The organism is Bacteroides sp. M10 (assembly GCF_014334015.1).
Taxonomy (GTDB): Bacteria; Bacteroidota; Bacteroidia; order Bacteroidales; family Bacteroidaceae; genus Bacteroides; species Bacteroides intestinigallinarum.
On the sequence record NZ_CP060488.1, the window covers coordinates 990,858 to 1,048,528 of the forward strand.

The 57,671-nt window shown below is 43.1% G+C and carries 37 protein-coding genes and 1 tRNA gene (2 of these 38 cut by a window edge); 21 read left to right on the forward strand and 17 right to left on the reverse strand.

All coding sequences use genetic code 11. From position 1 onward, the window contains the following. Positions 1-1,091 carry the 5' end (the start) of a fasciclin domain-containing protein gene (locus H8796_RS03875; RefSeq protein ID WP_117932865.1) on the reverse strand. The gene continues 1,330 nt to the left of window position 1, outside the view, so the window shows 1,091 of its 2,421 coding nt (coding positions 1-1,091); the start codon lies at positions 1,089-1,091; its stop codon lies off the left edge, out of view. Between the two features lie 326 nt (positions 1,092-1,417). On the opposite strand from H8796_RS03875, the gene H8796_RS03880 reads away from it, so the two are divergent. Then, the gene (locus H8796_RS03880; RefSeq protein WP_117932863.1) at positions 1,418-2,908 is read left to right on the forward strand and encodes a glycoside hydrolase family 28 protein; all 1,491 of its coding nucleotides are present in this window, start codon (positions 1,418-1,420) and stop codon (positions 2,906-2,908) included. Between the two features lie 19 nt (positions 2,909-2,927). Then, positions 2,928-4,820 carry a rhamnogalacturonan lyase gene (locus tag H8796_RS03885; protein WP_117932861.1) on the forward strand — a complete coding sequence of 631 codons (1,893 nt, stop codon included), beginning with the start codon at positions 2,928-2,930 and terminating at the stop codon, positions 4,818-4,820. Positions 4,821-5,116: 296 nt separating this feature from the next. Here H8796_RS03885 and H8796_RS03890 read toward each other — a convergent pair whose 3' ends face one another. From H8796_RS03890 to H8796_RS03910, 5 genes are all read right to left on the reverse strand, one after another. Further along, on the reverse strand, positions 5,117-6,052 hold the full coding sequence (locus H8796_RS03890; RefSeq protein WP_117932859.1) for a rhamnogalacturonan acetylesterase: 936 nt from the start codon (positions 6,050-6,052) through the stop codon (positions 5,117-5,119). A gap of 98 nt (positions 6,053-6,150) precedes the next feature. Next, complete coding sequence (locus tag H8796_RS03895; RefSeq protein ID WP_117932857.1) at positions 6,151-7,764, reverse strand: fimbrillin family protein; 1,614 nt, start codon at positions 7,762-7,764, stop codon at positions 6,151-6,153. A gap of 49 nt (positions 7,765-7,813) precedes the next feature. Next, a complete protein-coding gene (locus tag H8796_RS03900; protein WP_158577277.1) occupies positions 7,814-9,610 on the reverse strand; it encodes a fimbrillin family protein in 1,797 nt (598 codons plus the stop codon). A gap of 27 nt (positions 9,611-9,637) precedes the next feature. Then, positions 9,638-10,540 (reverse strand): fimbrillin family protein, encoded by a 903-nt coding sequence (locus H8796_RS03905; RefSeq protein WP_117932853.1) that lies wholly within the window; start codon positions 10,538-10,540, stop codon positions 9,638-9,640. An 11-nt stretch (positions 10,541-10,551) separates the two neighbouring features. Next, positions 10,552-11,424: a FimB/Mfa2 family fimbrial subunit gene (locus tag H8796_RS03910; RefSeq protein WP_009001044.1), complete on the reverse strand. Its 873-nt coding sequence runs from the start codon at positions 11,422-11,424 to the stop codon at positions 10,552-10,554. Positions 11,425-11,671: 247 nt separating this feature from the next. On the opposite strand from H8796_RS03910, the gene H8796_RS03915 reads away from it, so the two are divergent. The 7 genes from H8796_RS03915 to H8796_RS03945 all read left to right on the forward strand — a co-directional run bounded on the left by H8796_RS03915 (position 11,672) and on the right by H8796_RS03945 (position 26,306). Further along, positions 11,672-13,786, forward strand: a complete 2,115-nt coding sequence (locus H8796_RS03915) for a hypothetical protein (RefSeq protein ID WP_117932851.1) — start codon at positions 11,672-11,674, stop codon at positions 13,784-13,786. Between the two features lie 118 nt (positions 13,787-13,904). After that, complete coding sequence (locus H8796_RS03920) at positions 13,905-15,143, forward strand: rhamnogalacturonan acetylesterase (RefSeq protein ID WP_117932849.1); 1,239 nt, start codon at positions 13,905-13,907, stop codon at positions 15,141-15,143. A gap of 25 nt (positions 15,144-15,168) precedes the next feature. Then, positions 15,169-17,694 carry a glycosyl hydrolase 115 family protein gene (locus H8796_RS03925; protein ID WP_117932847.1) on the forward strand — a complete coding sequence of 842 codons (2,526 nt, stop codon included), beginning with the start codon at positions 15,169-15,171 and terminating at the stop codon, positions 17,692-17,694. 21 nt (positions 17,695-17,715) lie between these two features. After that, positions 17,716-19,632: a hypothetical protein gene (locus H8796_RS03930; protein ID WP_117932845.1), complete on the forward strand. Its 1,917-nt coding sequence runs from the start codon at positions 17,716-17,718 to the stop codon at positions 19,630-19,632. Between the two features lie 14 nt (positions 19,633-19,646). Continuing rightward, positions 19,647-22,619, forward strand: a complete 2,973-nt coding sequence (locus H8796_RS03935) for a DUF4982 domain-containing protein (RefSeq protein ID WP_117932844.1) — start codon at positions 19,647-19,649, stop codon at positions 22,617-22,619. A gap of 35 nt (positions 22,620-22,654) precedes the next feature. Then, a complete protein-coding gene (locus tag H8796_RS03940) occupies positions 22,655-25,483 on the forward strand; it encodes a glycoside hydrolase family 2 TIM barrel-domain containing protein (RefSeq protein WP_117932842.1) in 2,829 nt (942 codons plus the stop codon). 58 nt (positions 25,484-25,541) lie between these two features. Then, positions 25,542-26,306: a hypothetical protein gene (locus tag H8796_RS03945; protein WP_117932840.1), complete on the forward strand. Its 765-nt coding sequence runs from the start codon at positions 25,542-25,544 to the stop codon at positions 26,304-26,306. Between the two features lie 76 nt (positions 26,307-26,382). Here H8796_RS03945 and H8796_RS03950 read toward each other — a convergent pair whose 3' ends face one another. Continuing rightward, complete coding sequence (locus H8796_RS03950) at positions 26,383-26,655, reverse strand: HU family DNA-binding protein (RefSeq protein ID WP_004296482.1); 273 nt, start codon at positions 26,653-26,655, stop codon at positions 26,383-26,385. 221 nt (positions 26,656-26,876) lie between these two features. Here H8796_RS03950 and H8796_RS03955 point away from each other — a divergent pair, with 221 nt between their 5' ends. From H8796_RS03955 to secDF, 5 genes are all read left to right on the forward strand, one after another. Continuing rightward, positions 26,877-27,551, forward strand: a complete 675-nt coding sequence (locus H8796_RS03955) for a rhomboid family intramembrane serine protease (protein WP_008776855.1) — start codon at positions 26,877-26,879, stop codon at positions 27,549-27,551. Continuing rightward, positions 27,532-28,437 carry a rhomboid family intramembrane serine protease gene (locus H8796_RS03960; protein WP_117932838.1) on the forward strand — a complete coding sequence of 302 codons (906 nt, stop codon included), beginning with the start codon at positions 27,532-27,534 and terminating at the stop codon, positions 28,435-28,437. Before H8796_RS03955 ends, H8796_RS03960 begins: the two co-directional genes overlap by 20 nt. Positions 28,438-28,441: 4 nt before the next feature. Further along, the gene (locus H8796_RS03965; protein ID WP_117932836.1) at positions 28,442-29,527 is read left to right on the forward strand and encodes an endonuclease/exonuclease/phosphatase family protein; all 1,086 of its coding nucleotides are present in this window, start codon (positions 28,442-28,444) and stop codon (positions 29,525-29,527) included. A 31-nt stretch (positions 29,528-29,558) separates the two neighbouring features. Next, complete coding sequence (locus H8796_RS03970) at positions 29,559-31,643, forward strand: M3 family metallopeptidase (protein ID WP_117932835.1); 2,085 nt, start codon at positions 29,559-29,561, stop codon at positions 31,641-31,643. Positions 31,644-31,808: 165 nt separating this feature from the next. Then, complete coding sequence (gene secDF / locus H8796_RS03975; RefSeq protein ID WP_117932833.1) at positions 31,809-34,832, forward strand: protein translocase subunit SecDF; 3,024 nt, start codon at positions 31,809-31,811, stop codon at positions 34,830-34,832. Positions 34,833-35,007: 175 nt separating this feature from the next. Here secDF and H8796_RS03980 read toward each other — a convergent pair. Continuing rightward, a tRNA-Arg gene (locus H8796_RS03980) sits at positions 35,008-35,079 on the reverse strand. A gap of 203 nt (positions 35,080-35,282) precedes the next feature. Between H8796_RS03980 and H8796_RS03985 the strand changes: the two genes are divergently transcribed. Next, complete coding sequence (locus H8796_RS03985; RefSeq protein ID WP_117932831.1) at positions 35,283-37,133, forward strand: 2-oxoacid:acceptor oxidoreductase subunit alpha; 1,851 nt, start codon at positions 35,283-35,285, stop codon at positions 37,131-37,133. 3 nt (positions 37,134-37,136) lie between these two features. Continuing rightward, the gene (locus H8796_RS03990; RefSeq protein ID WP_004302501.1) at positions 37,137-38,147 is read left to right on the forward strand and encodes a 2-oxoacid:ferredoxin oxidoreductase subunit beta; all 1,011 of its coding nucleotides are present in this window, start codon (positions 37,137-37,139) and stop codon (positions 38,145-38,147) included. A 398-nt stretch (positions 38,148-38,545) separates the two neighbouring features. Here H8796_RS03990 and H8796_RS03995 read toward each other — a convergent pair whose 3' ends face one another. The 5 genes from H8796_RS03995 to aroQ are packed head-to-tail and all read right to left on the reverse strand — an operon-like array spanning position 38,546 to position 42,712. Then, positions 38,546-39,772 (reverse strand): FtsX-like permease family protein, encoded by a 1,227-nt coding sequence (locus tag H8796_RS03995; protein ID WP_117932829.1) that lies wholly within the window; start codon positions 39,770-39,772, stop codon positions 38,546-38,548. Positions 39,773-39,789: 17 nt separating this feature from the next. After that, entirely contained in the window at positions 39,790-40,122 is a 333-nt protein-coding gene (gene rbfA, locus H8796_RS04000) for a 30S ribosome-binding factor RbfA (RefSeq protein WP_004296522.1), read from the reverse strand. Between the two features lie 17 nt (positions 40,123-40,139). Further along, complete coding sequence (locus H8796_RS04005; protein WP_117932827.1) at positions 40,140-40,778, reverse strand: O-methyltransferase; 639 nt, start codon at positions 40,776-40,778, stop codon at positions 40,140-40,142. Between the two features lie 18 nt (positions 40,779-40,796). Then, positions 40,797-42,254: a pyruvate kinase gene (gene pyk, locus H8796_RS04010; protein ID WP_117932825.1), complete on the reverse strand. Its 1,458-nt coding sequence runs from the start codon at positions 42,252-42,254 to the stop codon at positions 40,797-40,799. 38 nt (positions 42,255-42,292) lie between these two features. Beyond that, positions 42,293-42,712: a type II 3-dehydroquinate dehydratase gene (gene aroQ / locus H8796_RS04015; protein WP_117932823.1), complete on the reverse strand. Its 420-nt coding sequence runs from the start codon at positions 42,710-42,712 to the stop codon at positions 42,293-42,295. A gap of 73 nt (positions 42,713-42,785) precedes the next feature. Here aroQ and xerD point away from each other — a divergent pair, with 73 nt between their 5' ends. The 5 genes from xerD to H8796_RS04040 all read left to right on the forward strand — a co-directional run bounded on the left by xerD (position 42,786) and on the right by H8796_RS04040 (position 49,961). After that, positions 42,786-43,745 carry a site-specific tyrosine recombinase XerD gene (xerD, locus tag H8796_RS04020; RefSeq protein ID WP_117932821.1) on the forward strand — a complete coding sequence of 320 codons (960 nt, stop codon included), beginning with the start codon at positions 42,786-42,788 and terminating at the stop codon, positions 43,743-43,745. A gap of 135 nt (positions 43,746-43,880) precedes the next feature. After that, positions 43,881-45,575 carry a tetratricopeptide repeat protein gene (locus H8796_RS04025; protein WP_175353129.1) on the forward strand — a complete coding sequence of 565 codons (1,695 nt, stop codon included), beginning with the start codon at positions 43,881-43,883 and terminating at the stop codon, positions 45,573-45,575. Between the two features lie 112 nt (positions 45,576-45,687). Next, positions 45,688-46,758, forward strand: coding sequence for a TlpA disulfide reductase family protein (locus H8796_RS04030; RefSeq protein WP_117932817.1), 1,071 nt, complete (start codon positions 45,688-45,690; stop codon positions 46,756-46,758). Positions 46,759-46,771: 13 nt separating this feature from the next. Next, complete coding sequence (locus tag H8796_RS04035) at positions 46,772-48,310, forward strand: YifB family Mg chelatase-like AAA ATPase (RefSeq protein WP_117971346.1); 1,539 nt, start codon at positions 46,772-46,774, stop codon at positions 48,308-48,310. Between the two features lie 97 nt (positions 48,311-48,407). Continuing rightward, a complete protein-coding gene (locus H8796_RS04040) occupies positions 48,408-49,961 on the forward strand; it encodes a HAMP domain-containing sensor histidine kinase (RefSeq protein WP_117932811.1) in 1,554 nt (517 codons plus the stop codon). Between the two features lie 625 nt (positions 49,962-50,586). On the opposite strand, the gene H8796_RS04045 is transcribed toward H8796_RS04040, so the two are convergent. The 4 genes in view from H8796_RS04045 to H8796_RS04060 are tightly spaced (at most 29 nt apart) and all read right to left on the reverse strand, a layout consistent with a single transcriptional unit that may run on beyond the window. Then, positions 50,587-51,573: a DUF4973 domain-containing protein gene (locus H8796_RS04045; protein ID WP_032845105.1), complete on the reverse strand. Its 987-nt coding sequence runs from the start codon at positions 51,571-51,573 to the stop codon at positions 50,587-50,589. A 19-nt stretch (positions 51,574-51,592) separates the two neighbouring features. Beyond that, positions 51,593-53,605 (reverse strand): RagB/SusD family nutrient uptake outer membrane protein, encoded by a 2,013-nt coding sequence (locus H8796_RS04050; RefSeq protein WP_117932809.1) that lies wholly within the window; start codon positions 53,603-53,605, stop codon positions 51,593-51,595. 8 nt (positions 53,606-53,613) lie between these two features. Beyond that, the gene (locus tag H8796_RS04055; protein ID WP_117932807.1) at positions 53,614-56,670 is read right to left on the reverse strand and encodes a TonB-dependent receptor; all 3,057 of its coding nucleotides are present in this window, start codon (positions 56,668-56,670) and stop codon (positions 53,614-53,616) included. Positions 56,671-56,699: 29 nt separating this feature from the next. Beyond that, a protein-coding gene (locus H8796_RS04060) for an IPT/TIG domain-containing protein (protein ID WP_117932805.1) crosses the window boundary here: on the reverse strand, positions 56,700-57,671 show its 3' portion. It continues 459 nt past the right edge of the window; the window shows 972 of its 1,431 coding nt (coding positions 460-1,431); the start codon falls outside the window, past its right edge — the gene reads right to left on this strand; it ends in the stop codon at positions 56,700-56,702.

Here is a 57,671-nt window from a genome sequence, read left to right on the forward strand (position 1 = left end):
AGGAAATAGGTCAATGCGGTCAGTGAAAGTTCTGACAAGTCACCCACCTCGGCACGTTCGCACAACATTTCCGCAAACCGTTGCACAGACTCGTTGGAAGGAACAAGCAGGGTATATCCATGTTGTTCCGTCGTACCGCTTTCCGTACCTTTATAATCTTCATTATTTAATAAATAAGGCAAGTTTTGATAAGTCTTGCAATAAACTGCAGAGATATTACGATCCGGATAAAGTTTCTTATAAACTTCGGTTGTATTTTCACCCAACAAGTAAGAGACAAACAGATAGGAACTTCCTACTTTCGTTTCTAAAATCTTGCGGAAGGATTCATGCTCGTCCCTTCTCAACATCTCATCCAGGTTATCCAATGGCAAATTAACTGCATCCACCTCGTGGATAATTCCATTTTCGGCATACATATCTTTATTCAATACGCTTCCGGCAGCAGCATTCAATCCTGAATAGGCGGCATCCGGAAAGAATTTCTCATAATCGGTTGCAGTTAACAGATTACCCGTAAAATAAGAATCGGTGAAAATGGGTAAAAACTTATAAGGAGTAACAACAGCCGTCACATCGGCAGGACTGTCTACCACCCACTGTTCCACTCCGTCGATAGTCTCCTTATAAAGTGCCTTATAATAAGAGGAGCGTTTTTTGATAGAAGTCCCGGTTTCCCAAATACCACTATTCAAGACATCTCCCAGGCGGGCAGTCTCGAAACGGTTGAATACCATCGAATAAGCGACAATTTGTGTCAGTACATCCACGGGAACTTCATCAACAGAAGTATAATTGTGTTCAGAGAGGAATTTGCGGAAAGCATCATCGTTCGGGGCAAATACAGTATAATTACCTGCTCCTTTGAGGATGGAACTATACAACGTCTTATCCGCCGCATGCAAATACATGGAGAAATTACCTTTCCCTGCCAATACATCATAAATAGGTGGCTCCAACCACGAAGGACGTTCATACTGTTCCTCCGTATCGGTACAACCTGCCAGCAATAGCAACATCAACATGACCAGGCCGCAAGTTACCAACCGGCTGAAACGTTTCTTGCATAAACCAAATAACGTGTGTATCATAGTCTTAAAATTAAAATAGAGTTATCAACAAGATTTTATTATACGGCAAAGATAAGACTGCACATCCCTGTCAGGAATGGACATTTGTACTTTTGTATGGACTATCAATGTACCCCATCCTGAAGGGATTCTAACTGCGAATATCTAATAAGGATGGACTTTTTATGTGATCCATGGACATTCTATCACAAGCAGTCAATATACAAGAAATAATCCATGCTTTCGTACAGCACTCCATTCGCCTCTCCAATAAAAGCCGCTAATTTAGTCGAAAAAATTACGTAGACAATATTTCTTAGAAATCTTAATCACCAAAAGTTTATCAAATGAGAATAAACAGCATTCTTACTTCCCTCTTAACCGGTGTACTCCTGACAGCCTGCAATCCCGGCAAACAGACTCATCACACCTATGACTGGGGAAAACTGCCACAGCAAGTGGACTTGAGTTGGGCAGACAGCGTCGGCAGCCGACAGCACCCGGACGGAAGAATTATATCCGCCAACTCTTTCGGCGCAGTAGCCGACAGCACCCGGCTTAGTACGGAAGCTATTCAAAAGGCGATTGACGAATGTTCCGCTGCAGGGGGCGGAACCGTGATACTGGCTCCCGGACACTACCTGGTGGGAGCTCTGTTTATCAAAAGCGGTGTCAACCTGCAACTGGATAAGGGGGTGACCTTACTCGCTTCTACCGATATAAACAACTATCCCGAGTTCCGTTCGCGCATCGCCGGTATTGAAATGATATGGCCGTCGGCCGTTCTTAATGTCATCAAGCAGAAGAATGTAGCTATCAGTGGCGAGGGAATGATTGACTGCCGTGGAAAGAAGTTTTGGGATCAATACTGGAGCATGCGCAGGGAGTACGAAAAGAAAGGTTTGCGCTGGGCTGTGGATTATGATTGCAAGCGTGTACGTGGTATCTTGGTCGAACGGAGCACAGACGTGACTTTAAAGGACTTCACCCTGATGCGTACCGGTTTTTGGGCTTGTCAGATTCTCTACTCCGATTATTGCAGTATCAACGGACTCACCATTAACAATAATATCGGCGGACGCGGACCGAGCACAGATGGAGTGGATATAGATTCCTCTACCAATATATTGATAGAAAACTGTATGATAGACTGCAATGATGATAATATCTGCCTGAAATCGGGCAGAGACACAGACGGGCTGCGCGTCAACCGCCCGACGGAGAATGTAGTCATACGTAACTGTACCACCCGCAAAGGTGCGGGACTTATCACCTGCGGAAGCGAAACTTCCGGCGGCATACGAAATATCCTGGGACACGACCTCACAGCCCAAGGCACCTGGAGTGTATTAAGACTAAAGAGTGCCATGAACCGTGGCGGAATCATAGAAAATATCTATATTACCCGTGTCAAGGCAGACAGTGTACGCAATGTACTGGCCGCTGATCTGAACTGGAATCCGCAATATAGTTACAGTACCCTGCCCGAAGAATATTCGCACAAAGAAATCCCCGAGCACTGGAAAATACTGCTCACTCCGGTAGCGCCCGAAGAAAAGGGGTATCCGAAATTCCGTAACGTCTATCTTTCGCATGTCAAAGCCACCAACGTCAGAGAGTTTATCTCCGCATCGGGATGGAACGATACATTACGTCTGGAGAATTTCTTCCTGTATGCCATCGAAGCACAGGCACAGAAAGCAGGACGAATCCGATATAGCAGAAACTTTAATCTGGCGGAAATTATGTTGGATACCAAGGACAACACCACTATTGCATCCGAGAACAACGATCAATGTAATATCCATCTGAAAAGTATGCCTTCCGGAAATTTATAGAAACTAAAAATAATTTGGTATGAAAAGATATATTTACCGGTTGATGTGCGTATTCGCATTATCATCCACATGGACAGCAAATGCCCAACCCAACTATAACTATTCAAAACTACAAAAGGAGAAACTCGGACGCGGTGTAGTTGCCATCCGTGAAAGTCCCTCGACAGTAGTAGTCTCATGGCGGTATCTTTCTTCAGATCCGATGGAAACGGCTTTCAATGTATATCGTGGCGGTAAGAAGCTGACTGCTCAACCGGTGGTCACGGGTACTTTGTTCCGTGACGAGAATAGCAGTCTGGAAACGGCGGCATACGAAGTACGCCCCGTACTGAAAGGAAAAGAGACGCATCACATTGACGGCAAATACACGCTTCCCGCCAACGCCCCTCTCGGTTACCTGCAAATTCCATTGCAGAAGCCTGCCGACGGTGTGACTCCGGCAGGAGATACCTATACGTACAGTCCGAATGATGCTTCTATTGGTGACGTAGATGGTGACGGTGAATATGAAATCATCCTGAAGTGGGAACCCAACAACGCAAAAGATAATTCTCATGACGGATATACAGGCGAAGTATATTTTGACTGCTACCGGCTGAACGGCGAGCAACTATGGCGCATCAACCTGGGAAAGAACATACGTGCCGGAGCACACTACACCCAATTCATGGTGTATGATCTCAATGGCGACGGCAAAGCGGAAGTAGTGATGCGTACTTCGGACGGAACGGTAGACGGCAAAGGAAAAGTGCTAGGAAATGCCAAAGCCGACTATCGCGAGCCCGGCGTATTTGATAAGAAAAAGAATAAACTTACTCGTCAGGGACGCATACTGGAAGGTAACGAATATCTGACCGTATTCTCCGGACTTACCGGTGAAGCACTTTACACTACTGACTATATCCCTGCCCGTGGAAATCCCAAAGACTGGGGTGATACGCGTGCCAACCGCAGCGACCGTTTTCTCGCCTGCATCGCTTATCTGGACGGTGTTCGTCCCAGCGTAGTGATGTGCCGCGGTTACTACACGCGTATCGTACTGGCTGCCTTCAACTGGGATGGAAAGAAACTGAATAAGCATTGGGTATTCGATACAAACATCCCCGGAAATGAAAAGTATGCCAAACAAGGAAACCATAATCTCCGTGTAGGAGACATAGACGGTGACGGGTGTGATGAAATCATCTACGGTTCGTGCACCATCGACCATAATGGCAAAGGGCTCTACTCTACCGGCCTCGGACATGGCGATGCCATTCAACTGACTCAAATAGACCCTGCCCGCAAAGGTCTGCAAGTATGGGCCTGCCACGAAAACAAACGTGACGGCAGTACTTATCGGGATGCTGCCACCGGAGAAATCATCCTGCAACTCAAGAGTACCCGGGATATAGGCCGTTGTATGGCCGCTGACATCGACCCGACGAATCCGGGAGTGGAATTATGGTCACCGGGAACAGGCGGCATCATCAATTTCAAAGGGGAACTGATTGCTCCGAAGACTAAAAACTTCCCTGTTAACATGGCTGTTTGGTGGGATGGTGATTTATTGCGTGAAGTATTGGATAAAACCCGCATCAGCAAATATGACTGGGAACAGAAATGCTTTATCCCGTTTGTCGAGTTTGAAGGAGTTGCTTCCAATAACAGTACGAAAGCCACCCCCTGCCTGCAAGGAGATATCCTCGGTGATTGGCGCGAAGAAGTCCTTTTCCGCTCCGAAGATAACAACTCCCTGCATTTATATGTATCAACAATTCCAACAGAATATCGTTTCCATACTTTCCTGGAAGATCCGATATACAGAATCAGCATCGCCACCCAAAATGTAGGATATAACCAACCCACCCAACCCGGATTCTATTTCGGCACGGACTTAAAAGGAACTTTCAGAGGATATCAGTTCAAATAATAGTAAACAAAGAAAATTTATTCATGAATTTATTCGTCTGACAGCTGTTTATTTTTCGTCTGACAACTGTTAGACGAAAGAATAACAACTGTCAGACGAAAGTTTAACAGTTGTCAGACGAATAGAATTATGCAGCTCTAGGGATAAATTCTTTAGATGCTAGAAACAAATAGATGCTGATTGGAACTAATTCTGAACGATACGAAAACGGCTCATGTCTCGAAAACATGAGCCGTTCCAGCGTTGTGGTGGGAATTATGGTTTTTCTATGTCTGCTATTCAAATGACGTTTCCTGCTAGATTGCCGGACTTCCGTAAGTGACACCTTCATCTTCCATAATCTTTATCAACTTGTTTTTAATCTCCGGTTTGGGACCATATTGCCCTGTACGTACAAGCACTGTGCATTTCTTCTTTGCCGGAATCGCTTTCAAAGCCTCATCCAAGGTGAAGAAATCACCGCTTCCGTCCGTGGCCACCACATAATCGAAGTGACGGATATATTTCTCCAGTTCGGGAATTTTCTTGCCGACCGCATCAATCGCCATTCCGGCAAATACGCGGGAACCTTTGATATTCAGATGTGTATCATCTTTCTTTCCAGCCCACATATACAGTTCTTTCGATTTCTCCGGCCCCATCTGTTGCACCAGATCATGAGTCATCTTGTTCATATCAATGAAGACCACATTCAGTTCTTCAGCTATCTGTTTAGGAGAAAGAAGATAGTCACCATGCGTATCAGAGAGTGAATCGGTAAAGTTCCCCGCTTCGTCCTGGCAGAACTTGCGGCGGACAATAGAATTGAAAAGAACAGGAATACCGCCTTTCGCACGGGTTTCATTCACAAACTTACGCAGATTATCGTCAAACGTGCCGCCCGGTTCGGTATAGAGTTTCGGATTGTCTTTCTTTTCGTCATTATGTCCGAACTGGATAAATACATAGTCGCCCGGTTTTATCTGATTGACTACACGCGTCCATCTTTTCTCGTCGATAAAACTCTTCGTGCTGCGTCCACTAGCTGCATGATTGGCAACTACCACTTTGTCAGTTGGGAAAAAGCTGCCTAGCATCATTCCCCATCCACGTTCCTTGCTTCGCGGGCTCTTCGCGAGATTTCTATTTGCCATGGTTGAGTCACCAACCATATAAATTGTTACCGGAGAATTGTCTGTAATAGCGGAAGTAAGAAGTATAAGAGCCGCTAGAAAAAGGAGTTTCATTTTCATAATTTTGATTCATTTAAGTGTAACATAGTTCTCATGCGAAATACCTTCAAGACATCCCAGCATGAGAACTAACATTTAATATATATCTTTTGTGGTTTCTAAAATGAGAGTACACAACGAACCCTACGGTTACTGTTGCTTGCTTTTGTAGCACTGGTAGTTGTAAGGGATGTAGCAGTCAAAGACACGGAATGTGCGTAAACCAATCCTTTGCTATTCCGATTATGTTCTGAACTCGACCAGTAATTTTTCGAACTTTCAAATTCATCGGCTGATGATGATGCAGCTTTCAGGCAAGTGTTCAGGGTTCCCAATACTGATTCTCCACTCAAGCTAATTGCAATATTGCTAGATGTCGTCCCGCTATCTCTCAAAGCGGCCAACCCTTTCGCTTCTCCCAAGTTCTCAAAAATATCCCACCATTGGCCTATACTTGGCAAATACCAACCACTGGTACCTACGGGAGCTTTATATGATGTCGTTGCCGCCGTTTTTCCATACTGACTGGCCTGATAAAAAGCTCCGTTCACCTCCTGAAAAGTAGCCTCATTTGCATACGTATCCACCATATACTTCGTTTTCACATATCCGCCTATCTCCTGATACATCCCCTTATAGGTAGATGCATGGTCCGCAAACGGAGAGTTTTCTCCATCGCCTTCCGTAGCAGCCTTTCCCCATTTGGAATCTTTGCCAGCATTGGTCAATGCCATAACGCAACCATGCGTCCATCCTTGTGCCAGTTCATCGGTGCTTATACGCTCCGCATCTGTCTGGAATACAATACCGATACAGCCTTCAGGTACACTGGCTACATCTCCGGGAAGTATAGTTCCGTCACTCATATAATAATCTCCTACCCGAACGTCACGGCTACCCGGCGGTTCCACTCCCTCATCAAGCGTATAGAAAAGATAGTGTTTGGCAGCCGCATCGGATGCAGTAGCCGCTATGTCGAATTTCCGTGTACCTATATAATAAGGATAACTGCCTTTCAGGGAGAAATCCGTATCCGGCTTGATGATATAACGCAGGATTCTTTCATCCGAAGTCTGATAAGGTACCTTTCCTTCTTCCCACAAAAAAGCAGGTGCACCCAAAACCGTAGTAGCCGGATGATATTTCACTTTACCGTCTTTGGTAGTCGCGCATTTGCCCAACGGAACTTCGATCACGATCAATGCCATCTGATGTTCCAAATTGACATTCAATGTAGTTCCTGATACGAGTCCTTCTCCTTTCATCAGGTCGCTTTTCGTATAATCCTCGTAAGTGGCTTGGTTCAGACGAGGTTCGAATGAAGTACAATATGCCTCCAGTTCCTCTTTACTGCTAACCGAAATATAAGGATAGTAAACGATATACTCATCCCCTTGCTTATGTGACAATGGTACTCCTGTCCAATTACCCTCATCATCAAGAGTAAAGCGATAATTTTTAGATACTGTCTCTCCTCCATTTCCGGATGACGGTGTGAGCTGCAAAACACCAATCTCGTCACCGGAAGTAAATTGAGTAGTGTAACCCTCTTCTACCATGCGTGTTTCAACAGTGCCGGTAGATATATAATTGTCCGAAGTGACTTTGAGAGTGAGAGGAAGTCCCCCTTCCGGCAAAGTGGTAAAAGCATCTTCTTCCTTGGAACAGCCTGATAGAGCTGATAGCAGAAAAACAGAAGCTGACAGAATAAATAACTTATATAATTTCATCATATTCTTATTTTTATTTTTTCATATACGGGATGTTTCTCTATGTATCCTTTTAAAAAGCCAAAATACAGCGGATATTGGTCGAAGCATTATCCTTATTATTATCTCCAATGCGTAAAGAATACTTCTTTTTCGAGCCATCGAAAAGAACACGTCGGGCGACACCGCTACTCTTTTCCGAACTTGACCAATAATAAGTATCCGTCTTAAATGAGGTAACAGTCTGTCCACTAGCGTTCATCAATTCATTCATTCGATTTACAGCAACCTGGGAAACCCCATTATTGAGTTCGACAGTGGTTCCTGAACTATTTCTCAAGGCTATCAGTCCATTAGCATCACCTAGATTTTCCAGAATATCCCACCACTGTCCGATAGTAGGCAGATACCAGCCGGAAGTCGTTCCATCGGCAGGCGCAGCATACTGTCCGCTACCATCCGTTCCATAATTTTCCGAGTGGTAGAAAACATCATAAAGTGTACCGTCGGCAGTTGTTACTCCGGCAAGTTTCTGTCCGGCAATGTATACTTTCTTGCCATATCCGTCAATATCGCCATACATATCGAAGTTTGTTGCCAGATTCGGGAAGTAATTAATGCCTTCAGTCATTTCTCCCGTATCTTCATCTATGGTCTTATCACCCCAAGTACACTTTTCGGCAGCATCGGTCAAAGCCATCACGTACCCGTGTGTCCACCCTTTTGCCTTTTCAAGTGCACTGATACGTTTTGATTCTGTCTGAAAAACAATGCCGATACATACTCTCCCGTCTGTAAAGTCAACGGGACTTTGCGCCGGAGTTTCCCACTCTTTCTCACCTGTTGCATGATTCACTTTACGCAAACCACCATCACTTACTGCCCAACCCGTTCCATCTGCTGTACGGTAAAAGAAATCGCCGGGTTTCATATCGTCCGCCGTGTAATAAGTACTGCTGACAACAGTTTGTTCTTTCCCTTCTGCCCAGGCAGGACCGGAAACGGCAAGAGTCACCTCAATCTCATTTCTGTGGGTTATCTCAATATTGTAAACATACAGGTAACCGGCTTGCAGGTTTGCATCATCCTCCGCCGGGATATAATAGGCCTCAACACCATCCACTACTACTTTAATAAACTGTTTGCCTCTCATTTGTTGCGGCACCAGTAAGGCTTGCAGTGTCTGCAAACAGCCTTCTGTTACGCTCTCTTCATCCAGCTTTTGAGGAATAATTGTTGCCTCTCCGGTAGTTTGTGCCACTTCACCCGTAGCCATGTTTATTTCACCGGAAGCTAATGCCATGTTGACAAAGGTTACTTCTGCATTCTTCACTGTTTCGGGATCTTCCACTCCTTCGCCGGCTTTCAGATTCAGTTTCACTTTTGCTGGCAGATGATAAAAATCCAGAGCCGGTTGTTGACCGGAAAAGGTAAAAGTACCTTTGGCTCTCAAGAAGTCGCTGTTCTGAAAACCATCATTTTGGTTCTGATCCTGTTGCACAGGGAACGATGCGGGCAACGCTTCTGTGCCATTGCAAGGAAACCATGCCAATACATCAACCGTTGCCGTCTTGCTTTCCCAATAAAAGGGGGTATCTTCGGTTGTCAAAGCTCCGTATGTATCTGCCTTATACAACTTTATTCCATCACCGACTTGTACGCCCACTTCTTCCGTTCCAGTCCATGTTCCTTCCGAAGTAGTCCGCGTGATCGACTGGTTAAAGACTTGTCCCACAAACTCCATCGGATATTTATTGTCCGGCGAACCGGAAATTTCTTTTTCATCAGATGTGCATGATGTCAGTACACCGCCTGCTGCCATAACAAACAGCCAGGCGAACATCCGTAATTTTCTACTATCTGGTTTCATAATTATCAGACTCATTAACAGGTTGAATTATATATTTATGTTCACATCCTTATCTCCGGGAGTTTCATCCCACCCGTGGATAGCGGAAGAAGAGATGGTAAGCCGTTCACGGTTCACCGTAACGTTATACTCGTACACTTTGCCCGGTGTTAAAGCCAAATCAGCAGATTCTTTCCCCGTCAGGCTTGCTCCTTCATAGACAGTTCCATCCTCCTGAATGAATGAGAGTGCAACACCGCCGGAAACTGTTTCGGGCAGGAGGATAAATGAGTAAGTATTTCCAGCCGGTACAATGGTAGTTCCGGCAATAAATTCAAGTCCGCCCGCTTCTTCCGCATTAATTTCAGCACTACCGGTGATGGTATTAAACGTACCGGTGGGATGCAAAGAGGCAAACCGGATAATACCGTTACTAAAGTCCGCATCTTCCGCAAAGCCACTACCCGGTAGGAAGTTCAGCACTACTTTGCACATCTGATGCCGGAATTTAAAGTCCAGGAGTGGAGCTGCCTCCGAACCTTCTGCAGTAGCATATAAATAATCGAAGTTTTTACTTTCATTCTGATTACTCACATTTACTTCAAACGCACCTCCTGTTTCGTTGAAAGGATGATAAGCAGAAAACTCTACAGTCTTCTTATCTATATAATAAATTATCTCTCCCGCAGGAATGAAGGAAGAGCCTTTGGAGAAGTCATACCGTTTATTCACATATTCAACATTTCCGCTTTTTCCGGTTATGCCGATTGCGTCTCCGGTTTCCCATACGTCATTTGCAACCCGGCTCACCGGCACGTTGTCCGCATTGACAGTTCCCCATACACTGGCGGCCACCGGAAATTGCCCGGCTGCCTCTTCCGCCTCTTGTAAATTGTTACATGCAGCCAACATCACAAATGATACTGCCGTCAAAAGAATTCTGGTTCTCATAGTTCTATATTTTAATGAAGTTCGACATCATCCGGCCCATCCACAAATTCCGGTTCCCATGGTAGGATAGTGCCGGAGCCGTCAATACCTCCGGGAAGTTCAAAACGAGCCTTGAGGGAAAGAGGGGCAATATCGTTTCCGAAATATCTCAGGACATCGGTCAGATCGCCTTTGAATTTGTAATGTCTTCCCAAGGACAAATCCAACTGAAAAGTGAGTTCCTGTTTTTCTTGCGCCATTACACCTAATATACAAATGGTGGCAGAATAAGAACCGGAAGGTTGTTTCTTGAAGACGAGTTCGATGTCTTTTGCTTCGGACAGTTCTTCCGTCGCAAGATTAAATGTAGACGCAATGCCTGACAAAACAGCTTCCAGTTCCGTCGCTTCAAGCTGTGCAGGGTCGCCGCCCTTGGGAGTCAAGGTCAATGTCAGTTTCCTGACACGCTGTTTCATTTTCAGGGAAGTTTTCACAGTCTTGCCGGGTTCAACCACTACCGATTTAATACGGGTATTGGAAAAAAGGTATCCCGGTTGCTGAAGTGTCCCGTTTTCATGGAGCGCCACGGTAGCGGTAAGGTTATTCACAGTCATATTCTCAGGGGTGTTGTAGGCAGCCAGTTCATACGTCCCCGCATCCAGCAAAGAGCTGAAAGTGGCGGTACGGGTATCCATTGCCTGTTCACCGATACCCACAACGGCAAGGGTATAATTGCCGGGGAGTTCCGCTTCTTCCGAATAATCGTCCCAGTTTGCCGCAATTTCCACGCTGCCTTGCCCGGCAGCATCATCAGACTCATTATCTGAGCAAGAAGTTTGGAGCAACGTAACTGCCGGCATGAAAAGCAGGAAAGCATACGCAATCTTCAATTTACGAGTTTTCATAATAGTATTATTTTTATAGTTCAACTTTTACAAAGTACAGAGATACATTCATCAATGTATGGCAAATGTATGCAGAGAATAAGTGCCGGGGAATGGACATCCGTACACAAACCAGCACAGATTATCAAATCCGCTCCGAATAAAAAACAGCACGGACAAATAATCCATGCAAACGTACGAGCGTCCATGTTACGGACACGATACTCTCATCATCTTTGTAAGCGAACGTTAACCAAATGTATTGACCATGAAACATTTACGTTATTTATCCATATTCGGAATGCTCCTTTTTATTGTTGCCTGCGGAGATGAACAAATACAATCGCCGGCAAACGATAATATGGAGAATACCGAAAAAAAGGAAGAACCTGAAAAAGAAATTATAATAGGGAAACGCGGTATGTGGGTGAGTTATGACCCTACTCCCAGGGGAACGTTAAACCACACTTCCGGCTATTCACATGCCTTAGTCAGCTGGCGACTACTCCCCACTGACCCCGATAACCTGGCATTTGATATTTATAAAAGCGAAGATAACGGCCCGGAAGTCAAACTGAACGAAACTCCCGTTACAGACGCTACCTGTTGGGCGGATAAAAGCATTCATGCACAGACGACCCATAGATATCGTGTCACTGTTGCCGGTTCGGAACAAACGCTCTGCGAATATACATTCACTCCCCAAATGGCGGAAACATTTTATCGTGCCATCCGGCTAAACAGTAACCTCCCCGACCCCAGCCTGACCTATGCCGCTAATGATGCACAAGTAGGTGACCTCGACGGTGACGGAGTAATGGAAATCGTACTTAAACGTCAACCTTACGACGGAGCAAACCAGGGCGGGTGGCGAGAGGGCACTACGCTGCTCGAAGCCTACAAACTGGACGGCACTTTCCTTTGGCAGATAGACATGGGTATCAATATACGTTCCGGCTCTCATTATACCTCTTTTATCGTGTATGACTTTGACGGTGACGGAAAATGCGAAATTGCTTTCCGCAGTTCCGAAGGCACTAAATTCGCCAACGGCGAAAAAATAACGGATGCCAGTGGAAACATAAATGATTACAGGCAAAAAGATCCTTCAGGGAAAGGATGGTATTCGGGAAAGTCGCTACACTCTACCTGTGGTTTAATCTTTGACGGGCCGGAATATATATCCATCGTCAACGGACAGGGGATAGAAGTAGGCCGTACCAACAATATTCCACGGGGCGGTGAAGGGAGTAACTATGAGCGTGCCAAATACTGGCATCATTACTGGGGAGACGACTACGGCAACCGCATGGATCGTTTCTTTATCGGAGCCGCTTATTTGGACGGAATCCCGCAAAATGGTGTCAGAAAAGCCAATCCCAGCCTAATCATCACTCGTGGAATCTACAGGAACTGGCAGGTATGGGCACTCGATTTCAATGGCTCTTCCCTGCTTCCCCGCTGGAAGTTCAATACGAACGATAAAGGATATGAGTCTTACAGGGATATGGGTTCACATACATTCAGAGTGGCAGACCTGAACGGTGACGGATATGACGAGATTCTCTACGGATCAGCAGCCATCGCGCGCAACGGCAAAGGACTTTATTGCACGGGAAACGGACACGGAGATGCACTCCATGTAGGGAAATTCATTCCCGACCGACCGGGATTACAAGTGGTGGCCTGTTTCGAAAACCCGAATAAATATATAAATAGCGGATTTGGCTATGGCTGTGCCGTATTCGATGCAGCGACGGGGAAGTTTATAACCGGTCATGCAGGCGGATCAGGCTCCGGAAGTGGCGAAGATGGTGCAGATGAAGAGGATGAAGATAAAGATCCGCCCGGAGATGTAGGAAGATGTCTGGTAGCAGACATTATTCCGGATAGTCCCGGATATGAATACTGGTCGTCCGAGGCCAGCGGCGTGTATAGTTGTCAGACCGGACAGCTGCTTAGTACAACTTTGCCTTCTGCCAAAACCGGTTCCAAAAGCTACAACAACGCCATCTTCTGGACAGGCGACCTGACCCGCCAAATGTTGGATGATGTGATGGTACATAGCTACACGAAATCTGCTCCGTGGGATAAATCGCGGGTAGCCACTTTTACCTATTACGGCAGTGGGGTTTATTCCAACAACTCCACCAAAGCCAATCCCTGTTATTATGGAGATTTCCTGGGTGACTACCGTGAAGAAGTGATATACCGGAGCAAAGACGGAGAGTACATTTATATATTCTCCAGCAATCATCCCACCGGACACCGGTTTGTACATCTGATGAACGACCATACCTATGATATGTCACAGGCAATGCAGAATGTAGGCTACAATCAGCCGACACATCTGGGATATTATATTGGTGCGGACAGTAAATAACACAATTAATCCATATTTTCACACGTATGTCCATTATACATGAAAGAAAAACGCACTATTTTAGCTGCGGAAACGAGAAACAAGAATTTCACTCACACATACTCTAATTTTACCTGAAATGAAAACAACTTTATTGAGCCTTTTATTACTGGCATCAGTTAGTATAGAAGCACAAAATTTACCACAGACTTTTAAATTAGCCGACGCTCCCCGCTACTCGGAAAAAACCGGATATGGATACGACCGTGTAGACACTCCTAAAAAAGGTAGTAATGCACCTTTTTATTTCTCGGTACGTGTGCCCGACGGGAATTACCGCGTCACTGTACGCCTGGGAAGTAAGAATCAGGCAGGAAATACGACTGTCCGTGCAGAATCACGCCGCCTGTTCGTAGAAAATCTGCCGACAAAGAAAGGAGAATTCGTAGAAGAAACATTCATCGTCAATAAACGCAGTCCCCGCATTTCCGCCAAAGAATCCGTAAAGGTAAAGGATCGCGAAAAGAGCAAGTTAGATTGGGACGACAGATTGACAATCGAAATCAACGGAGAGGCACCTGCATGCGAAAGCATCCATGTAGAAGCTGCCGACCCTTCCATTCCCACAATCTTCTTATGCGGAAACAGCACGGTAGTGGATCAGGAAAATGAGCCCTGGGCCAGTTGGGGACAAATGCTTCCCCGTTTTCTCAATGACCAGATTTCCGTAGCCAATCATGCGGAATCCGGTTTATCCGCCAATACATTTATCGGTGGAAACCGGTTGAAAAAGATTATCTCACAAATGAAGAAAGGAGATTATGTATTTGTGGAATTCGGGCATAACGACCAAAAACAGAAAGGGGCCGGCAAAGGAGCTTATTACTCTTTTATGACTTATCTGAAAACATTTATCGACGAAGTGCAGGCGAAAGGTGGAAATCCGGTGCTGGTTACCCCGACACGCCGCCGCAGATTTGACAAGGAAGGCCGTACCGTCAATACACATGGCGAATATCCGGATGCAGTACGATGGATCGCAGCAAAGGAGAATGTACCTTTAATAGATTTGAATAACATGACCGGTACGCTGTATGAAGCATTAGGCGAAAGTGAATCAAAAAAAGCCTTTGTACACTATCCGATGGGAAGTTTCTCCGGACAAAAAAAGGAATTGGCTGATAATACGCACTTTAATCCTTACGGGGCCTATCAGATAGCCAAATGTGTGATTGAAGGGATGAAAAAGGTAACGCCGGAATTGACTAAATACCTGAAAACAGATATTTCTTACGATCCGTCCCAACCGGACAAAGTAGAAACATTCCTTTGGTGTCCGGCACCTTTCTGCGAAATGGAAAAACCCGACGGAAATTAATAATATAACCATAAAAACTAATATCATGCTTTTACGTTCTTTCTTACTAATCATCGTTTTTGTATGTAGTCAGATTGTACGCTGTGACGACTTCGTTTGGTACAATGGAAAACAGGCCATATCGTATGCTATGCCCCAGTCTACCGCCCCAGTTGTAAAAATAGCTTTTGACATGTTCGCCGGGGACATGAAGCAGGTTACAGGCTTTTCGCCAAAACAGAGCTCTGCATCCAAAGCAACTATCCGCATCATACAACTAGATAAAGCAGACAAAAAAGTACAGAAGGAGTTGCGCGAATTAAACATACCGGTCGATAATATCGCAGCTAAAAAAGACGGCTTTTATATTTCAGTAGCGGGTGGCTCTGCAAATAAGCAATTATTCATCGTAGGCAGCGACGGCAGAGGAACTGCTTATGGAATACTGGAACTGTCACGTCTGGCAGGTGTATCGCCCTGGGTATGGTGGAGTGATGTTACTCCCGAAAAGCGGAGCCAACTTACCATTGACGGCAATTACAAGACTTTCCAGAGCCCGTCCGTAGAGTATCGCGGTATTTTCCTGAATGACGAGGACTGGTCCTTGCAACCCTGGAGCTGGATGACTTTCGAGCCTTCCAACATCAAAGGACGCATCGGCCCCCGTACCTATAAAGAAATATTCAAATTACTGCTCCGCCTGCGTGCCAATGCCATTTGGCCGGGTATGCATGGCATTACCACTCCTTTTTATCTTGTACCCGGAGCCAAAGAAGTGGCCGACAGTTGCGGCATCGCCATCGGCACCTCACACTGCGAACCTTTGATGCGCAGCAATGTAGGAGAATGGAGCGTGAAGCGACGGGGAGATTATAATTATATCACTAACCGCGATTCTGTACAGGCTTACTGGATAGAACGATTGAAAGAAGCCGGGAAATACGAGAATATGTATACAATCGGCATGCGGGGAATCCACGACGGACACATGGAAGGGGTAAGCACCATGGAAGAAAAAGTCAACGCCCTGCAACAGGTAATCAATGACCAGCGCAAATTATTGACTAAATATACCAATCCGGACTTAACGAAAGTTCCGCAAGTATTTGTTCCCTACAAAGAGGTATTGCAAATTATGGAGAACGGCTTGGAAGTGCCGGATGACGTGACGCTCATGTGGTGTGACGATAACTACGGATACATGACCCGTCTTAGCGACGAAGAACAGCAGAAACGCAGTGACGGCGGTGGTGTTTACTACCATTTGAGCTACTGGGGACGTCCGCACGATTATATGTGGTTGTGTACTACCCAACCGGGACTTATCTATAATGAAATGAAACAAGCATACGACCATAATGCACGCCGTGTATGGATCGTCAATGTGCATGACCTGAAACCTTCAGCTTACAACCTTGAGCTATTCCTGGATATGGCATGGGATATTCATTCCGTGGCTCCTTCCACCCTGAACGAACATCAGGAGAAATGGCTCTGCCGTGAGTTCGGCGAACAGGCCGGCAAGAAATTATTTCCTGCCATGCATGAGTTCTACCGTTTATGTGGCATCCGCAAACCGGAACACATGGGATGGACACAAGTGGAATTAGACAAGAGAAGGTATCCCAGAGGTCGTTCGCAAGTGATTGATACCGAATTCAGCCTGACTGAATTTGGCGGAGAGCTAGACCGCTATCTGGATTCTTACGAAACGATCAAGAAGACTGTTACGGAAGCAGAAGCCCTGATTGCACCCGAACGTAAAGATGCTTTCTTCTCACATATCAAATATCAGGTATTTGCTTCTGCCGCGATGAGTACCAAAATGCTGGAAGCGCAGCGTGCCCGTTCCTACTCAACAGGGCAGTGTGACGAATCTCTTTGGGGACGTGACAAGGCGATGTTTTCGGCCTGTGCCAGAAGTATGAAAGCCTATCAGGAAATCAAGGAACTGACTGATTACTATAACAATGAAATGGCGAACGGCAAATGGAAACATTCCATGTGTTTCTATCCGCGCGATTTGTATGTGTTCTATCCGCCAACTCTTCCTAGAGGATTGACCGACAAAGAAGTAGATAAATACCTGGCTGAAAGTCCAAAGAAAACATCTTCCCGCAAAATTAAAACGGATAAATGTATCAGTTACAATGCTTGTAATTATACCCAAGCATCGGAAGGAGCTACGCCTATTCAGGCACTTGGACACAGTATGAACGCCGTTGCCCTGCCTAAAGGCGGCTCACTGACATTTGAATTCGACTGTCCGTGGGAAGGAGAAGCATTGTTACGTACTGCCGTCATACCGACTCAACCGAATGACAAAGGAGATATCCGCTTCAGTGTCAGCATAGACGGAGGAAAACCCCAGGTTCTTTCTTTCCGCGAAAAAGGACGTACGGAAACATGGAAACGCAATGTACTGCGTGGGCAAGCCATAAAGGAAACTAAACATTCACTTAAAAAAGGCAAGCACACACTGACTATCACCGCTTTGGATAAACATGTTGTAGTAGACCAATGGATGATCGACTTTAAGCCGAACCGTAAATTTTATGTGTTCCCACAGTAACCTTAAAAAGGTATCAACGCCATGAAATACACGCCGTTATTTATCATCGGATTTATACTTTGCTTATCTGCATGTACGGATAATCAGCTTCTTCCGTCCTCTCCGGATGACGGGGAGAAACCGATGGTAAAAGAAGAAAGGAACTATACTCCAAGAATGTTATGGGCATCTATCAATGGCAGGGCAGACGCTACAAACGACAAGAACAAGATACATAATAAAAAGATTCTTGTCAGTTGGCGCATGCTGCCCACTGACGATACTGAAGTAGCATTCGACCTTTACAGAAAAAGTGGTGACCAGGCTGAAATCAAAGTAAACGAGAACGCTATCACGGTCACCAACTTTCAAGATGTTTCGGCCAACCTTTCGGTAGATAACACATACAGGCTCTGTTACCATTCGAGTACAGTAACGATAGATACCTATACTATCACTGCACAACAGGCTTCCGCCGGACTGCCTTATATATCGATTCCCTTGCAAGGAACGGAAGGCATCGCTCCCGGATTAGTGTACAAAGCCAATGATATAAGCATAGGTGATCTGGATGGCGACGGACAATATGAAATCGTACTGAAACGGCTTATCTCTTCTCCGGATGATGATGAAGACAGCGAGACGGGCGACACGAATGACGGCATACGCCACTCCGTATTACTGGAAGCCTATCGTCTGGACGGCACATTCATGTGGCGGATGGCGATGGGGCCCAATGTGCCGACCGGAAACGGAAGTTCATTCGCAGTATATGACTTCAACGGGGATGGTAAATGCGAAATTGCATTGCGTACTGCTGAAGGTACCATTTTCGGGGATGGACAGGAAATTGGTGATACCGATGGGGATGGAAAAACGGACTATCGGGTAGCAGGCAAGAAATATATACATGGCGGACCCGAATTCTTATCCGTGATAGAAGGCGCTACCGGCAAGGAACTGGCACGAACGAACTACATCGCTCTCGGACAAAGTGAAGACTGGGGAGATAACTATTATAAGCGTTCAAGTAGTTACAGGATCGGAATGGCACGTTGTTCCAACGACGCTACCTCTGTCATTATAGGACGGGGATGTTACGCCAAAATTGTAGTGGAAGCATGGAACTTTAGCGATAACCAACTGTCCCGCGTCTGGCGTTTCGATACTACCGACGGTATTCACAGCGATTATGACGGCCAAGGATATCACAGCATGAGTGTGGGTGATGTGGACAATGACGGATTAGATGAAATAGTATACGGTTCATGCACCATAGACCACAATGGAAAGGGGCTCAACTGTTGCGGACTGGGACATGGCGACGCATTGCATCTCGGAAAATTCGCCCCGTCAAGAAAAGGACTTCAAATATGGTCTTGCTTTGAAAGCGGTACGGTAGGTGCTGCCCTAAGAGATGCCAATACGGGAGATGTTATATGGAAATTTGACAAATCAGGAGATGTAGGACGATGTTTGGTGGCAGACATCGATCCGGATAGTCCCGGCTGCGAAATGTGGTGGTATAAAGGAAATGCTCATTCTTCTTCCGGCGTTGATTTGGGTTATGTTCCAAGTTCGTGCAATATGGCAGTGTGGTTCTCCGGTTCCCTTAACAGGCAATTATTGGATAAAGGTACTGTTAATTCCTACAAAGACGGGAGAGTGTTCACCATATACCGTTATGGAGTTACCACCATCAATGGAACGAAAGCCAACCCATGTTTCTATGGAGATTTTCTGGGTGACTGGCGGGAAGAAATTATTCAACCGACCTCCGACAATACGGAATTACGCATATTCAGCACCTGGTACCCCACGGAATATCAGTTTCCATATCTGATGAGTGACCATATTTATGAAATGAGTGCTCTTAATCAGAATATCGGTTATAATCAGCCAACTCATACCAGTTATTATATCGGTTCCGACCTGATAGAGAATAAAGAAAAAAAATAATATTATATTTGATTATGAAACAAAAGATTATACTGTTTATATTTATCGCGTTCAGCCTATCTGTTATGACAACAGTGCAGGCTTCCGAACGTAAGAAATACAATTTCAACAGTGAATGGCGCCTGCATGTCGGCGATAATGAACAAGCCTCAAAAACCGAATTTGATGACAGTAACTGGAAACAGGTAACCTTGCCGCATGCCTTCAATGAGGATGAAGCATTCAAGCTGCACATAGCACAGTTGACAGATACAGTTGTTTGGTATCGCAAACATTTTCAGGTGAAAGATATAAAAGATAAAAAAGTATTTATCGAATTTGAAGGTATTCGCCAGGGTGGCAGTTTCTATCTAAACGGAGAATATCTGGGTATTCACGAGAATGGTGTCATGGCAGTAGGTTTCGACCTGACTCCTTTTATGAAAGAAGGAAACAACGTGCTCGCCATACGTATTGATAACAACTGGCAATACCGGGAAAAAAATACCAAATCGAAATTTCAATGGAACGATCGTAATTTCAATGCAAACTATGGTGGTATTCCCAAAAATGTCTTTCTGCATGTTACAGACGAAGTGTATCAGACTCTTCCTCTTTACAGTAATCTGAAAACTACCGGTGTATACATCTATGCTACGGATTTCGACATCAAAGGGCGTAAAGCTAAAATTCATGCCGAGTCTGAAATACGGAACGACAGCCGGGAAACACGTAAACTGACCTATCAGGTCACTCTGAAGGATATGGACGGCAAGACTGTGAAAACATTCACCAGTCCGGGAATTACCCTGAATCCCAAAGAGACGAAGGTGATACAGGCAGCAGCCGAAGTAGACAAGTTGAATTTCTGGAGCTGGGGATATGGTTATCTTTATACAGTGACAACAGCTTTGAAAGATGAAAAAGGAGAAATATTCGATGAAGTTATCACACGTACCGGATTCCGTAAGACGCATTTCGGTGAGGGTAAAGTTTGGCTAAACGACCGTGTAATCCAAATGAAAGGTTATGCACAGCGCACCAGCAATGAATGGCCGGCGGTCGGCGTATCTGTTCCTGCCTGGTTGAGTGATTACTCGAATGGATTGATGGTTGAAAGTAACGGAAACTTAGTCCGCTGGATGCACGTCACTCCCTGGAAGCAGGACGTGGAATCTTGCGACCGTGTCGGACTCATTCAAGCGATGCCCGCCGGTGATTCTGAAAAAGATTGCGGAGGTCGTCAATGGGAACAACGGACAGAACTGATGCGCGATGCTATCATTTACAACCGTAATAATCCCAGTATCTTGTTTTATGAATGTGGCAACAAAGCCATCAGACTGGAGCACATGATCGAGATGAAGGCTATACGTGACAAATTCGATCCTTACGGCGGACGTGCCATAGGTTCCCGTGAGATGCTCGATATACGCGAAGCCGAATACGGCGGAGAAATGCTCTATATCAACAAAAGCAAGCATCACCCCATGTGGGCTACGGAATATTGTCGTGACGAGGGTTTACGTAAGTATTGGGATGAGCATAGTTATCCATTCCATAAGGAAGGTGCGGGGCCTCTTCATAAAGGAAAACCAGCCACCAGTTATAATCACAATCAGGATATGTTCGCCATAGAAATGGTAAACCGTTGGTATGATTATTGGAGGGAACGTCCCGGAACCGGGTTAAGGGTTAGTTCGGGGGGAACGAAAATAATCTTCTCCGACAGTAACACGCACTGTCGCGGCGAGGAGAACTACCGCAGAAGTGGTGTTACAGACCCGATGCGTATTGAAAAGGATGCTTTTTTCGCCCATCAGGTAATGTGGAACGGCTGGGTGGATACGGATAAATATCAGACGTATATCATTGGCCACTGGAATTATCCGGAAAAGACTGTAAAACCTGTCTATGTCGTTTCAAACGGGGAAGCAGTAGAATTATTCCTGAACGGAAAGTCACTGGGTAAAGGAAAGCGGGAGTCAAACTTTCTCTTTACTTTCGACAAGATCACTTTCCGTCCCGGTAAACTGGAAGCCGTAAGCTCTGATAAAAATGGTATGGAAGTCAGTCGATACCATATAAGCACAGCCGGAGAAGCAACTCAACTGAAACTGACTGCCATACAAAACCCCGAAGGATTTCATGCCGATGGCGCCGATATGGCATTGTTGCAAATAGAGGTTGTCGACAAAGAGGGCCGACGTTGTCCATTGGATAACCGCACCATAAAATTCTCTCTAACAGGGGAAGCGGAATGGCGTGGCGGTATTGCACAAGGAGAGAACAATTATATATTAAGTAAAGACCTGCCGGTAGAGTGCGGAATCAACCGGGCATTGATACGCAGCACGACGGAAGCAGGCAAAATCATTGTCACTGCCCAAGCAGAGGGACTTCCCGCTACAACACTGACTTTGCAAACCACACCTGTAAAAGTTACGGATGGATGCAGTGACTATCTACCGCAATACAGCTTAAAAGGAAAATTGGATAAAGGAGCAACGCCTCTCACACCTTCTTATATAGATAGTAAACGTGATGTTGCAATCATTGCTGCCAAAGCGGGTTCTAATCAGAGCGAAGCAATAAAGAGCTACGATGACAATGAACTAAGCGAATGGAGTAACGACGGACAGCTGAATACTGCCTGGATCACTTATCAGCTGGAAAAAGAAGCCACCATTGATGATATTTGTATCAAGTTAAACGGTTGGCGTTCGCGTAGTTATCCACTGGAAGTCTATGCAGGAAAAACGAAGATATGGAGCGGCAGTACGGAAAAAAGTCTGGGTTATGTCCATTTGGAAATCGACAAGCCTGTAAAATCGGATAAGATTACAATCCAACTAAAAGGAAGCACCATAGATAATGATGCATTCGGAGAAATTGTTGAAGTTGCAGGGGGAGCCGCCAATGAAATGGAAAAGAAAGCCCAAAGCAACAAAGGGAAAAACGGACTGCGTATCATAGAGGTGGAATTTCTGGAAACAATAAAGAAATAAGAAAACATTGCTCAAGCAAGTAACGATAACGCTATATGATAAAAATAAGACAACTACTCTCACTTGCATTTCTTCTGTGTTTCAGCAGTATAGGCGCACAGAATACGGAGACTCTGTACCTGTCCGGTACCGGATTGGGGAAGACCGTCACTTGGGACTTCTATTGTTCCGGTGGTATGAACAGCGGCAAATGGAGTAAGATAGAAGTACCCTCACAGTGGGAATTGCAAGGTTTCGGGGAATATACATTCGGCCGTTTCTATCTGGTAAAGGAAGCCAAGCCGAGTGATGAAACGGGATTATACCGTTACAAGTTCAAAGTTCCCGCGGATTGGAAAGACAAACAGGTCCGCATTGTATTCGAAGGGGTAATGACAGATACGGAAGTAAAGATAAACAACAAACTTGCAGGAGAGATTCATCAAGGCGGTTTTATCTGCTTCAATTATGACATTACTGACAAACTTAAATTCGGTAAAAGTAATGAACTGGAAGTGAAGGTATGGAAAGAGTCTGCCAATAAATCGGTGAATGCGGCGGAACGCCGGGCCGATTGGTGGCTGTTCGGTGGTATTTACCGTCCGGTTTATCTGAAAGCTATGCCCAAGACGCACATCGAACGCATTGCCGTAAATGCAACAGCCGATGGTAAGTTGTCAACAGAAGTTTATATGAATAATTTGCCAGAGGGATATTCCCTGGCTACTTCACTGACTCCGGTAGGAGAAAGCAGAGCCATCGGAAAACAAACAAATACGTTGGGAACTGGGAATGTACAAACCATTTCGACTGACTGGAAAGGTATCCGTACCTGGGATTGCGAACACCCCAATCTCTATACGCTCCGGTTGGAACTGCTCGACAGCCAGAAGCAAATTGTACATGTACACGAAGAACGAATCGGATTCCGCACCATTGAGTTCCGCCCTAAAGACGGGATTTATGTCAATGGGACGAAAGTGATAATGAAAGGTATCAACCGCCATAGTTTCCATCCCGACGGAGGACGTACTACCAATAAAGAGATCAGCCTGCAAGATGCACTGCTTATCAAGGAAATGAATATGAATGCAGTCCGTTCTCACTATCCGCCCGACAAACATTTTCTGGATGTATGTGATTCACTGGGACTTTTCTATCTGGAAGAGTTTCCCGGTTGGCATGGAAGATATGATGAGAAAGTGGGAGAGAAATTACTAAAAGAGATGATGGCCCATGACGTGAACCACCCCTGTATCTTCTTATGGAGTAACGGCAATGAAGGCGGATGGAATAAGAAACTGGATGCCCGTTTTGCTGATTATGATCCGCAAAAGCGCCATGTGATTCATCCGTGGGCAGATTTCAACCAACTGGATACGCATCATTACCCAGCCTATCAGACCGGAACCGGACGCCTTGCCAACGGATACAATGTCTTTATGCCGACAGAGTTTCTACACGGACAATATGATAAAGGACTGGGCGCAGGATTGGAAGATTATTGGAACAATTACACTTCCAATCCGTTATTTGCCGGCGGCTTCTTATGGACTTTTATTGATGAAGCCGTTTCACGCAGTGATAAAGGTGGTATCCTCGATTCTGACGGACCGAATGGCCCGGACGGTATTGTCGGTCCCAGGCGGGAAAAGGAAGGTAGCTTTTATACAGTTCGTGAAGTATGGGCACCTATCCAATTCAAAAATCTATTTATCACTCCCTCTTTCAACGGAGAATTTATGGTGAGTAATACTTATTTATTCACTAATCTAAAGGAGTGTAGTATGAAGTATCGCCTTTACGCTACTCCCTCCCCATTAAAAGGTGGTGAGCGCTCGCTATTGAATGAAGGGACAGTCAGCCTGCCGGCTATTGATCCGGGGGAAACAGGTAAAGCACGTATGCAGTTACCGGAAAACTTTTTCCTGGGTGATGTACTGGAACTGGAGGCTTATGACAGAAACGGGAAAGTGATTTGCAACTGGACGTGGCCGGTGAAGTATGCAAAAGAGTACTTTGAAACTCAACACATACAAACAACCTCTACAAAACCGGCAGAGATAAGAAAAGGAAACGAAAGTATTACTCTTTCTGCAAACGGCATTTCGGCAACATTTAACAGCAAGGGCGGAGCATTGGTAGAGATAAAAAGCAATAAGCAAATTGTTCCTCTGAACAATGGCCCTCTACCCGTAGGAATAAAAGCCGACTTCAAAAAGGGGGAGGTACGCATGGACGGCAACGATGCCCTTTTCGTCGTAAGATATACGGGAGCCATTGATTCTATCGTTTGGCGTATGACGGCAGATGGCTTGCTGGGAATGGATGCTATTCTGCTGAACCGCGGTAATGGTGGCGGATATAAAGGTGAATTCTTTGATAAAAACATCTATTACCTGGGACTTAGTTTTTCTTTCCCGGAAAAAGAAGTAAAAGGGATGCGATGGATGGGACGTGGTCCGTATCGCGTCTGGAAGAACCGGATCAAAGGGGCAAATTATAATATTTGGGAGAAAGAATACAATAATACCGTTACCGGAGAGAGTTTCGAGAAACTGATATATCCCGAGTTCAAAGGATATCATGGCAACCTATACTGGGCAACCATGGAGTCGGACAAAGTACCGTTCACTGTTTATTCGGAAACGGATGGTTTGTACTTCCGTGTATTTACCCCGGAAGAACCGGTGCATCGCAGGGATGGAGAAAACAGTATGCATAGTTTCCCGGAAGGCGACCTTTCCTTCCTTTATGATATTCCTGCCATACGTTCTTTCAAATCAATACCGGAACAGGGACCCAAAAGCCAGCCTAGTACCATCCGTATCAAATCGGGAGACGAGGGATTGCGCATGAAACTTTGGTTTGACTTCCGTCGCTGATATGTTTGAACTCATGAATCAACAACAATATAAATTTTAATTAATAACAGAAATAGCCATGAAAAAAGTACTATTAACGCTGGCATTAGTTGCTACAGCTTCATTAAGTAATGCTCAAGTATTGAGAAACAATTTTCTCAACGGATGTAAAGAGGGGGAACCGATCGAAAAAGCAGCATACACTGCAAAGAAAGCCCCTCTTAACAAAGATGTATGGAGTGCTGTATTCAGTGAGAAAGAGCCTTTTATAGGTGAAAGCCCTGTTGCAGGCAAAGAACTGTCTTACAAAGGATATAATGAAGAAGGCCTGTCGGTTACCTTTGGCGGACTGCCGGAAGAAGCAACGTTCCGTCCCAGCATTTACGGATTAGAATCCGGAAGAACATATTCTACCGGAACATATTACCTGTCATTCCTGGTAAACTTCTCCAAATTCAAGGCAAAAGGTTATATGGATTTTATTTCCACAAGTGCCAATCATGCTACGGGAACAAGCCGGGGATTCGTCTTCGCCTCTAACCAGGGAAGCAAACTCAAATTCGGAGTAGGCATACAGAAACAACGTGGATCTGCAACCAAGACTTATGATTTGAATACGACCCACCTGATTGTATTAAAAATCGATTTTACAAAAAATCAGGCTTCCCTGTTTATTGATCCGGAATTGAAGGATCAGGAACCTACACCGGATGCGGTAGCCACTGAAGAAGGAGTTTTGAAAGCCGGCATCAAAGGAATAATGCTTAAAAATCGCAATAATTACGCAGGAAATATAGGTAACTTCCGTTTTACAGATAGTTGGGCAGGAATTATTGGAAAATAACCATAGTCTACTTATTGATAATAAAAAAAGGTGTCTTTTAAAGGACACCTTTTTTTATTTCTTTCAACTATCTATCTTATTCAACAGCTGCAGATAATTCAGCACCAGCTTTAAATTTAGCTACTTTCTTAGCAGGAATAGTAATAGTTGCCTTTGTAGAAGGGTTAATACCAGTTCTTTCAGCTCTTTCGCTTACTGAGAAAGTACCAAAACCTACGAGAGATACTTTGTCACCAGCTTTCATAGCATTAGTAACTGAAGTGATGAAAGCATCAAGTGCTTTTTTTGCATCGGCTTTGCTCATTTGAGCTTCAGCAGCCATTGCACTAATAAGATCAGACTTATTCATAATACGTAAAATGATTAATTAATATATATGTTACACAAAAGATTATCCCACAATGGATTGATTCCACAAATATAGCCGAACAAAACAACATATCAAATAAAAACATAAAAAAAACGCAGCAAATTATTGAAAAAGAGCTAATAGGAAGCGTTTTTCATGCTTTAAAACAGAATTTATTCGTACTTTTGCGTCTATTATCTAAATATTCAGAAATTAAAATGATGCCAACTGTAACTAAAAACCTGATAATTATCAATGTACTAGTATTTTTCGGGACAATCGTAGCCCAACGTTACGGCCTGGATTTAACGAATTATCTGGGATTACATTTTTTCCTTGCAAGTGACTTTAATCCGGCACAGCTAATCACTTATATGTTCATGCACGGCGGATTCAGCCACATTTTCTTTAATATGTTTGCCGTTTTTATGTTCGGACCGATTCTCGAACAAACCTGGGGACCCAAACGTTTCCTCTTCTACTATATTCTATGCGGTATCGGTGCGGGACTTATTCAAGAAGGGGTACAGTATATTCAGTATGTAACGGAACTTAGCCACTACGCACAAGTGAATATAGGTACAGGTGTTATCCCAATGGAAGAGTATCTGAACATGATGACCACCGTAGGTGCTTCGGGAGCCGTTTACGCCATATTGCTGGCATTCGGCATGTTATTTCCCAATAACCGGTTGTTTATCTTCCCGCTGCCATTTCCTATCAAAGCGAAGTTCTTCGTTATAGGATACGCCGCGATTGAATTATGGTCAGGACTTGCCAATAGCGCCGGAGACAATGTCGCTCACTTTGCACATTTGGGAGGAATGCTGTTCGGATTGATCCTGATTTTGTACTGGAGAAAAAAAAGCAATAACAATGGGACATATTATAGCTGATTTAAAGGAGACATTCAGAAGAGGAAATATTTTTATCCAACTGATTTATATCAACGTAGGCATCTTTGTGATTGGCATGTTGATTAACGTTTTCTTGCGACTGTTTGAAGTAAGCACCCCCGATATATTCGGTATATTTGCCCTGCCGGCATCCTTTATCGGATTTATTCATCAGCCGTGGTCGTTATTTACTTATATGTTTATGCATGCCGGCATCCTGCATATTCTATTCAATATGCTTTGGCTGTATTGGTTCGGAAGTTTGTTTCTTTACTTTTTCTCGGCAAAACATTTAAGAGGTTTGTATGTACTGGGAGGTATTTGTGGAGGTTTGCTGTATATGGTTGCCTACAATGTATTTCCTTTGTTCAGCTCGCAAGTAGCGGGAGCAACATTAGTAGGAGCATCAGCCTCCGTGTTAGCCATCGTAGCTGCCACGGCTTATCGTGAGCCTAATTACAGGGTACAACTTTTTCTTTTCGGTGCCATCCGTCTCAAATACCTGGCACTGATCGTCATCGGAATTGATGTATTGTCCATTACCTCAAGCAATGCCGGAGGACATATCGCCCATTTAGGCGGTGCCCTTGCAGGACTCTGGTTTGCTGCCAGCCTAAGCAAAGGAACTGATTTAACTTCCTGGATCAACCGGATTCTGGATGGTTTCATCTCCCTGTTTCAGAAGAAAACATGGAAACGGAAACCGAAAATGAAAGTACACTACGGCAACAGTGCTACCGGTCGTGAGAGGGATTATGATTACAACGCTCAAAAGAAAGCACAGTCTGATGAAGTAGACCGTATTCTGGAAAAACTAAAAAAATCCGGCTACGACAGTCTGACAACAGAAGAAAAGAAAAGCTTGTTCGACGCAAGCAAAAGATAAAAGAATGGAACATATTGGCAAATTTGTCACATATCTGATACTTGCTGTCAACGCTCTCTTTGTGGGAACGTTGATACTAAGTGCTTATAGCCCTTACCTTAACCCGAAAATAAATCCACTTGCTTCCAGTCTGGGGCTTGCATTTCCGATCTTCCTGACTATTAATCTAATTTTTATCGGTTTCTGGGCATTCGTCAATTACCGCTATGCCCTTTTGCCCGCCATTGGCCTTCTCATTTGTATTCCGCAGATACGGACTTATATCCCTTTCAACTCCACCACTAAAACTATTCCGGAAGGGAGCATCAAAATTCTGTCGTACAATGTAATGAGTTTCAGCAATCTGGAAAAGAAAGACGGTAAAAACCCTATATTGTCTTATCTTGCAAATAGCAATGCCGATATCATTTGTCTGCAAGAATACAACACTGCCACCAACAAAAAGTATCTGACAGAACAGGATGTAAAAAAAGCATTGAAGGCCTATCCTTACCAATCCATCCACCAGCAAGGAAAAGGAGATGTTCAGCTTGCCTGTTTCTCCAAATTCCCTATACTTTCGATACATCCTATCGAATATAAAAGTAATTATAACGGTTCCATGAGATATGTACTGAATGTGAATAATGACACTCTTACATTAATCAACAATCATCTGGAATCTAACAAACTCACCAAAGAAGACAGAGGGATTTATGAAGATATGATTAAAGACCCGAATGCCAAGAAAGTAAAAACCGGACTCAGACAGTTAATAAGAAAACTAGCGGAAGCATCGGCCATTCGGGCTTCACAAGCAGATTCCGTGGCGAGAGTCATTACCGAAAGCAAATACCCGACAACCATCGTATGCGGTGATTTCAACGATGGTTCCATTTCGTACACACACCGCATCCTGACTCAAGAACTGGACGATGCATTCACACAATCCGGCAAAGGATTGGGTATTTCCTACAATCTGAACAAATTCTATTTCCGCATAGATAATATATTGATTAGCCCCAACCTGAAGGCCTACAACTGCACTGTAGACCGGTCTATCAAGGCATCAGACCATTACCCGATCTGGTGCTATATCAGTAAACGATAAGAACTGAAAACTCTAATAAAAAACACTTATGATGATTAAAAAGACACTAACCATTTTAGCAGTAAGTTGTATGATGTACTCCTGTGCTACGAAAACAGAAAGCAATCCTTTCTTTACAGAGTTTCAAACCGAGTATGGTGTTCCTTCTTTCGACAAGATTAAATTAGAGCACTATGAACCTGCCTTTCTAAAAGGTATAGAAGAACAGAATCAAAATATCGAAGCCATTATCGAAAGTCCGGAAATTCCGACATTCGATAATACGATTGTAGCTTTGGATAACAGTGCACCCATCTTAGACCGGGTAAGCACCATTTTCTTCAATATGACAGATGCGGAAACCACTGATTCGCTGACCGCACTTTCCATCAAACTGGCACCGGTTCTTTCGGAACATAATGACAATATCTCCCTGAATGGAAAACTATTCAAACGGGTGAACGATGTCTACCAAAAGAAAGATTCATTAAACCTGACATCGGAACAAGAACGTCTGCTGGACAAGACTTATAAAAGATTTATCCGCTCCGGAGCAAATCTTGGCGAAAAGGATCAAACCCGCCTCCGCGAAATCAACAAGGAGCTTTCTACACTTGGCATCACTTTCAGCAACAATGTGTTGAATGAGAATAATGCCTTCCAACTTTTCGTTGACAAGGAAGAAGATCTGGCAGGATTGCCTGAATGGTTCCGCCAAAGTGCAACCGAAGAAGCGAAAGCAGCCGGACAACCGGGAAAATGGTTGTTCACCCTGCACAACGCCAGCCGTCTGCCTTTCCTGCAATATTCTGAAAATCGCCCGCTTCGGGAGCAAATATACAAAGCTTATATCAACCGCGGCAACAACAACGACGGAAACGACAACAAGGAAAACATCCGCAAGATCGTTTCTCTCCGCCTGGAAAAAGCGAACTTATTAGGTTTCGACAGTTATGCAAACTTTGTCCTGGATGAAACCATGGCAAAGAACGCCAACAACGTAATGAGCCTTTTGAACAATCTATGGAGCTATGCACTCCCCAAAGCGAAAGCAGAAGCTGGCGAACTCCAGAAGTTAATGGACAAGGAAGGAAAAGGAGAAAAGCTGGAAGCATGGGACTGGTGGTATTACACCGAAAAACTACGGAAAGAGAAATACAATCTGTCTGAAGAGGATACCAAACCTTACTTCAAACTGGAAAATGTACGCGATGGTGCTTTCGCCGTAGCCAACAAATTATATGGCATCACCCTAAGCAAACTGGAAGGCATACCAACTTATCACCCCGATGTAGAAGTCTTTGAAGTGAAAGATGCAGACGGTTCCCAGCTCGGTATCTTCTATGTAGACTATTTCCCGCGTCCCGGAAAAAGCGGCGGTGCATGGATGAGCAACTATCGTGAGCAACACGGAACAACCCGTCCGTTGGTATGCAACGTTTGCAGCTTTACCAAGCCGGTAGGCGACACCCCTTCTTTATTGACCATGGATGAAGTGGAAACCCTGTTTCACGAATTTGGTCACGCTCTGCACGGACTGCTGACAAAATGCGAATACAAAGGAACATCGGGAACCAACGTGGTACGCGATTTTGTAGAACTTCCTTCTCAAATCAACGAACACTGGGCGACTGAACCCGAAGTGCTGAAAATGTATGCCAAACATTATCAGACAGGAGAAGTGATACCCGACGAAATCATCGAAAAGATACTGCAACAGAAAACTTTCAACCAGGGCTTCATGACCACTGAATTACTGGCTGCCGCCATCCTCGACATGAACCTGCACACGATGACAGATGTAAAGAATCTGGATATGCTTGCATTCGAAAAAGAAGCGATGGACAAGCTTAATTTGATTCCCGAAATAGCACCGCGTTATCGCGTGACTTACTTCAATCATATCATTGGCGGATACGCAGCCGGATACTATAGTTACCTATGGGCCAACGTATTGGACAATGATGCTTTCGAAGCTTTCAAAGAACATGGTATTTTTGATAAAAACACCGCCGACCTGTTCCGCCATAACGTATTGGAGAAGGGAGACAGCGAAGACCCGATGGTGCTTTATAAGAATTTCCGTGGAGCGGAACCAAGCCTGGAACCACTACTGAAAAACAGAGGAATGAAATAATTCAGCAAAAAAGCCCTTAAACATCAAATATTTGAGGGCTTATTACACATGAATGTGAAAAAAAAACTATATTTGCAGCCTTGTATGCGGCAAAAAGAACTTGTGTACGACAGAATTTAACTGAAAATTAAATTAAAAAAGTAATCATCATAAATTAAAAGTAAAATGCAAAACAAAGGATTTGTAAAGGTTTTTGCGGTATTACTCACACTGGTATGTGTGTTCTATCTCTCCTTCTCCTTCGTAACACGCCATTATACCAACAAGGCGAAAGAAATTGCGAACGGCGACCCGAAAGTGGAACAAGACTACCTCGACTCTCTCTCCAATGAGAAAGTGTGGTTGGGTAACTGGACGCTGAAACAATGTCGTGAGATGGAGATTAGTTTAGGTTTGGACCTAAAGGGTGGTATGAACGTTATCCTTGAAGTTTCTGTACCTGATGTTATCAAAGCACTGGCTGACAACAAGCCGGATGAAGCTTTCAACAATGCATTGGCAGAAGCTGCAAAACAGGCTATCAACAGCCAGGACGATATCATCACCCTGTTTGTTAGAGAATACCACAAAGCTGCTCCTAACGCAAAACTTTCCGAACTCTTCGCAACACAACAGTTGAAAGACAAAGTTAACCAGAAATCATCGGATGCAGAAGTTGAAAAAGTATTGAGAACAGAAGTTAAGGCTGCTGTTGAAAACTCATATAACGTACTTCGTACCCGTATCGACCGTTTCGGTGTTGTTCAGCCGAATATCCAGAGTCTGGAAGACAAAATGGGTCGTATCATGGTGGAATTGCCGGGTATCAAAGAGCCGGAACGTGTGAGAAAACTTCTCCAAGGTTCTGCTAACCTGGAATTCTGGGAAACTTATACAGCTAAAGAAGTTCTTCCTGCCATGCAATCTGCAGATGCTAAATTACGCGCTGTGCTGGCACAAGAGACAGATGTAGACTCCGTCGCTGTAGATTCTACCAAAGAAGCTCAACTTGCAGAGGCTACTCCTGCTAAGAAAAACATTAGCGCTGCCGACAGTCTTGCTGCTGCCTTGAAAGGAGACGCTACTGCTGCTGAAGATAAGTCTACAGCCAACCTGGCAGAAATTAAAAAGCAATACCCTCTGTTGGCTATCCTGCAGTTGAACTCTAGCGGTCAAGGTCCTGTGGTCGGTTACGCTAACTACAAAGACACTGCTGATATCAACAAATATCTGGCTATGCCGGAAGTTAAAGCAGAACTCCCGAAAGACCTTCGTTTGAAATGGGGTGTTTCTCCTTCTGAATTTGACAAGAAAGGACAGACTTTCGAATTATATGCTATCAAGTCTACCGAACGTAACGGTAAAGCTCCGTTGGAAGGTGATGTAGTAACAGACGCGAAAGATGAATTCGACCAATACAGCAAACCGGCTGTCAGCATGACTATGAACTCTGACGGTGCACGTCGTTGGGCACAGTTGACTAAACAGAACATCGGTCGCTCTATCGCTATCGTTCTTGATAACTATGTATATTCTGCACCAAACGTAAACTCTGAAATCACAGGTGGACGTTCACAGATTACAGGTCATTTCACTCCTGAACAGGCAAAGGACTTAGCAAACGTATTGAAATCAGGTAAGATGCCGGCTCCGGCTCACATCGTACAGGAAGATATCGTTGGTCCGTCATTGGGTCAGGAATCTATCAATGCAGGTGTATTCTCATTCGTTGTGGCCCTGGTTCTGTTGATGATCTATATGTGTATGATGTACGGCTTCATACCGGGTATGATTGCCAATGGTGCATTGTTCCTGAACTTCTTCTTCGTATTAGGTGTCCTCTCCTCCTTCCAGGCTGCATTGACAATGTCCGGTATTGCCGGTATGGTGTTGTCACTAGGTATGGCAGTGGATGCAAACGTACTTATCTACGAGCGCACCAAAGAAGAACTTCGTGCCGGTAAAGGTGTGAAGAAAGCACTTGCTGACGGTTATTCCAACGCATTCTCCGCTATCTTCGACTCGAACTTGACATCCATCATCACAGGTATCATTCTGTTTAACTTCGGTACCGGTCCGATCCGTGGTTTTGCTACGACATTGATTATCGGTATTCTAGTATCCTTCTTCACCGCTGTGTTCATGACCCGTATAGTTTACGAACACTTCATGAACAAGGACAAACTGTTGAACCTTACATTCACAACCCCTGTTTCAAGAAACTTGATGACCAACACACGTTTTGATTTTATGGGAACAAACAAAAAATCCCTTATCATCACTGTAGCCATCATCCTCGTTTGTATCGGTTCATTTGCCATGCGCGGTTTAAGCCAGAGTATCGACTTCACCGGTGGACGTAACTTCAAAGTACAATTCGAGAATCCGGTAGAACCCGAACAGATTCGTGAATTGATCTCCAGTAAGTTCGGTGATGCGAACGTAAGCGTTATCGCTATCGGTACAGATAAGAAAACTGTACGTATCAGCACCAACTACCGTATTGAAGATGCAGGAAACGATGTTGACTCTCAAATCGAAGCATATTTATATGAGACTTTGAAACCTGTGCTGACTCAAAACATCACTCTAGCTACCTTTATCGACCGTGATAATCACACTGGTGGTAGTATTGTAAGTTCTCAAAAAGTGGGTCCAAGTATCGCAGACGATATCAAGACAGGTGCTATTTATTCTGTAGTATTGGCATTGATTGCTATCGGTCTGTATATCTTAATCCGTTTCCGCAACATCGCATATAGTATTGGCTCTATCGTAGCTCTATCGTGCGATACCATCATGATTATCGGTGCTTACTCATTGTTATGGGGCATCGTTCCATTCTCACTGGAAATCGATCAAACATTCATTGGGGCTATCCTGACAGCTATCGGTTACTCTATCAATGACAAGGTGGTAATCTTCGACCGTGTGCGTGAGTTCTTCGGCCTGTATCCGAAACGTGACAAACGTCAGTTGTTCAACGATTCATTGAACACTACACTTGCACGTACTATCAATACATCATTAAGTACATTGATCGTATTGCTGTGTATCTTCATCCTTGGCGGTGATTCAATCCGCAGCTTTGCATTCGCAATGATCTTGGGTGTTGTTATCGGTACATTGTCATCACTGTTCATTGCATCTCCGATTGCATACAACATGATGAAGAACAAAAAAGTTGTACCAGTAACTACGGAAGAATAATAAATTCCAGAAATAGAAAAAGCCTCTTCCGAACAATTCGGTAGAGGCTTTTTCTATTGATTATTAAAACAAATAGAAGCTATAAGACGTTCATCTTAAAAGAAGCCATTGTTAAACTTAAAACCAGATACAGCATGAAAGCAAAACAAAACAACTTCTCACAGATTCTCCGTAGTAGCCCCGAGGGGAATCGAACCCCTATCTAAAGTTTAGGAAACTTCTATTCTATCCGTTGAACTACAAGGCCGCTTCAAATTTGCTTGCAAAGATAACGGTTTCTGTCGATTTAACAAGAATAAAAATACAGGTTCCTTTCAGATATTTCAAATAATTGGCGTCAATAGGACAATAAAGTTCGATTTATTTTGATAATTCGATTAACTTTCCGACCTTTGCGCTCACAAATTGAAAGTAAAATCAGTTTTTAAATTAAATATAGTAATTAAAGTTATGGCAGACGAAATGATGGTTAAAGAATTGGAGGAAGTAGTAGTACGTTTCTCCGGCGACTCCGGCGACGGTATGCAGCTGGCCGGCAACATCTTCTCGAACGTGTCGGCTACGGTAGGAAATGACATCTGTACATTCCCCGACTATCCGGCAGACATCCGCGCCCCGCAAGGTTCACTGACCGGTGTTTCCGGTTTTCAGGTCCACATCGGTGCCGGACAGGTTTACACTCCCGGAGACCGTTGCCACGTATTAGTGGCTATGAATCCTTCCGCACTGAAAACACAAATCAAATTCTGTAAACCGCAAGGACTTATCATTACCGACTCCGACTCATTCGAAGCCAGAGATTTGGAAAAGGCACAATTCAAGACTGACAATCCTTTTGAGGAATTAGGCGTAAAACAGGAAGTACTTGAAGTTCCCATCTCTTCCATGTGTAAAGAGAGCCTGAAAGATTCCGGACTAGACAATAAATCAGCACTCCGTTGTAAGAACATGTTCGCACTCGGACTGGTTTGCTGGTTGTTCAACCGCAACCTTGCCGCTGCTGAAAAAATGTTGCGTGAGAAATTCGCCAAGAAACCCGAAATTGCAGAAGCTAATATTAAGGTATTGAACGATGGTTTCAACTATGGTGCCAACACACATGCTTCTGTCTCTACTTATAAAATTGAAAGCAAAGCTCCGAAATCAAAAGGACTTTATACAGATATCAACGGAAATAAAGCAACTGCTTATGGCTTGATTGCTGCTGCCGAGAAAGCAGGTCTGGAACTCTACCTGGGTTCTTATCCTATCACTCCGGCCACTGATATTCTGCACGAATTAGCTAAACATAAATCACTGGGAGTAAAAACTGTACAGTGCGAAGATGAAATCGCAGGTTGTGCTTCTGCCGTTGGTGCCGCTTTTGCCGGTGCTTTGGCTGTAACGACTACTTCCGGCCCCGGTGTTTGTTTGAAGAGTGAGGCTATGAACCTTGCTGTAATTGGCGAACTTCCATTGGTGATTGTGAATGTGCAACGTGGCGGTCCGTCAACAGGTTTGCCTACTAAATCAGAACAGACAGACTTATTGCAGGCTCTTTACGGACGTAATGGTGAAAGCCCGATGCCGGTGATTGCCGCAACTTCACCGACGAACTGTTTTGATGCCGCATACATGGCATGTAAGATTGCTCTGGAACACATGACTCCAGTTGTATTGTTGACAGATGCTTTCGTAGCTAACGGCTCGGCAGCCTGGAAACTTCCTAACTTAAACGAATATCCTGCCATCAATCCTCCATACGTGACTCCGGACATGGCTGGTAACTGGACTCCCTACCAACGTAATGAAGAAACCGGCGCACGTTACTGGGCGATTCCGGGAACTGAAGGATTCATGCACCGCATCGGTGGTCTTGAAAAGAGCAATGAAACAGGTGCGATCTCTACCGAACCAGAAAACCATAATAAGATGGTTCATCTCCGCCAGGCTAAAGTGGATAAGATTGCAGACTACATCCCCGAACTCGAAGTATTGGGTGATGAAGATGCAGATTTACTGATTGTTGGTTGGGGCGGTACGTATGGTCATCTCCGTCTGGCTATGGACTTTATGCGCGATCATGGAAAGAAAGTGGCTTTCGCACACTTCCAGTACATCAACCCGCTGCCAAAGAACACAGCCGATGTATTGCGTAAATACAAGAAGATCGTAGTAGCTGAACAGAATTTGGGACAATTCGCAGGTTATTTACGGATGAAGATACCCGGATTGAACATCAGCCAGTTCAACCAAGTGAAAGGACAACCTTTCGTTACGAGAGAATTGATAGATGCATTCACTAAATTATTGGAGGAATAAAAGATGAGCGATAAAGTATATACCGTACAAGATTATAAATCAGGCCAACCTCGCTGGTGTCCGGGATGCGGTGACCACGCTTTCCTGAACTCACTGCACAAAGCTATGGCCGAACTGGGAGTAGCTCCGCACAATATTGCCGTCATTTCCGGTATCGGTTGTTCTTCCCGCCTGCCCTACTATGTAAATACGTATGGTTTCCACACAATTCACGGACGTGCCGCTGCTGTTGCAACAGGTGCAAAAGTGGCCAACCCTGATTTGACGATCTGGCAAATTTCCGGTGACGGTGACGGTCTGGCAATTGGTGGTAACCACTTCATCCACGCATTACGCCGTAACATTGATTTGAATATGATCTTGCTGAACAACCGTATCTACGGTTTGACAAAGGGACAATATTCACCGACTTCGGAACGTGGACTTGTTACGAAATCATCTCCTTACGGTACCGTAGAAGATCCATTCCATCCGGCAGAACTTGCTTTTGGTGCCCGTGGACATTTCTTTGCACGTTGTATTGCAGTAGACGGTGCCGCTTCTGTAGAGGTATTGAAAGCTGCCGCTAATCACAAAGGCGCCTCTGTTGTAGAAGTTCTGCAAAACTGCGTGATCTTCAACGATGGAACTCATGCTTCTGTAGCCACCAAAGAAGGACGTGCCAAGAACGCTATCTATCTGGAACATGGCAAACCCATGTTGTTTGGTGAAAACAAGGAATTCGGATTGATGCAGGAAGGTTTCGGACTGAAAGTGGTGAAACTTGGTGAAAATGGTATTACAGAAAAAGATATTCTTATTCATGATGCCCACTGCCAGGATAATACGCTTCAATTGAAACTGGCGTTAATGGAAGGTCCTGATTTCCCGATTGCGCTCGGTGTGATCCGCGATGTAGATGCTCCAACGTACAATGATGCTGTAATTGGACAGATTGAAGAAATCAAAGGCAAGAAGAAATATCATAATTTCCAAGAATTGCTAATGACTAACGATACTTGGGAAGTGAAGTAATTCACCACTTCAATCCATAAAATAATAAAGGCGTAGACAAGAGAATCAACTCTCTTTCTACGCCTTTACTTATAATCTGCTATTGACTTGCTTTTCCTTTCAAACTACCAAGACATCCACGACATATGAGACCTATTTCATCCCAAGAAATTATCTGTCTCACGCCTTGAAACTGTTCTTTCGTTTTATAAATGAAGATATTGGAATCATAATAAAGACACTTATTATGCAAAAAAGATTAAATTTTTTCTTTTGATATAAAAAAAGAGTTTTCTTTATAGCAGAATTTCTTTTTAGGTTAACATTTTTGGATTTATTAATTTAACTAAGGAATTGGTATCGGGTAAATATTTCAATATTTATCCGATTTTTTATTAGCAATCTTCAATTATAGAATACTATAAAAGCCTCTTACTTAAATAACGTACAGGATACCATACAGAGAGAAAACCAACTGCTAAAACTGTGATAAAAATTAGTACGATATCCCAAGCGTGAACACTGACAGGATAGGCGTCTACAACAAAAGTACCACCACCGCCTCCCAATGAAATTATACCGAATTTCTGTTGGATAAAACATAGGATTAATCCTAAAACAATACCGGAAATAGCACCGAAAAGAGAAATTAAACGACCTTCAAAAAGGAATATCCGAGAAATAAGTTTATCGCTGGCTCCAAGACTTCGCAAAGTCACTACATCGTCTTTCTTATCCAGAATTAGCATAGAAAGGGAACCAATTACATTGAAACAGGCTATCATTAAGATAAAAGTGAGAAACAAATAAGAGATTAATTTCTCTATCTCCATAATACGGAAAACATCTGCCTGCTGCTGATAACGGTTTTGAACTACAAAATCATCACCTAATATATTTTCAATTTTGGATTGTACAGATGAAATATTTACATTAGGTTTCAATTTCAATTCCATCGCAGAGACTTCTGTTGTATAATCCAGAAGCTCACGGAGGAAATCGAGAGAAGTCAAAATATATTTCCCGTCATATTCTTGCTGATTCACAACAAATACGACACCCGGAGAATACAGGTAATCACGATTAAAAGAAGCACCGGGATTTGCCATGTTCACTTTGGCATTTCGCTTGGGTAGATAGACCTGAAGAGGATCAACAAATTCCAAACCTGTACCCAAAGTCGCAACCAGTTCCACTCCCATAACCCCGTAGTTCACAATAGAGTCATGAAGAAGAAATTCACCTGCGCCATAGAGTATACTATCTATAGCAGTCAGTTCTTCAAAGTTATCCTCCACACCTTTTAATACAACCATAGCTTGGCGATCCTTGTATTGCACCATTGCATTTTCTTCGAGTGTTTCTGTAAACACCTCTACTTCAGGAAGTGCACAAACAGCGCGAATCCGCTTATCTTGCGCATCAAAGACTTTTCCTTCACGGACCGTAATTTTCAACTGCGGGTCAAAAGCCGTAAAAAAGCTAGCGACCATATCCTGAAAACCATTGAAAACGGAAAGAGTGCAAACCAAAGCAAGCGTAGCAAGAGCTACCCCACATACGGAAATACCGGATATGATATTAATAGCGTTATGCTTTTTTTTTGAGAAAAGATAACGCCTGGCTATATAAAAAGGGAAGTTCACCTCTGCAATGAATTATTTCACTTCAGCAATGAATCTATTTTCTCAATATAATCCAATGAATCATCCACAAAGAATTTCAGCTCGGGAATGATGCGCAACTGGTGACGCACACGAGTTCCAAGCTCATAGCGGATGGATTTCATATTGTTATTGATATTCTTCACCATCTCTTCTGCTTTCTCCGAAGGAAAAACACTGAGGTAAACACGGGCAATACTCATATCAGGACTGATACGAACTGCACTAACAGAGACCAGTGTGCCCGGCATGGACTTTGTTTGAAGCAGGAATATCTCACTTAGTTCTTTCTGCAACAGGCGAGATATCTTATTCTGTCTGGTTGTTTCCATAAATCTACTCTTTTATCTTACTTTTTTCTTATAATCGTTAACCCGTCACGTAAAGGCAATATCACTTTTTCCACTCGCACATCTTCCGCCACCAAATCATTGAAGGCTTTAATACCAATCGTCTGTGCATCCGTGTTGCGAGGCTGTTCGAGAACATGACCGTCCCACAAAGTATTATCAGCAATGATATATCCGCCTGCAGATAGATGCGCCAACGTCATCTCGTAATATTCAATGTACTTACGCTTATCACCATCAATAAAAGCCATATCAAAGGTAACACCTAAACGCGGAACAAGTTCTAAAGCATCACCTATATAAAAACGAATTTTATCGGCAAATGGTGATTTTTCCAACCATGGACGGGTAAAATCCTCTTGTTCATCATTGATCTCAAACGTATGCAACATTCCACCTTCGGCCAGACCTTCCGCCAAACAAAGGGCAGAATAGCCACTATACGTTCCTATTTCCAATATCTGACGGGGCCGAATCATTTCTACAAACATTTTCAGCATCCGTCCCTGCAAATGCCCGGAAGCCATACGAGGACGGAGCAGTTTTACATGTGTATCCCGGTAGAGCGATTTTAAATAATCGCTCTCGGGATCAATATGCTGCAAAATATATTCGTCTATCGATTCGGTTTCCTGCATAAAACTAGCTCTTACAAATTACAGATAGCGGTTGTTATTAGGCAATACAGTCTGCCCTGCATGCTCCAATGCATCTTCCACTACATTAATTTCAAGGAATGATGTTTTCGTTCCCGCCTTACCACTACTCAAATAACCAACCATATCAGAAGGCTGTAAACGACCTTCTTTCAACAAACGGCGCAATGCTGCAAAGTAATACTCCTGTCCGTTAGCCAATTCCGGCATATAGATAGCTTCCACACCATAAGACAAAGCCAAATGACGCATCGTCTTTTCTTTATAACAAATAGCCAACACCGGATATTTTCCACGGAAAGCTGCCAGATTGCGGGCAGTACGTCCGCTATAGCTATCAGTAATAATGGCACGTATTTTTAGTTTAGAAGTAGCCTTCACTGCCTGTTTAGCAAGGAATGCCGTAACATCATTACTATTCTCATCCAATGGAATACGGATATCATTTTCCTCCAATTTATCTTTTTCAGCCTGGGCAGCAATCTTAGTCATTGTCCTCACTGCCTCTACCGGATACTTACCATAAGCAGTTTCCCCACTCAACATCAATGCATCTGTACGATAGTAGATTGCATTAGCAATATCAGTCACTTCCGCACGAGTCGGACGAGGGTTACTTATCATCGTGTGGAGCATCTGAGTAGCAACGATTACCGGCTTCTTTGCCAAAATACATTTGCGAATCAATACACGCTGGATTCCCGGGATACGTTCCTGTGGAACTTCAATACCCAAGTCACCACGGGCCACCATTACACCATCTGCCACTTCCAGAATTTCATCGATATTATCTACTCCTTCCTGATTCTCAATCTTAGCAATAATCTTAATATCACTATTATGAGCATCCAGAATTTCACGAATATCAAGCACATCCTGACGATTGCGTACAAAAGAATGAGCGATAAAATCAATATCCTTTTCAATAGCGTAAAGGATATTGTTACGGTCTTTTTCCGTTAATGAAGGAAGATTAATGCGAACACCCGGAACATTTACACTCTTACGGCTTCCCAAAGTAGCATCGTTCTTGACTTCACACAACAAATAATCGTTAGTCTTATCAATAACTTCCAGTTCCAGATCACCATCATCAATCAGGATCATACCACCGATATTTAGATCGGCCACAAAGTTTGGGTATGAAACAGCGATACATTCACGGGTTGTCTCCAAATCCGGATTACCTACAATCTTTACTTTATCACCTGTCTTATATGGAATTGGTTCTGCATTAGCCGTCGTACGAACTTCCGGACCTTTTGTATCCATCAAGATCGCAATACGGTTGGATACAGCACGTACATTTGCAATCAAAGCTTCAAAACCTTCACGGCTAGCGTGCGCTGTATTCATACGCACCACATTCATCCCAGCTTCAAACAACTGTTTTATAAAATCCACATCGCAACGTCTATCCGAGATGGAAGCCACAATTTTAGTCTGTTTCAATAACATAGTCTTTCTACCTATTATATTTTATATTACCTTATTTATTATCTATCTAACAAAGCTTCCAAGGCCAAACGGTACGAATTCAACCCAAAGCCACAAATCACTCCCTTGCAGGCACAAGCAATCATCGACACATGTCGGAAAGGCTCCCGACTATGCACATTGGAAATATGTACTTCAATCACCGGAGACGTCACAGAGCGAATAGCATCCTGCAAAGCTATGGAAGTATGTGTATACGCACCTGCATTCAGAATGATGCCATCCACATCAAATCCCACCTGCTGTATGCAGTCTATCATTTCACCCTCAATATTCGATTGAAAATAGTCGATCTCCACGTCAACGTATCTTTTGCGAAGATCAACCAAGTAATCTTCAAATGTAACGCTTCCGTAAATGGAAGGTTCACGCTTACCCAACAGATTAATATTCGGGCCATTAATAATTTGTATCTTCATCGCGCAATCCTGTTTTTTATATACCTTTGTATCCAAAGAACAATATTTCAAGGTGCAAAGGTAGAAAAAAGAAATGGAAATCAACGAAAAAAAGAAGAAGAAGGAACAACAAGAGGTGATAATCAGGAAGTATCAGCAGTATCTCAAACTGGAAAAGTCTTTATCTCCTAATACGCTGGATGCCTATCTTACGGATCTGGACAAACTGATGAGTTTTTTGAAGCAGGAAAAGGTAGAGATACTAGACGTATGTTTATCTGATCTTCAACATTTTGCAGCCGGATTACACGATATTGGCATTCACCCTCGTTCACAGGCCCGCATCTTATCAGGAATCAAATCATTCTTCCGTTTTCTCATCATTGAAGACTACTTGGAAGCAGACCCCAGTGAGTTATTAGAAGGACCTAAAATAGGCTTTAAACTTCCTGAAGTACTGACTGTGGAGGAAATTGACCGGATTATCTCTGCCGTTGACCGCAGCAAAACCGAAGGACAGCGAAACAGAGCTATTTTAGAGACATTATACAGTTGCGGACTTCGCGTATCGGAACTTGTCACACTCAAGTTGTCCGACCTTTATTTTGATGAAGGCTTTATCAAAGTAGAAGGAAAAGGAAGCAAACAGCGCCTCGTCCCCATCTCTCCACGAGCCATTAATGAAATAAAACTTTACATACCAGACCGTAATCAAATTGAAGTAAAAAAAGGGCATGAGGATTTCGTTTTTGTCAGCCAGCGGAGAGGTAAAGGACTTTCCCGGATTATGATCTTTCACATGATAAAAGAATTAGCGGAAAAAGCAGGCATTACCAAAAACATCAGTCCGCATACTTTCCGACATTCCTTCGCCACTCATTTACTGGAAGGTGGAGCCAATTTGCGAGCCATTCAATGCATGCTCGGACATGAGTCTATCGCGACAACGGAAATCTACACACACATTGACCGTAATATGCTTCGTAGTGAGATTATTGAGCATCATCCACGAAATATCAAGTACCGGAAAGAAAAAGAGGGGTTATTTCATTAAATTATGATAAAATCGCCCCTGTATCTATATAATTATATTAAGAATTAATATCTTTGCGTTACTTTTTCTGTGCGAGCAGAAGGAGGTTGGCAAATAGACGATATTTCAATTACAAACATTTAATTTATACCTAAAATGACTAAGAAGTTGTACTTGCCTTTACTCATGGCAATGGTTGTTGCATTATTCTCTTCTTGCAGCAAAAAAATGGGTGAATTATCAGCTGATTACTTCACTGTTACTCCGCAAGTGCTGGAGGCAGTAGGTGGTAAAGTTCCTGCGACCATCAATGGTAAATTTCCTGAAAAGTATTTCAACAAGAAAGCGGTTGTAGAAGTTACTCCGGTTTTGAAATGGAATGGCGGCGAAGCTAAAGGCCAACCAGCTACTTTCCAAGGTGAAAAAGTGGAAGGTAACGACCAGACTATCTCTTACAAGATGGGCGGTAGCTACACTATGAAAACTTCTTTTGACTATGTTCCGGAAATGGCTAAGTCTGAATTGTACCTGGAATTCAAAGCTACTATTGGTAAGAAAGTAGTTACTATTCCTGCTGTGAAAATTGCTGATGGTGTAATTTCTACTTCTGAATTAGTAAACAATACATTAGGTAACGCTAACCCTGCATTGGGCGAAGACGCTTTCCAACGTATCATCAAAGAAAAACACGATGCTAACATCATGTTCTTGATCCAACAGGCTAACATTCGTTCTAGCGAATTGAAGACTGCTAAAGAATTCAACAAAGAAGTAGCTAACGTAAACGAAGCTGCTAACAAAAAGATCAGCAACATTGAAGTTTCTGCATACGCTTCTCCTGATGGTGGTGTAAGCTTGAATACAACTCTTGCTGAAAACCGCGAAGACAACACAACTAAGCTGTTGAGCAAAGACCTGAAGAAAGCAAAAATCGATGCTCCGATCGATGCTAAATATACTGCACAGGACTGGGAAGGTTTCCAAGAATTAGTTTCTAAATCTAACATCCAAGACAAAGAGTTGATCCTCCGCGTTATTGCAATGTACCAAGATCCTGCTCAAAGAGAAAGCGAAATCAAAAACATCTCTGCTGTATACAAAGAATTGGCTAACACTATTCTTCCTCAGTTGCGTCGTTCTCGTTTGACTTTGAACTATGAAATCATCGGTAAGTCTGACGAAGAAATCACTAAACTGGCTTCTTCTAATCCTTCTGAACTGAATGTAGAAGAATTGCTGTATGCTGCTACACTGACTAGCGATCCTGCTAAACAAGAAGCTATCTATACTCAAGCTACAAAACAATTCCCGAACGATTACCGTGGTTACAACAACTTGGGTAAATTAGCTTACCAGGCTGGTAACATTGACAAAGCTGAATCTTACTTCAAGAAAGCTGCCAGCGTTAATGCTACTCCTGAAGTTAACATGAACTTAGGTTTGATCTCTTTGATGAAGGGTGACAAAACTGCTGCAGAAGCATACTTCGGTAAAGCTGCCGGAACAAAAGAACTTGGCGAATCTATGGGTAACCTGTACATCGCTCAAGGTCAATATGAAAGAGCAGTTAACTCATTCGGTGACTCTAAGACTAACAGTGCTGCTTTGGCTCAAATCCTTGCTAAGGACTACAACAAAGCTAAAAACACATTGGCTAACGTAACAAGACCGGATGCTTACACTGACTACCTGATGGCAGTTTTAGGTGCTAGAACTAACAATTCTTCTATGGTAACAAGCAGCTTGAAGAGCGCAGTTGCTAAAGATTCTTCATTAGCTAAGAAAGCAGCTACTGACCTGGAATTTGCAAAATACTTCACAAATGCAGATTTCATGAGCATCGTTAAATAAGAGAATTACCACTCTATTTTAAATATTAAGAATTGCCTGTCATTATAAATGACGGGCAATTCTTTTTTTTTATCCGTAAAAACCGTACTTTCGCAGAAAAGAATTCAAAGCAATGAAAAAGAGCAGCATTTTAATCCTTATAATCATCTGTCTGTGCGGTTGTGGCAAATCTTCTAAGAAAACAAGCATAACCGGGGAAATCAAGGGACTGGGTACAGATACGCTCTACCTGTACGGAATGGACGAATCCTTTGATCGGATAGATACTATTTTCGCGAAAGGAGACAAATTCTCTTACACCACCTCCATAGACACCATAACTTCGGCCTATCTGCTGATTGATAACCAGATAGAATATCCGATCTTCCTCGATAAAGGAAACCAAATCAAGATAAAAGGAAATGTGGACCACCTCGAATTTCTGGATATCAACGGGAATAAATATAATGAAGAGTTCACAGCCTTTCAGAAAGAGCTGGGTAGTTTAAACAACCCTTCCGAAAAAGATTTAGAGCAAAAGGCGGAAGAATTCATCAGGGCACATCATTCTTCTTTTGTCAGTCTTTACCTGTTGGATAAATACTTTGTGCAGAAAGACTCTCCTGATTTCAACAAGATAAAGACATTAATTGAAGTCATGACAGGAATACTTCAAGACAAGCTATATATCGAGCAACTGAACGAAGCTATTTCCTTGTCCGAAAAGACAGAGATAGGCAAATATGCTCCGTTTTTCAGTCTACCCAATATAAAAGGAGAGAAAATTACCCGTTCATCCGAAGATTTCAAAAAGAAGAATCTATTAATCAACTTCTGGGCCTCATGGACAGATAGTATCTCCAATCATCAAAGCAACAGCGAATTAAAAGAACTTTATAAAAAGTACAAAAAGAACAAACACATCGCTATGCTCGGAGTCTCCTTTGATATGGACAAGAAAGAGTGGCAGGATGCTATTAAACGCGATACACTAAATTGGGAACAAGTTTGTGATTTCGGTGGATTGAATTCCGAAGTTGCCAAACAATATGCTATCAAACAAGTTCCCAGTAACATTCTTTTAGCAGCAGACGGCAAGATTCTGGCAAAAAACCTCAAAGGAGAGCAGCTGAAAAAGAAAATTGAAGAAGTAGTCACAGCAGCTGAAGAAAAGGAAAAACAAGACAATAAAAAGAAAAAATAACCTGTAAGCAAACGTGTTAATCAAAGTTTTCGGAGCGGCTGTTCAAGGGATTGATGCAACACTCATCACAATCGAAGTCAACAGCTCGCGCGGCTGTATGTTTTACCTCGTCGGCCTTCCGGATTCTGCGGTCAAAGAAAGCCATCAACGCATTATCTCCGCATTGCAGGTGAATGGCTATAAAATGCCCACAAGCAATATAGTAGTCAACATGGCACCGGCTGACATTCGCAAAGAAGGTTCGGCCTATGACTTACCGCTTGCCATCGGACTACTCGGAGCCAGCGAAACAATCTCTTCCGAGAAATTCTCCCGCTATTTACTTATGGGTGAGCTAAGTCTGGACGGAAGTATCCAGCCCATCAAAGGAGCGCTCCCTATCGCCATCAAAGCCCGTGAAGACGGGTTCGAAGGACTTATCATCCCCCAACAAAATGCACGGGAAGCCGCCGTTGTCAATCAGTTAAAAGTATACGGAGTCAGTAATATCAAAGAAGTCATCGAGTTTTTCAACAACGAACGCGAACTGGAGCCAACGATTGTCAATACCCGGGAAGAATTCTATCAACAACAGAATCATAGTGACCTGGACTTTGCAGACGTAAAAGGTCAAGAGAATGTGAAAAGAGCCTTGGAAGTTGCAGCAGCCGGAGGACACAACTTAATCATGATAGGTGCACCAGGTAGCGGTAAATCAATGATGGCTAAACGGCTCCCGTCCATTCTTCCCCCTCTTTCATTAGGGGAAAGCCTGGAAACAACCAAGATACACTCGGTTGCCGGAAAACTGCAACGCGGGTCCTCATTAATTACCCAACGTCCGTTTCGCGACCCACATCATACGATTTCACAAGTAGCAATGGTTGGTGGAGGAAGTTTCCCGCAGCCGGGAGAAATCAGTCTGGCACATAATGGGATTTTATTTCTAGACGAGTTACCTGAGTTTAACAGAGGCGTACTGGAAGTATTGCGCCAACCGCTTGAAGATCGGCACATCACCATTTCCCGTGTCAAAAGCACCATTAGTTACCCGGCAAACCTGATGCTTATCGCATCTATGAACCCATGTCCATGTGGATATTACAATCATCCGACAAAAGCATGCGTATGCAGTCCCGGACAAGTACAAAAATACCTGAATAAGATATCCGGTCCGTTATTAGACCGTATAGACATTCAAATAGAAATAGTTCCCGTACCCTTTGACAAGATATCCGATCAAAGACAGGGAGAGTCGAGCAATATCATCCGGCAACGAGTAATAAAGGCGCGTCAGATACAAGAGAAACGGTATGCCGAATGTACGGGTATTTATTGCAATGCACAGATGAACAGCAGATTGCTGGCAACGTATGCCCAACCGGACGATAAAGGGCTTGTGTTATTAAAAAATGCCATGGAACGGCTCAATTTATCTGCCCGTGCCTATGACCGGATTTTAAAAGTAGCCCGCACCATTGCCGATCTGGAGGAAACAGAGCAAATACTTTCCAGCCACCTGGCAGAAGCCATCAGTTATCGGAATCTCGACAGGGAGAACTGGGCAGGATAATCACAGTGAATATAAACAGATAAAAATTATTTCACCGCGAACGCTACCTTTTTTCATATATTTGTTTTACATTTGTGACAAACAAATAAGCAATAATATGAAAACATCCATAACAAGTCTCCTGATAATATTCTGTTTCAGCATACTGACTTATGCGCAAACTCCCCAAGACAGAGCCACAGAACTAAAAGAACAAGCGCAGAGCAGCCTTAAACAGAAAGATTATATCAAAGCACGCTATTTATTCAAAAAAGCATACGAAGCATTTGCCGCCCGCGAAAACTATCCACAGGCAATAGAATGTGGTGTTCAGGCCAATGCTTTATATGTCAGAGAGAATTTCTATAAAGAGGGATTCGAGCTTTGCCGTGACATGGAGCAGCTTCTATGGACCGGAGAACAGAATAAAAAGAAAGTCTTTTATGACCTGCGTTTCCTTATCAATAAGGAACGATTGCAGATGTACACCGCACTGAAAAACCCCGCACAGGCAAAGACACAGTTGGATAAATTGGAAGAAACAGCTAATCTTGCAAAGAACGACTCCCTAACGGAGGTACTGCTGTATACAAAAGCCAACTATTATTATACTTTCAACCAAAACACACAAGGTGATGCCTGTTTCCGCAAACTTATCAACCAATATAAAGAAAAGAAAGACTATGCCAAGGTGAGCGATTGCTACAAAAACCTTATCAGTATTGCACGGAAAGGCAACAATGCTCCACTGATGGAACGCACTTACGAAAGCTTCATTGTCTGGACAGACTCTGTAAAAGCATTAACCGCACAGGATGAACTAAATGTACTGAAGAGAAAATATGACGAAAGCCAACTGACCATACAGGAAAAAGACGACTCACTATCTGCCAAGCAGTATATTATCATAGGTCTCTGTGTGCTAGTGGTTATATTGGTAGCCGGTCTGGCAATACTGGCTGTGATATTGCTGCGATTCATCGCCGGCAATCGTAAATTAAAGAAAAGCGTGAAAATTGCCAATGAACACAATGAACTAAAAACCAAATTCATACAGAATATATCTTCCCAAATGGAGCCTACCCTGAATACGCTGGCTACTTCAGCCGAAGAACTGTCACAGAAAGCTCCTCAAGAAGCTGCCCAAATGCAGGGACAAGTTGCTGCTTTGAAGAAATTCAGCGATGATATTCAAGAACTGTCATCACTGGAGAACTCATTAACCGAGTTCTATGAACTAAGCGAAATCAACGTGGGGACTTTTTGTGAGAATGTGATGGATAAAGCCAAAGAACACATAAAACTGGATGTCACATCTTCAGTCAATGCACCAAAACTTCAGGTAAAGACAAACAAGGAACAGTTGGAACGTATTCTTCTCTATTTACTGAAAAATGCCGCTTTCTACACTGACCAGGGTCGTATCAGTCTCGAATTCAAGAAACGGGGAGCGCACACGCACCAATTCATCGTTACGGATACAGGAACAGGAATTCCGGCAGAGCAACAGGAAAATCTCTTTAAGCCTTTCACAGAAGTAAAAGACCTGACTACAGGAGATGGACTAGGATTACCAATCTGTTCACTGATTGCTGCCAAGATGAACGGAAGCCTGACACTGGATACGAATTATACGAAAGGAGCACGGTTTGTTCTGGAGCTTCACGTATAAATTTAGCCAACAGGAAAGCTGTTGTCTCATTTGATTACTCTCTGGTCTGTTAAGTATAGTTACCTTTAACCAAGAATATTCTAAACGCAAACTTGAGAACATATAAAAATATGAACAATTTTCTATATAAACGGATCTCACGTTTTTAATAAACTTTTGAGTAGTTTATTATAAACGGTATCTGAGTTTATTAGAAACTCTGCGATCGAATTTCCGAGTTTTCAAATCCATCTTTTACAACAAAAAGGCTGCAAATTTCATAAAATTTGCAGCCTTTTTGCCTATATTCGATACACCATTCCTGATATTTATCAGGAAACACGTCCGAATTTGTTATAATATTATACCATTTAAGTCATTAATTTCATCTTCTTTTATCTGTTAATTATTCAAGTGGATGCCCACACTCATACTACAAAGATACAACATTTAAAAGCATTTGTCAAGAACCTATTGAATTTCTGCTGAGAAAAACAAAGAGAAAGCTACCTTATATATAATAAGATAACCTTCTCTCTATTTATAAACTGACTTTCCGCTTTATTCTACGGAATATCATCTCACAATATTTTGTATCAATAGATATCAGCCAACAAGTTCTTACTCTTGTAGCACACCTCCATTTTTACCACTGAATAGCTTGGTCTGTATCAGGAATCAAGCTATTAACTTTTCGTTCCATCAACATACTACCTTCAGCGCGACAAGGTACAACGATATCTTTATCTTCATACGTTGTCACATCATCATACGTATATGACATATAAATCGTCGTGAAATGATGCTCCAAATAAGGAGTTACTTCATCCAAAGACATACTAGTCGTATAAGTAGGTGCATCTCCTATGAGCTGGAAGTTCATGGCATTAGTCGGATCAGCAGGTTCAGCTGTCAACGTTCCATCTTCATTAAAGGTCAACACGATCTTGTATTTATCTCTATCCTTCAATTCTTCACTAATGATTCCTGCATAGAAAAAACATTGGTTCTCACTGACTACATGCAAGGTACGTGTACTTGAAACCATAGCACTCGTATTATCCATCATATATACAAACATATTATTGGCCCCATAAGAACCCGAATAATCATTAAACGGCATTACACGGAGAAGTGCTTTACGATAATTCTTACGTGGATTCGCATCATACGAGTCACCATCTAAAATAGTCAATGGAAGTACCCATTTATCAACAAGATCCAGTCCGTTAAATTTGAATTTAATATCAAACAAACCTTGACATTCACCAGCCGGAATATGACAAGTAGGAGAGGCAAACTCATAGTGTTTCTTATCCAACAATTGGAAATACAAATCTTCACGTTGCTTCCAGCGAGCTTCATTCAAACCAATCAATGTATCCGGATCCACATCAATAGCAACATCCAGATCTCTTTCATTCATAGTAGAGCCACCCACAATCACTGGCAGCCGATAAGTCACTTCACCGTTCGCTCGGTAACGCAAATATACATCAGTCACTCCCTTACTATTGACAGGGGCTTTCAATCCGACATTTTGCACATACACTTCTTCCACCCATTCATTGTTACATGCACCAGTCAGAACAAGCGTTAATAACAATATAAAATATACGATATAATTTTTCATATTTTTCCATTTAATAAGGTTAATCATAATATGTCCATCCTGGGTTCTGAGTCAGACGTAAGTTTCTTCTCAACTGATCATGAGAAATCGGCCAGAAATACATTTTGCGGCTAAAAGTAGTCGGCAAGTTCGAATTGATCACTTGAGTATGAAATAAGTCTCTTTCTTTTTTACTCATATATGCATTGCAACCATACATCTGCCGCGACTCCTCATATTCGGCATCCTTCCAACGGCGCAAATCAAAGTAACGGCTGTTTTCTGCAAATAACTCAATCTGTCGCTCATGCTTCAAATGCTTGCGGAACTCATCAGCATTCTCATAAACATCTGATCCAAAATCGGGAACTCCTCCACGAATACGAACTCTGGAAATAGCATAACTCATTTCATTCTTATCACGTGAAATATCATAAGACTGAGTTCCATCCCATGAAGGAATCTGATAAGTACTCGCACCTAATTCATTTAATGCCTCGGCATACCATAACAGCACATCAGCATAACGAATACCAATCACAGGCTTTGAGATAACCCCTCCCTCTGTCTTAAAGTTGTCACGAGAACTAACAAATTTCCTGATCCCAATGCCGGTAGCCAACCAACGATCACCTGAGTTACTCCAGCCACTCTCTTCACCACGGTAATACCATATGATTAGATTCCGGTCATACGACTGTACAGCATTAGTACCATTCCATAAGCAACCATTGTATGCTACGGTAGCATAAAAACGTGGTTCACGATGTCCATATTGTTTGTTTACACCTTCCACTAATGGCGCCCAATCACCACTGGCTGCTTCCTCGGCACTCACATAATTCTCATCACCCGTCCAGTCTTTCGTCTTATCAAAAGGTTTTCCGGTATTCATCTGGTAGGCGTCACATTGCTTACCTGTCATAGCATGACAATTATAACCTCCGAATGCAATTGGCATCTGATGCTGAATCATCGTATTGATATCTCCGTTGTTCTGTCCGGTTGTAAAAATCATCTCTTTGTTTTCCGAAGGAAAAATCACCCCATTAAAAAGTGTCTCGTAGGACTGTAACGGGTCAATATTCCGCCATCCTGCAGGAAAATCCGCATGAGAATATACCGCATGCGTAGGAGGAGCAATCGTTGCCGGGTTATCAATTGTACCAGTAGAGTGAGCTGAAACTGTATGTAGCTCATACACACCCTTACGACCAAGTTCTACCACATCACGAGCAGCCGCTGCTGCCTTTGCCCACTTTTCTTCATTGTATTCTTGAGCCATCAGATAGCGTCCTTCATCATCCACCAAATCCGTGAAACGTTCAGTATCGGTTGGACGCGGATTATTGAGAGGGCTGGCAGCATAAAGCAATGCTTTTGCGCGAGTTGCCAAAGCTGCTCCGCGAGTAGGACGTGCCATATTACGTGTATCACGTTTCAATGGTAGGTCTTTCGCTGCAAGCTTCATTTCCTCTGCAATGTAGTTGACACAATCGTCATACGTACTACGTGGGATATAAAGATCCTCATAAGCAGCATTATAGTCCATCACACCATCATTAGGTATAATTGGTATAGGCCCATACTTTTGCAACAACTTCCAGTAGAAATAAGCGCGTACAAAACGAGCCTGTGCCTTATAATCAACAATTTCATCCGGAGTCATTTCTTTATTTCTGTCAATATTATGAATAAAAATCGAGGCATGACGGATACCATCATAAGCTTGTGCCCAGGAGTCTTGTTTCCAATTCTCATCATATTCACAATATTTGAATACACGATATTCAAGATTACGGTCGCTATAACACATATCGTCAGAAAAGTTAGTGATACAGTTATCTTTCGAACCAATATCGATGTTACTCCATGTCAGCCAAGCGTATGCAGTCGCCAACCATTGTTCCGACCATTCTTTATTTTCGAATATATTTTCCAAACTTTGGGTATTTTCTCCCAATTTCCCCTCCACACTCAAATAATCTGAACAAGAGGAAACCATCATTCCCATACTGATAATGGTGGAAAACAATATATGTTTCTTTTTCATATTTCGTATTATATATTAACAGTTAAACCTAAAGTGAGCATTTTAGACAATGGATACTGCTGCCCGTTAGAGCTCCCCATTTCAGGATCCCATAATTTGAACTTAGAGAATGTTAACAGATTTGTCCCGATAAAGAAGATGCGTACATTATTCATCAAGATTGCACGGCTGATGTTCTTTGGAAGTGTATAACCCACCTCTACCGTTTTCAGGCGCAGATATGAACCATCACGTAACCAATATGTCGATTCACGGTTATTGTTACTGTTATTCTGCCAAGTCAAACGAGGATATTTGGCATCAGGATTCTCATTCGTGCCAAGACTCCAGTAGTTTCCTACTACATCCGTAAGAATGTTACCCCAGTCACCACCACTAAATGGTCTGACTCCAAAACCATCAATAAAGAAAGAGGATTTACCAGCACCTTGGAAATGTAGATTCACATCGAACCCTTTCCATGTAGCAGACATACCAAAGCCGTAAATCAAATTCGGACGGGTTGTAGAACCAATAGGTACCCTATCACTATCATTAATCACGCCATCACTGTTCACATCTTTATATTTAATATCACCAGGCATTACTGTTCCCCATTCTGTTTGTTGAGGACTGTTACGTATATCATCATAATCCTTAAATAAGCCAAGAGCTATCAGACCTTTCGCTTGATTGACACGATACCCTGTATCACGTATATAAGGATATGCGCTATTTGCCTCGTCAGCAGCCAGAATCTTATTATTACTATAAGTGAAATTACCGCGTACAGTCAGACTGACATTGCCTATATCCTGTTTGAAAGCCACATTTCCATCAAAACCGGTAGAACGTACCTTACCTACATTCGCACTAGGTGTAAGATAACTCAAACCTAAAGTTCCTGGCAAACTTTGACGCTGCATAAAGATTCCATCACGTGTTTCATGAAAGTAATCTACAGTACCAGTAAACCTGTCATCCCATAACGAAAAATCAACACCTATATCATGCTTAGTAGCAATCTCCCATGTCACACCAGAAGAAGATATCTGCTTATAAATCTGTCCATTATCCACATTAGGAGTATTGTAATCTCCCCAATTATAAGGATTTCTACTTTCAAAAAGCTCCAGATAAGGGAAACGAGTTCCAATATTGTCACTACCTACCTTACCATAAGAATAACGAAGCTTAAACATATTCATCCATTTCAGATTCTTCTTAATAATAGGTTCTTCCGCAATATTCCATGCTACTGAGTATGCAGGAAAGAAGCCAAACTGGTTGCCTGGGGCAAAATTTTCTGAACCATTGTAACCAAAGTTGAAATCAACCATATAGCGATATTTCCATCCATAGGTAACACGACCAGCAAGTCCCATGTGTCTATTAGGTAGCCAATCATAGCCGGCTGTACTTTGTGTGTTGACATATTCATCCTGAGTATATTTCAACGTACCGCCCACCGAATGATCGCCGAATCGGCGGTCATATTGCAGAATAGCCTCCAAAAACTGCCTACGGTTACCTGAAGCAGAAGACTCATGAAACATCAGCTGTTTCTCTGCCACTTTTTTGAAAACGATTTCCCCGTTAGAATCTCGCTGACGTTCGGCTTGCCATTGTTCAGGCCACTGCTTATGATTACGATAGTTATTGTTATAAGTATCAAATCCAAAACGTCCGGTAAACTTCAAACCTTTCGTTATAAAATCCAATTTCTGATCCAAAGTTGCATTCGTTTGAATTACGTTCTGCCACTCCTCATAATAACCGGTTTGTGTAGCAATTACCCATGGATTAGTACGTTCACTCGTTCCAGCGGCCGGAATTCTTCCGTTCGAAAAAATCACCGGCATATTAATAGGTGTCTGTCCCATTACAGACTTCCACAATGCATCAGAACCAAGTCCCGGATCATTCTGAGTAGAAAGCCAGCCTGAAACACCTACCGTCACCATGGTGGTCTTTGTAACGTCAAAATCTACATTCATACGATAGTTCCAACGCTGATAATTGGCATTTGTATTATAATCTTTCAACTTATCGTCTGTCTTATACATACCTCCCTCGCTAACATAGCTTGCTGACACAAAGTAGCGTGCCACAGAGCCACCGCCACTTATATCAAGATTAGCACGATAAGTCATTGCACCGTCTCTTAACAATACATCCATCCAGTCTACATTCGGATACAAATCCGGATCCAGTCCTGTCTGAATCAGTCTCAACTCATCTTGAGAATACATCGGCTGTTGAGAACGAGTTGTACGTGATTCGTTCAGCATGGTAGCGTAAGTATAACCATCTACAAAGTCAGGAGTCATGGTACGTGTATTATAAGAAGTTTCCACTTTTGCATTGATATTAATTTTACCAGCCTTACCTCTTTTAGTAGTAATCAACACTACGCCATTTGCACCACGACTACCATAAATTGCTGTAGCCGAAGCATCCTTCAATACGGAGAACGACTCAATATCTTCCACATTGACTTCATTCAGACTACGTTCGAATCCATCTACCAAAACCAATGCTCCGGAGCCTGCCCCAAAAGTAGAAATACCACGAATCCAGAATTCCGACATATTGGCTCCCGGTCTACCGGAAGTCTGCCTTGCCAACACACCAGGAACATTTCCTGCCAATGCATTTACCAGACTTGAAGTAGGAGATGACTTCAACACATCCACATCTACCGTAGAAACTGCACCTGTCATTGTTATCTTCTTTTGAGCACCTGTACCAGTGATAACCACTTCATCGATCACACTCGCAGAAGATTCGCGTAATGTGACATCAACCTTACTCATATTATCCTTTATCAGGACTTCTTGTGTTTCAAATCCTATATAAGAAAAGATCAGCGTACTGTAAGGAGCTATTTTAATCTTATACTCACCATCAATGTTGGTGATAACTCCCAAACCTGCAACATTCTTTACCGAAATATTGACTCCAGCCAAAGGTATCTTTTCGGCATCTCTGACCATACCGGTTACCTCTATCGTCTGACTCTGGGCATACATATCAATGACGTAACCTGTTGTCAATAATAATATCATAAATAAAAATTTCCTCATAAAATAAGAATTGTGTGTTAATCATCAATTTACTGTAATGCAATGGTACGAACACGGTGATTACCGTTGTCACCAACATAGAAAGTACCTGTAGACTCTTCATAACAAAGTCCTAAAGGATAGTTGAAACGTGCTGTTTCACGAGGATCACCGTCAATATATCCTGAGACGATCTGATCTGTCGAATAACTTCCACGACCGGCAAACGTTGTAACAATACCATCAGGAGTGATCTTACGAATACAATGATTGGCAGCATCAGTAAGATAAAAATCATATACATCCGCACGTTGCTCTGCCACATATTCTTCGTTCAACACAAAACACCCTTGCATTGGATTATCAAAACGGGCAGAATTCTGGGATGCGTCCTTGTAACCATATGATCCGAACTCTCCAGCAAAAGTAATAGGAGTTTCCAGATATTTACCAGCCCAATTATATTCTGCTTTCATCACACATTGCTTGTCACGTGCTATTAAATAGGCAAAATTTCCACTTGGATGAAAAGTAACACATTGAAACCAGCCGCTTGGTCCCATCTTGGCAATCTGCTTCGGATCCCACATTTGTGTTTTCTCATTCCAAACCGCTTTATGAAGCGTAGCATCACGACCACGACACAAAAAGATAGTACCATCTATAGGATGTGTGAATAATGTATTGAAATCATCTCCATTTAAAGCCGGATAAGAGTTTTTAAAATTTTCTTTACGAAGTAGGTAATAAGCTCCTGCACGTTCTACATTCCCCTGCGGACAGTTCACAAACATAGTATCCCTGTCCACACTCCAGCCAAGTCCACTCGGAGCACTACTCCAACCAGCAGCACCATTGGTAATCACAGTAGCTATGGAATCTTTATCTAGATAGATTTTACGTAAACTATGTTCATTCTCGAAAAAATAAATGCAACGTTCGCCTGATGATTCGTCATAGTACATGGCAAGAGGAGTTTGAGTTCCTGCTTTATCAAAATTACCATCCGTAATAGAAGTATT

Bases quoted from the DNA above. Each gene is read 5' to 3' on its own strand.
- H8796_RS03880 (WP_117932863.1), top strand. From the start codon at position 1,418: ATGAGAATAAACAGCATTCTTACTTCCCTCTTAACCGGTGTACTCCTG.
- H8796_RS03885 (WP_117932861.1), top strand. From the start codon at position 2,928: ATGAAAAGATATATTTACCGGTTGATGTGCGTATTCGCATTATCATCC.
- H8796_RS03890 (WP_117932859.1), bottom strand. From the start codon at position 6,052: ATGAAAATGAAACTCCTTTTTCTAGCGGCTCTTATACTTCTTACTTCC.
- H8796_RS03895 (WP_117932857.1), bottom strand. From the start codon at position 7,764: ATGATGAAATTATATAAGTTATTTATTCTGTCAGCTTCTGTTTTTCTG.
- H8796_RS03900 (WP_158577277.1), bottom strand. From the start codon at position 9,610: ATGAAACCAGATAGTAGAAAATTACGGATGTTCGCCTGGCTGTTTGTT.
- H8796_RS03905 (WP_117932853.1), bottom strand. From the start codon at position 10,540: ATGAGAACCAGAATTCTTTTGACGGCAGTATCATTTGTGATGTTGGCT.
- H8796_RS03910 (WP_009001044.1), bottom strand. From the start codon at position 11,424: ATGAAAACTCGTAAATTGAAGATTGCGTATGCTTTCCTGCTTTTCATG.
- H8796_RS03915 (WP_117932851.1), top strand. From the start codon at position 11,672: ATGAAACATTTACGTTATTTATCCATATTCGGAATGCTCCTTTTTATT.
- H8796_RS03920 (WP_117932849.1), top strand. From the start codon at position 13,905: ATGAAAACAACTTTATTGAGCCTTTTATTACTGGCATCAGTTAGTATA.
- H8796_RS03925 (WP_117932847.1), top strand. From the start codon at position 15,169: ATGCTTTTACGTTCTTTCTTACTAATCATCGTTTTTGTATGTAGTCAG.
- H8796_RS03930 (WP_117932845.1), top strand. From the start codon at position 17,716: ATGAAATACACGCCGTTATTTATCATCGGATTTATACTTTGCTTATCT.
- H8796_RS03935 (WP_117932844.1), top strand. From the start codon at position 19,647: ATGAAACAAAAGATTATACTGTTTATATTTATCGCGTTCAGCCTATCT.
- H8796_RS03940 (WP_117932842.1), top strand. From the start codon at position 22,655: ATGATAAAAATAAGACAACTACTCTCACTTGCATTTCTTCTGTGTTTC.
- H8796_RS03945 (WP_117932840.1), top strand. From the start codon at position 25,542: ATGAAAAAAGTACTATTAACGCTGGCATTAGTTGCTACAGCTTCATTA.
- H8796_RS03950 (WP_004296482.1), bottom strand. From the start codon at position 26,655: ATGAATAAGTCTGATCTTATTAGTGCAATGGCTGCTGAAGCTCAAATG.
- H8796_RS03955 (WP_008776855.1), top strand. From the start codon at position 26,877: ATGCCAACTGTAACTAAAAACCTGATAATTATCAATGTACTAGTATTT.
- H8796_RS03960 (WP_117932838.1), top strand. From the start codon at position 27,532: ATGGGACATATTATAGCTGATTTAAAGGAGACATTCAGAAGAGGAAAT.
- H8796_RS03965 (WP_117932836.1), top strand. From the start codon at position 28,442: ATGGAACATATTGGCAAATTTGTCACATATCTGATACTTGCTGTCAAC.
- H8796_RS03970 (WP_117932835.1), top strand. From the start codon at position 29,559: ATGATTAAAAAGACACTAACCATTTTAGCAGTAAGTTGTATGATGTAC.
- secDF (WP_117932833.1), top strand. From the start codon at position 31,809: ATGCAAAACAAAGGATTTGTAAAGGTTTTTGCGGTATTACTCACACTG.
- H8796_RS03985 (WP_117932831.1), top strand. From the start codon at position 35,283: ATGGCAGACGAAATGATGGTTAAAGAATTGGAGGAAGTAGTAGTACGT.
- H8796_RS03990 (WP_004302501.1), top strand. From the start codon at position 37,137: ATGAGCGATAAAGTATATACCGTACAAGATTATAAATCAGGCCAACCT.
- rbfA (WP_004296522.1), bottom strand. From the start codon at position 40,122: ATGGAAACAACCAGACAGAATAAGATATCTCGCCTGTTGCAGAAAGAA.
- H8796_RS04005 (WP_117932827.1), bottom strand. From the start codon at position 40,778: ATGCAGGAAACCGAATCGATAGACGAATATATTTTGCAGCATATTGAT.
- pyk (WP_117932825.1), bottom strand. From the start codon at position 42,254: ATGTTATTGAAACAGACTAAAATTGTGGCTTCCATCTCGGATAGACGT.
- aroQ (WP_117932823.1), bottom strand. From the start codon at position 42,712: ATGAAGATACAAATTATTAATGGCCCGAATATTAATCTGTTGGGTAAG.
- xerD (WP_117932821.1), top strand. From the start codon at position 42,786: ATGGAAATCAACGAAAAAAAGAAGAAGAAGGAACAACAAGAGGTGATA.
- H8796_RS04025 (WP_175353129.1), top strand. From the start codon at position 43,881: ATGACTAAGAAGTTGTACTTGCCTTTACTCATGGCAATGGTTGTTGCA.
- H8796_RS04030 (WP_117932817.1), top strand. From the start codon at position 45,688: ATGAAAAAGAGCAGCATTTTAATCCTTATAATCATCTGTCTGTGCGGT.
- H8796_RS04040 (WP_117932811.1), top strand. From the start codon at position 48,408: ATGAAAACATCCATAACAAGTCTCCTGATAATATTCTGTTTCAGCATA.
- H8796_RS04045 (WP_032845105.1), bottom strand. From the start codon at position 51,573: ATGAAAAATTATATCGTATATTTTATATTGTTATTAACGCTTGTTCTG.
- H8796_RS04050 (WP_117932809.1), bottom strand. From the start codon at position 53,605: ATGAAAAAGAAACATATATTGTTTTCCACCATTATCAGTATGGGAATG.
- H8796_RS04055 (WP_117932807.1), bottom strand. From the start codon at position 56,670: ATGAGGAAATTTTTATTTATGATATTATTATTGACAACAGGTTACGTC.